Genomic DNA, 57,671 nt, shown 5'->3' on the forward strand with positions numbered 1-57,671 from the left:
TACGCCGATATCACTTAATGTAAACAGAGTCGCGGGATTACTGTAATCGTAACGTCCGGCCTGATTCATCACAGCCAGATACACGCCCGCCTGCTGAAGCGGTTTGATATCACCCAGCGGTAGCAATAATTTTTCACGGGTATTACGCGCGGGATTGAGATCAAAACGTCCGGTGTAGACTAGATCCGCCATCTGCAGCAATTTGTCAGATTGCCAGTTCGCCAGCGAATTGCGGTATTCCCATTGGCTAATGAATGCTGGCAGAGATTCGGGTTTAACACGGAAGAAGTTAACATCGACATTGTTAACGTTGAGCGCCATTACCGGCAGTCCTTCAACGACTTTTCCAGGCAGCAGCGAACCACGGCTGGCAAAACCGACGCTGGGTTGAATATCGCGGGTGGTGATCGTCTTTTCGTAATCTTTACTGAAGGTTGCGTTATTGAGCGCCTTCATTTCCTGCCCAATAGTCACGATCAAATCACGTTTAGGTTCGAGGTGGCGTAAACGCAGCTCTTTAAGATTATCTGACAGCTCCCAGGCACCATCCACTTTACCGCTCTTTTTATCGATGACATGAACAACACGCGAGAAATCCTGATCCGGGTCGAGGGGGATGGAGAAAGTCAGCACCAGCGTGGCTGCACCATCGAGTTGTACCTCAGAGAGATCAAGCAATGTCAGTATCTTACCGGCACTCTGTTGTGCCAGTTTTTGCCTCTCCGGCGCAGAGAGTTTTGCTGAACTCGCGTTTTCTGAAGATGTACCTTTAGCAGCTTCAGAAGGGGTATCTTTTTTCACCGCTGTTGGCGCGTTATCGTTGTTGTCGCACCCTGCCAGCGCCAGCATTAACATGCAGGCGGCTATGCGTAACTTTTTCATTTATCATCCCTGCCACAATGGCCCGTTAGCAACGTCGAATAATTATTATGCGTGAGAATTAGCGTTATGTAATTCAGTATCACGTCCACAGAATCTGAATTTTGGTGATAAATGTGGCTCAGGCAGCCAAATCAGCCTCTTTTGCTTGTCGCTTTTCACTAAACGTCCGACAATTTAGCCTACCCCGGCAAAAATGGAGATGCCTATGTCCACGACATGGTTTGTAGGAGCCGACTGGCTCGCCGAACATATTGATGATCCTGAAATTCAGATTATTGATGCCCGCATGGCACCGCCCGGACAGGAAGATCGTAACGTTGCCCAGGAGTATCTCAATGGGCATATCCCCGGCGCAGTATTTTTCGATATCGAAGCTCTTTCCGATCACACCTCCCCGCTTCCGCACATGCTGCCGCGCCCGGAAACGTTCGCCGTAGCGATGCGTGAACTGGGCGTTAATCAGGACAAACATCTGATTGTCTATGACGAAGGTAATCTTTTCTCAGCCCCGCGAGCATGGTGGATGCTGCGCACCTTTGGCGTGGAGAAAGTGTCGATTCTTGGCGGTGGACTGGCGGGCTGGCAGCGTGATGACCTACTGTTAGAAGAAGGCGAAGTGGAGCTGCCAGAAGGAGAGTTTAACACCGCCTTTAACCCGGAAGCCGTGGTGAAAGTCACCGATGTATTGCTGGCAAGCCATGAAAAAACGGCGCAAATTATCGATGCCCGTCCGGCTGCACGTTTTAACGCTGAAATTGATGAACCTCGCCCTGGTTTACGTCGCGGGCATATTCCCGGCGCGCTGAATGTTCCCTGGACGGAGCTGGTGCGTGAAGGTGAACTGAAAACGACTGATGAACTCGATGCGATATTTTTTAGTTACGGTATCAGCTATGACAAACCGATTATTGTCAGCTGCGGCTCTGGTGTAACGGCCGCCGTTGTGTTACTGGCACTTGCTACGCTGGATGTGCCAAACGTGAAACTGTACGACGGCGCATGGAGTGAATGGGGCGCGCGAGCAGATTTACCGGTTGAGCCAGTGAAATAAGCTTTTTACAGGCAACAAAAAACCGCCGAATTTGGCGGTTTTTTGTTGCTGGTCTGGTTCGCGGCCTTTCCAGCTGGTTGACTTGTGTTGCCGGAGCAACGCAGGCACCCCACAGTGTTGAAATACTCTCTTTTATGCCTGGCCATGTCAAGATAATAAACAGAGTAATTATTCAAACATGAGGGTATTATTCTTGACGGCCCTTTTCGCCGTCTCGCAAACGGGCGCTGGCTTTAGGAAAGGATGTTCCATGACCCTAAATGCAGGTACCCCACAGTGCTTGCTATCGCGGCAATATCGCCAGTGGTGCTGTCGTGATGCGGTCTTCGCATGGACCGCACAATGAAGATACGGTGCTTTTGTATCGTACTTATTGTTTCTGGTGCGCTGTTTTCCGAAGTAAATAATAACCGGAGTCTCTCTGGTAATAATTTACTGGTGGCTCACAACCTTCAGAACAGCAAGTAAGCCCGAATGCCGCCCTTTTGGGCGGCATATTTTAGATTATCCGATTCTGTTTAAAATCACGCAAAAAGCCACCCCAGCGACGTTCATAGAATGGCGCAATATGTTCGGTAATAAAGTGGCTAATTCCTTTTTCCCCTTTTTTCACCTGGCAAATATCAATAGGTTCATCGCCTGGTAATGTATCGGTCGCTACACTTCCCGTCGCCTGAATAATTTCTTCGATATCACCATCGGCTTCAATGCCAATAAGCAGATTAGGCTGTGCCTCTTCGTTCTCTTTAATTGAACAAATAAAAGCGCGCTTCACCGGCTTAATAGTTTTAAATAAGGTAGTGAGTGAATCAATCATTTGTGCTGGCGGCTCTGCGACTTCCGATAATATCAGCGATTCGCCGCCTTCCAGTACTTCCTGACTGCTCAGCGGATTACCCTCTTCACCGATCAGCAAACTGATTTCACGCGGCATAAATTCTTTACCGGTAGGCAGTTTGGCATTAAGGAAAAGCGTTTCGCCAAGGGTCATCTCAAACAATGTGCGAACGGGCATTACGACAAATGCCTGTTCGCCGTCAACCGCCTGTTGAAGTGCTTCTAACGAGGTGAAAAAAGGAATGACGCTGGTGCCGTCTTCTTTTTCCCAATGTTGTAAATCAAGCGCGCTATCTTCAACCACAGCCTCGCCCTGCGCCGCTGTACCTGGCACCCAGACGGTGGATTCCAGTAGAGTACGGAAAAAAGCCGGACGATGCGCCGGTTCGGTTGCTGCTTTTTCCAGCAGGTCTTCAAGTTCGTTTTTTGTTTCGGACATAAGAACCACAATTCATTCAACGTTCGGGGCGGAAGTGCCTGATGCGCTACGCTTATCAGGCCTACAAAGGAATCGCAATTTGTTGAATTTGCAATACTTTGTAGGCTGGATAAGGCGTTTATGCCGCATCCGGCATAAACGATTACGCCGTTAACAGATTAGCAATCGTGCGCACACCCAGCCCGGTCGCGCCCGCAGACCACTGTTCAACCGGCGCTTTACGGTAAGTCGCCGAACAATCTATATGCAACCAGCCTTGCTGATAGTTCTCAACAAAGTGCGACAGGAAGCCCGCCGCCGTGCTCGCGCCTGCCGGATACGCCGCGCTTCCGGTGTTGTTCAGTTCAGCAAAGTTTGACGGCAACTGGCTGCGGTGGAATTCTGCCAGCGGCAGACGCCAGAATGGTTCGTTCTCTTGCGCGGCACTCGCCAGCAAACGCCCTGCCAGCGCATCGTCAAAACTAAACAGCGCGTGATAATCATTACCCAGCGCGGTTTTCGCCGCTCCGGTCAAGGTCGCGGCATCAATAATCAGTTCTGGTTTCTGCGCACTGGCGTCAATCAGGCCATCTGCCAGCACCAGGCGCCCTTCCGCATCGGTGTTCATCACTTCGACTTTTTTACCGTTGCGATAGGTGATGATATCGCCCAGCTTGAACGCGTTGCCGCTGATCAGGTTATCCGCACAGCAGAGGAAAAGCTTCACGCGCTTGTTCAGACCGCGAGTGATGGCAAATGCCAGCGCCCCGGTAACCGTTGCCGCACCGCCCATATCGGACTTCATCGAATCCATAAACGCAGTCTGTTTGATGCTGTAGCCGCCGGAATCAAAGGTGATACCTTTACCTACCAGGCACGCGTACACCGGCGCTTCTTTATCGCCAGTTGGGTTGTAATCCAGCGACAGCAATACTGGAGAACGTTCTGAACCGCGCCCGACGGTGTGCAGCCCCATATAGCCTTGTTCGCGTAGATCTTCGCCTTTGGTGATCCGGTAAGTCACACGATCGCCCGCGACGTTGCTGATCAGATCAACAGCACGCTGTGCCAGTTGCGATGGCCCCAGTTCTTCCGCCGGTGCGTTGATGGTGTCACGCACCCAGTCGATGATCATCAGGCGGTTATCCAGCTCCTGACGTTGAACATCGTCCAGATCCGGCCACTCCACTTTACGCGTGCCTTTCGGGGCTTTGTAACCTTGCCAGAATGCCCAGCAACGATCCGCATCCCAGCCTTCACCGCTTAGCTGAACATGTTTGATGCCCAGACCGTCAATCTTGCGCGCCGCACGCTGGATCAGCCCCAGATCGTCCGCCCCGTTCAAATGCAGGGTAATGCCATCATTATTAATGCTGTAAGTCGCTTTTTCTCCCCAGCGCGCGTCGGCAGGCTGGGTCGAGAGGGTAATTTTCATCGCTTCTGTCATTTTAGTTATCCTTATTTGTTTAACAGCAAAACGGGCCACCCCCAGGCAGCCCGTTTATTCACTCAGCTTCGTCCAGCCAGACTAACAAAATCGCTTCGAGGATTTTCTCGTTAGATGCCTGCGGGTCGTCGTCGAAATCTTCCAGATCGCAAATCCACTGATGCATATCGGTGAATCGAACCGTTTTCGGGTCGAGATCGGGATACGCATCGTACAGTGCTTCGCCAATTTCGCGGCTATCGGTCCACTTAAGTCCCATACTAACCTCTGTTAATGCTCACGCGCATGGTTGATAGTGTAACGCGGAATTTCGACCACTAAATCTTCGTCAGTGACGCGCGCCTGGCAGCTTAAACGGCTTTCCGGCTCCAGCCCCCAGGCTTTGTCCAGCATGTCGTCTTCCTGCTCTGAGCTTTCCGGCAGCGAGTCAAAACCTTCACGCACGATGCAGTGGCAGGTGGTGCAGGCACATGATTTTTCACAGGCGTGTTCAATCTCGATACCGTTACGCAACGCAGCATCAAGAATGGTTTCACCGCTATTAGCTTCCAGAACAGCGCCATCAGGGCAGAGATCCTGATGAGGCAAAATAACAATCTTTGGCATATTAAACCTCGTCCACGGAATGGCCTTTCAGCGCACGACGAACCGACTGGTCCATGCGGCGAGCGGCGAAATCCTGGGTTTGTTTGTCTACGTTTTTAATCGCTTGTTCGATGGCATCAACGTCATCGCCCTGCGCCACTTCACTCAGATGAGCGGCAGCATCGTCAATGACCTGACGCTCTGCGGCGCTTAACAGCGCGGCATCAGCAGCCAGCGCACCGTGCAGACTTTCCAGTACGCGTGCCGCTTCGACTTTTTGTTCTGCCAGCATACGGGCTTTTACGTCCTGCTCGGCATAGCTCATTGAGTCTTTGATCATTGAGGCGATTTCGCTGTCAGTCAGACCATAAGACGGTTTGACCTGAATAGACGCCTCAACGCCGGTCGATTTTTCCATCGCCGTCACGCTCAAAAGACCGTCGGCATCGACCTGGAACGTTACGCGAATATGCGCGCCGCCAGCCGGTAACGCCGGGATACCACGCAGCGCAAAACGCGCCAGCGAACGGCAGTCCTGCACCAGTTCACGCTCACCCTGCATAACATGGATAGACATCGCTGTCTGGCCATCTTTGAAAGTGGTGAAATCCTGGGCACGAGCCACCGGAATCGTGGTATTACGCGGGATCACTTTCTCCACCAGGCCGCCCATGGTTTCGAGGCCCAGCGACAGCGGGATCACATCAAGCAGCAGCATTTCGCTGTCCGGCTTGTTACCCACCAGAATATCCGCCTGAATCGCCGCGCCAATGGCCACAACTTTATCTGGGTCGATGGAAGTCAGCGGTGGACGACCGAAAAACTCGCCCACTCGTTCACGCACCAGCGGCACGCGAGTAGAACCGCCAACCATCACCACTTCCAGTACTTCATCAGCCTCTACGCCCGCGTCTTTCAACGCACGACGACAGGCCAATAAGGTACGTTTTACCAGCGGTGCGATCAGTTCGTTGAATTGTTCACGGCTGATTTCGCCCTGCCAGCCCGCGACGTTAACGGTCACAGAGTCCGCATCGCTCAGCGCGATTTTGGCTGCAATGGCGGCATCCAGCAGTTCACGCTGAACACGGTTATCGCTACGGTCAGGAATGCCCGCCTGCTCGCGAATGTAATCCGCCAGCAGATGGTCAAAGTCATCGCCGCCGAGCGCGGAATCACCGCCGGTCGCCAGCACTTCAAACACGCCGCGACTTAAGCGCAGAATGGATATATCAAAAGTCCCACCGCCAAGGTCATAAACGGCGATCACACCTTCCTGACCGGAATCCAACCCGTAGGCGATAGCCGCAGCGGTCGGTTCGTTAAGCAGGCGCAGGACGTGCAGGCCAGCCAGGCGCGCGGCATCTTTGGTGCCCTGACGCTGGGCATCGTCAAAGTACGCCGGAACGGTGATAACCACACCATCCAGCTCGCCGGCCAGGGCTTCAGTTGCCCGGGCCGCCAGTGCTTTGAGGATGTCCGCAGAAACGCGCACCGGGTTCAGCAACCCCGCCGCCGTTTCAATCATTGGCAGGCCGTTTTCGCTGGCCTGAAATTGATAAGGCAGATGCGGATAGCGTTGCTGGATATCAGCCAGCGAGCGCCCCATCAGGCGTTTAACAGAACTAATGGTGTTGGCGGTATCAAGCGCAGCGTTAGTACGCGCGTCATAACCCACCGAATGCCCTTGCTGTTGATAGTGAACAACAGACGGCAGCAGGTGACGGCCTTCATGGTCGGCTAACGTTTCGGCCTGACCGCTGCGTACTGTCGCCACCAGCGAGTTGGTTGTGCCCAGGTCGATACCGGCCGCCAGACGACGCTGATGCGGCGCAGCACTCAAACCAGGTTCACTAATTTGTAATAAGGCCATGTTTAGCTTCCAGAAATTAAAAATCGAGCAGTTTTTCTTCGAGTTGTTCGGCACTGCTTCGCAGTTTATCGAGAAAACGCAGCTTACGCACGGTATCCGCCGCCGCGTCCCACGTCTCGTTGTCTAACTGTTCAACCATCAACTGGTGACGGGTATCAAACATCTTTTTAACGCGTTTGATAAAGCTTTCCAGCCGCGCTTCGTCTTTCGCCTGTTCGATCTCGTCCAGTTCTTCGCGCAGTTCCAGCTGTTCCATCAGGAACGCGGTGTCGCGCACAGTATGCTGCTCGCTGGCGAGATCAAAACCATGCAACGAAAGCAGGTATTCTGCCCGCATCAATGGATGACGCAGCGTTTGCCATGCCTGGTTAATGGTTGCGGATTGCTGTACGGCGGCGAGTTGTTCCGCCTGGCTTCCGCTGGCGAATTTATCAGGATGATACTGACGTTGTAGATCCTGAAAACGCAGGCTCAGTGCCTGGGTATCGAGTTGATAACGGGCAGGCAAGCCAAAGAGGGTGAAGTAATCCATAACATTCTCAGGGCTGCGATCCGCCGCGATGGCGGCGAATCAGGTAAAACAAACCCCACGCGCAGGCGACCACGGTGGGGTTATCGGTATGCGCATCAGACGTGGAAGCTTTCGCCGCAACCACATTCATCTTTGACGTTCGGGTTGGTGAATTTAAACCCTTCGTTCAGGCCTTCTTTTACGAAGTCCAGTTGCGTACCGTCCAGAAATTGCAGGCTTTTTCCATCGACCACGACTTTCACGCCTTTGTCTTCAAACACGATGTCTTCCGGCGTCGGTTCGTCAACAAATTCCAGTACATAAGCCATACCTGAACACCCGGAGGTTCTCACGCCCAGACGCAGGCCAAACCCTTTACCACGGTTAGCCAGAAAGGTATTTACTCGCGCTGCTGCACTGTCGCTCAGTGTAATCGACATAACCAAACCTCAACTCTTATTTTGCTTCACGTTTGCTTTTATAGTCCGCAATGGCGGCTTTGATCGCGTCTTCTGCCAGAATAGAACAGTGAATTTTCACCGGCGGCAGTTCAAGTTCTTCAGCAATATCGGTGTTTTTAATCGCCTGTGCTTCGTCCAGAGATTTCCCTTTCACCCATTCGGTCACCAGGGAGCTGGAAGCGATAGCGGAACCGCAGCCGTAAGTTTTAAAACGCGCGTCTTCAATGATACCTTCATCGTTGACTTTAATCTGCAACTTCATCACGTCGCCACAGGCCGGTGCACCCACCATGCCGCTGCCCACGTTCTCGTCGTTGTTGTCGAAGGAACCCACGTTACGCGGATTCTCGTAATGGTCGATAACTTTTTCGCTGTAAGCCATTATAAATTCTCCTGATTCCGATACCGATTAATGATGAGCCCATTCGATGCTGTTCAGATCCACGCCCTGCTTGTACATTTCCCACAGCGGAGAAAGGTCACGCAGACGACCGATGGATTTACGAACTAACTCGATGGTGTAGTCGATCTCTTCTTCAGTAGTAAAACGACCTAAAGAGAAACGGATAGAGCTATGTGCCAGCTCGTCGTTCAGCCCCAGCGCGCGCAGCACATAGGACGGTTCGAGGCTTGCCGACGTACAGGCGGAACCTGAAGAAACCGCGAGGTCTTTCAGCGCCATAATCAGCGACTCACCTTCAACGTAGTTAAAGCTGACGTTGAGAATGTTCGGCGCACCGTGTTCCAGGTCACCGTTCAGGTAAACTTCTTCGATATCTTTGATGCCGTTCCACAGACGGTTACGCAGACCGCGCAGACGTTCCATCTCGGTCGCCATCTCTTCTTTTGCGATGCGATAGGCTTCGCCCATACCGACGATCTGGTGAACAGGCAAAGTGCCGGAACGCATGCCGCGCTCGTGACCGCCGCCGTGCATTTGAGCTTCAATGCGTACGCGCGGTTTACGACGCACATACAGCGCACCGATACCTTTCGGGCCATAGATTTTGTGACCGGAGAAAGACATCAGGTCAACTTTCAACTGGCTCAGGTCGATAGGCAGTTTGCCCACGCTCTGGGTTGCATCAACGTGATAGATAATGCCGCGAGCACGGCACATTTCGCCGATAGCCGCGATATCCTGCACCACGCCGATTTCGTTATTCACGTGCATGATGGAAACGAGAATAGTGTCGTCACGCATCGCCGCTTCGAGTTCTTTCAGGTCGATAATGCCGTTACGCTGCGGTGCCAGGTAGGTGACTTCGAAACCTTCGCGCTCCAGCTGACGGCAGGTATCCAGTACCGCTTTATGTTCGGTTTTGCTGGTGATGATGTGCTTGCCTTTTTTCTGATAAAAGTTGGCTGCACCTTTGATCGCCAGGTTGTCAGATTCGGTTGCACCAGAGGTAAAGACGATTTCACGCGGGTCAGCACCGACCAGATCGGCAATCTGATTACGGGCGATATCTACGGCTTCTTCAGCCTGCCAGCCGAAACGGTGAGAACGGGAGGCCGGGTTACCAAAGGTTCCGTCCATCGTCATAAACTGCATCATTTTCTCGGCAACACGCGGGTCCACCGGCGTGGTTGCGGAGTAGTCGAGATAAATCGGTAATTTCATTGCTCTATAAACTCCGTACATCACTCAATGCAAGGAATCAGGCTACCGGCTGGATGTACGACCGTGTTTACGGAGCGCGATACGCCCCGGCCTGATTCTGAATACTTTTTATCTTTTATGCGCGCAACTTAACGTCGATCGCGTCTTGTGTGCGGCTGCGTGGCGCGTCGTGAGTATGCTGACGACCAGACACATCCAGCACTTCCTGGTTATTAACCAGTTCGCCTAAAGTAATGTTGTTGAGAAAACCGGTGAGACGGTCGCTCAAATCACGCCACAGCGCGTGGGTCAGGCATTTATCGCCGCCCTGGCAGCCGCCTTTACCCTGACAACGGGTGGCATCTACAGATTCGTCAACGGCGCTAATCACTTCGCCAACGGCGATGCTGCTGGCATCTTTGCCCAACAGATAACCACCGCCAGGTCCACGTACGCTGGAAACCAGACCATTTTTACGCAGACGGGAAAACAGTTGTTCCAGATAGGAAAGGGAAATTCCCTGACGTTCGGAAATATCAGCCAACGGTACCGGGCCTGCTTCGGAGTTGAGCGCAACGTCCAGCATTGCGGTCACGGCATAGCGCCCTTTAGATGTCAGTCTCATGTCTTACTTCACCTCAAACTCACCCCTGCCCGGGGGTTTTTATTGTAAAAGTGGGGGTATTGCATAGCAGGGTCAAGTCTGACATTCCCGAGTAATTTGGTCAACTATTTACTTGACTGATTTAGTCAGGTATTTAACCTTCAGTGCCATTTTTTATCGTGGCGTTTGTACCTATTATAGGATGCGGCGTGAACGCCTTATCCGACCTGGGGTTCTGTACACTTCCAGGCCTGATAAGACGCGATAAGTGTCGCATCCGGCGACGACTGTTATTCAGCCTTGTTACCTTTGTTTTGCTGCTCAATGGAAGCCAGAATCCCGCGCAGGATATTCAACTCCTGGCTTTCCGGGCGCGCACGGGTAAACAGACGGCGCAATTTATTCATCACCTGCCCCGGATGGTTTTCACGAATAAAGCCGGTTGCCAGCAGCGTTTGCTCCAGATGACCGTAAAAACGCTCCAGATCGTCGACCAGCGGATACGGCGTCTCTTCATGCTCGACCTGCTCGCAATTTTCCTGAGTTGCCAGCCAGGCCATGCGCACTTCATAGGCAATAACCTGAACCGCCATCGCCAGGTTCAGCGAACTGTATTCCGGGTTCGCGGCAATCGCGACATGATAATGGCATTTCTGCAACTCTTCATTGGTCAAGCCGACGCGCTCACGACCAAAAACCAGCGCCACCGGGGTATTTGCCGCTTCAGCGACGCTTTTCAGTCCGCATTCGCGCGGGTCGAGCATCGGCCACGGCAGCGTGCGGGAGCGTGCGCTGGTGCCAACCACCAGGCTACAACCGGCTAACGCTTCGTCGAGCGTATCGACGATGTGAGCATTACCAATCACATCGCTGGCTCCCGCCGCCAGCGCGATGGCCTGAGAGTCAGGTTTCACCAGTGGATTAACCAACCACAGATTGGTTAATCCCATTGTTTTCATGGCACGGGCAACAGAACCCATATTGCCGGTGTGTGACGTCTCCACCAGCACAATTCGAATATTTTGCAGCATTGTCTTTCTTCGTCTAAAGATTATTCGCGCATCTTATCATAAAACGAAGACAGATGCCGATCTCGCTGCTATACTCTGCGCCGTTTTCCCGTTCTTTAACATCCAGTGAGAGAGACCGATGCATCCGATGCTGAACATCGCCGTGCGCGCAGCGCGCAAGGCGGGTAATTTAATTGCCAAAAACTATGAAACCCCGGACGCTGTAGAAGCGAGCCAGAAAGGCAGCAACGATTTCGTGACCAACGTAGATAAAGCTGCCGAAGCGGTGATTATCGACACGATTCGTAAATCTTACCCGCAGCACACCATCATCACCGAAGAAAGCGGTGAACTTGAAGGTACTGATCAGGATGTTCAATGGGTTATCGATCCACTGGATGGCACTACCAACTTTATCAAACGTCTGCCGCACTTCGCGGTATCTATCGCTGTTCGTATCAAAGGCCGCACCGAAGTTGCTGTGGTTTACGATCCTATGCGTAACGAACTGTTCACCGCGACTCGCGGTCAGGGCGCACAGCTGAACGGCTATCGTCTGCGCGGCAGCACCGCTCGCGATCTCGACGGTACTATTCTGGCGACCGGTTTCCCTTTCAAAGCGAAACAGTACGCAACCACCTACATCAATATCGTTGGCAAACTGTTTAGCGAATGCGCTGACTTCCGTCGTACCGGTTCTGCGGCGCTGGATCTGGCTTACGTAGCCGCTGGTCGCGTTGACGGTTTCTTCGAAATTGGTCTGCGCCCGTGGGACTTCGCCGCAGGCGAACTGCTGGTTCGTGAAGCAGGCGGTATCGTCAGCGATTTCACCGGTGGTCATAACTACATGCTGACTGGTAACATCGTTGCCGGTAACCCACGCGTAGTAAAAGCCATGCTGTCAAATATGCGTGACGAGTTAAGCGACGCTCTGAAGCGTTAATGACTCTGGCGGGTGATATCACTCACCCGCCCTCGCCTTTCAGGCGCTATTCCGAAATACTTCCTCACCGCTTTACTTTCTTTCGCCGCTCTCCCACCATCTTTCCCCGATTAATGGATTATAAAGAAGTCGCAAGGAAAGGTTATGGCACTGCCAGTGAACAAACGCGTTCTCAAAATTCTGTTTATCCTCTTTGTTGTTGCCTTCTGCGTTTATTTAGTGCCGCGCGTTGCCATCAATTTCTTCTATTATCCTGACGACAAAATTTACGGTCCCGAACCCTGGTCGGCGGAATCCGTCGAATTTACGGCTAAGGACGGTACTCATCTGCAAGGCTGGTTTATCCCTTCTTCGACGGGCCCTGCTGATAACGCCATTGCTACCATTATTCATGCTCACGGCAATGCCGGAAATATGTCCGCCCACTGGCCGCTGGTCAGTTGGTTACCCGAGCGTAATTTCAACGTTTTTATGTTTGATTATCGCGGGTTTGGTAAATCAAAAGGCACGCCGTCCCAGGCTGGATTACTGGACGATACGCTAAGCGCCATCAGCGTGGTGCGCCATCGCAGTGATGTAAACCCACAACGGCTGGTGCTGTTCGGGCAGAGTATTGGAGGGGCGAATATTCTTGATGTTATTGGTCAGGGAGGTAGTGAGGGCATACGTGCGGTGATCCTCGACTCCACATTTGCCTCTTATGCGACCATCGCCAACCAGATGATCCCTGGCAGTGGCTACTTACTTGATGAGAGTTATAGCGGCGAAAATTACATCGCCAGCGTCAGCCCGATCCCGCTTTTACTGATTCACGGTAAAGCCGATCACGTTATCCCGTGGCAGCACAGTGAAAAGTTATATGCTCTGGCGAAAGAGCCAAAACGCCTGATTCTGATCCCTGACGGCGAACACATTGATGCCTTTTCCGATCGTCATGGTGATGTTTATCGTGAGCAGATGGTGGATTTTATCCTCAGTGCGTTGAATCCCGGGAATTCCCCCTAAGAATAAAACAGCAATAAATCACATTAAGACATGGTATTAAACTGGTCATATCCGTTTATATCGATAAAAATTCTGTGATGTCTGCCAGCATTTCTGATAATTAGCATTCCATTCCCCATTTCCCTAAGCAAACTTTAGCTATTCTTATCAATTATGCTTATGGGAGATCTACAGATGATGTCTACACTTGCTCCACCATCTGTCCTTTCTGCTCCCCAGCGCCGCTGCCAGATCTTGCTGACACTATTTCAGCCGGGGTTGACCGCCACCACGGCCACTCTCAGCGAGCTTAATGGTGTGGATGATAATATTGCGGTTCGCGATATCAGCGAAACAGGACGGGAAATCCTCCGCTATCACCAGCTCACGCTCACTACTGGTTATGACGGTAGCTACCGGGTTGAAGGTACAGTACTTAACCAACGTTTATGTTTATTTCACTGGCTACGACGCGGTTTTCGTTTATGTCCATCATTCATCACCAGCCGTTTCACCCCAGCCTTAAAGGAAGAACTGAAGCGCCGTGGGATTGCTCGCAACTTTTACGACGATACCAACCTGCAAGCTTTAGTTAATCTCTGTGCACGACGGTTGCAAAAATGCTTTGAAGCACGTGATGTTCATTTTCTGTGCCTGTATCTGCAATATTGCCTGCTACAACATCATGCCGGGATCTCGCCACAATTTAACCCGCTGCAACGTCGATGGGCTGAGTCCTGTCTTGAGTTTCAGGTAGCACAGGAAATTGGTCGCCACTGGCAACGGCGGGCACGCCAGCCTGTACCACCAGATGAGCCTTTGTTTATGGCGTTGCTCTTTTCCATGTTGCAAGTTCCCAATCCGCTGCAAGATGCTCATCAGCGCGATCGGCAATTACGCCAGGCCATTGTTCGTTTGGTACAACGTTTTCGTGAGCAGGGAAATGTTCGTTTCTATGATGAACAGGGGTTATGCGATCAGCTTTATACTCATCTCGCTCAGGCATTACGCCGCAGTTTGTTTACCATCGGTATTGATAACACCTTGCCAGAAGAGTTCAGCCGACTTTACCCACGCCTGGTTCGTACAACTCGCGCGGCGCTGGTCGGGTTTGAAAGTGAATACAATGTCCGTTTTTCCGATGAGGAAAGTGGCCTGGTGGCGGTGATTTTCGGCGCATGGCTGATGCAAGCAAATGAAATTAACGAAAAAAAGATTATTTTGCTGACGGGCAATGACAGTGAAAGAGAAGCGAATATTGAGCAGCAATTGCGCGAACTTACACTATTGCCACTCAATATTAAGCATATATCGGTGAAGACATTTTTACGAAATGGCGCCCCGAGAAACACGGTGCTGATTATTACACCTTATACCATCCCTTTACCGCTCTTTTCGCCGCCGCTGATTCATACGAATCAGATCCTGACCGTACACCAACAGGAGCAGATCCGTAAAATGCTGGAATAGTCAGCATGAGGGAACCACTTTCGGGCGCAAAAACATTGCCGGAAGCGCCACCAGCGCCATCACCCAAAACACGCCATGTCCGAGATATTGATACAGGAAACCGGCGAAGACGGTCATGATAGCGATACTGCCGCCCATCGCGACGGCAGAATAAACCGCCTGTAAACGGATAACCTCGCTTCCCTGACGAGCAGCAATGTAGCGCATGGCGGCCAGGTGGCACACAGTAAAGGTGCCGCAATGCAGAATTTGCACCACTATCAACCACGCTAGCTCAGTGGTTGCCCCCATAATGCCCCAACGTACTACCCCGCAAATCGCCGAGATCAACAACATATCGCGGGCGCTACAGCGACGAAAAAGTTTGTTACTCAGCGCAAAGATAATGACTTCCGCCACTACACCAAGCGACCATAAATAGCCCACCGCCGAAGCCGAGTAACCCGCCGCCTGCCAGTATATGGCGCTAAAACCGTAATATGCCGCGTGCGCCCCCTGCAATAGACAAACGCAGGCCAGAAAGCGCCAGTTCTGGCGAACCAGCGCCAGCCAGGCCGGCCACCCCGTGCTCTCTTGCTGGCGGCTCTCCCCTTGCGGTTGAATGGTCGGGCGAATCAGAAAACCAAGTAGCATGGATGCCACGCCCAACGTCAACAGCGCGAGGATCACCCGATAATCAAACACGCTGACCAGTTTGCCCGTCAGCGCCGAACCAATGACAAACGCCACTGAGCCCCAAAGTCGCACTTTGCCGTAATCAAGCGGGAACTGCTTTTGCCAGGTATTCGCCAGCGCGTCAGTTAACGGCACCAGCGGTGAGAAAAAGAGGTTAAAACCAACCATCACAAGCATCAGCCATGCCACATGCGCGCCAGCCCAGAAGGCGATGGCGAACAGCAGTGTCAACAACGCCAGTACACGAAGTGCAGAAATCAGGCGAGAAGGATCGCTGACGCGGGGCGCAATTATCAAACTGCCGAGAAAACGGGCAACCAGCCCTGCCCCCAACAACAGGCCGATAGTTTCTGGCGTTAAGCCAATCCCCTTAAGCCAGACGCTCCAGAAAGGTAGAAAAATACCGTAGCTAAAAAAGTATGTGAAATAACCGAGCGCCAGCCAGCGCGTGGATTGCAAAACCATGAGTCCCTCCCGTCAGGAGGAGTTAGTCTGAAGTTAATCGAATGTTGTTGCAAGTTGAAAAATAAGAAAATCAGGGCCACTTCCAGTACACCATTCTGGAAAAAATTATCGTTAATACCACTAACAAAATATCACCTACAGAAAATGTGCTGGATGTTGACCTGGATAATTACCAAATTTCTCATCTGCTGGGGCGTGGCGAGGTACCAGAGTGTGTATTACGTTTAAATCACATTACCTTGCAAAGGGATTAGTTATGAACACACTACGTTATTTTGATTTTGGAGCGGCCCGCCCCGTTTTGTTATTAATTGCTCGTATTGCCGTCATCTTAATTTTCATTATTTTTGGTTTTCCCAAAATGATGGGCTTTGACGGTACGGTACAATATATGGCTTCGCTGGGTGCGCCGATGCCGATGCTGGCAGCCATTATTGCGGTAGTTATGGAAGTCCCCGCTGCGATATTAATCGTGCTTGGCTTTTTCACCCGTCCGCTGGCGGTGCTGTTTATTTTCTACACTCTGGGTACTGCGGTGATTGGTCACCATTACTGGGATATGTCCGGGGATGCAGTCGGGCCAAATATGATTAATTTCTGGAAGAATGTCAGTATTGCTGGCGCATTCCTGCTGCTGGCAATTACCGGGCCGGGGGCAATTTCTCTCGATCGACGTTAGGAAAGATGCCGGATGCGGCGAATACAAGGCCTGATAAGACGCGATAAGCGTCGCATCAGGCATGGTGCACCGATTGCTACAAAATTGAAATTACCCGCATCCGGCATTCTATAAATTACAGCAACTCAACCCGCAACGACATCTCTGAGGTTGTTGACTCCCCCGGCGCAAGTGCAACGAGGTCACCACCTTCCAGGCGATGATGGTCATCCGGCGCATGGCTCATCGGTTCCAGACAGAAGAAATCAAACGCATATCCTTTATCAAATGCGGGGTCGGAGACAAAGATGAAATAGCATGGCGCAGGCGGCATCGTTTCCATAGTGATGGCATAACCCTCCTGCGGCTGCTCAATGCGTGCCTGACCATTCCAGCCGGCAAAACCATTATTCACCCACTGGCGCGGCAACGGCGCGAGCTGGTTAAAATCCAGTTCCTGCGGTAGCTGCTCGCAAAACTCACCCGCCAGCCACTGCTCCCGTTCCAGCCAATAACCGCTCGCCTGTGCCTGAATCCGCGTTTGCGGCGACAACGGAAAATAAGGATGCCAGCCGGTACCAAATGGCAGCATCTCTGCCCCTTGATTGGTGACAGAGAGCGTGACCGTCAGCGTATCCGCCGTCAAATGAAACGCCTGACTTGCCCGATAGTGATAAACACCACTGCGATGTTCATACACCAGGCACAAGCTATCATCACTGCGCGTTACACATTGCCACTCGCCCAGCCAGCCATCGCCGTGCAGATAATGCGCATCCCACTCAACATTCGGTTGCAGTTGATACTCTCGCTCCTGCCAGACAAAACGGTTACCGCTCACCCGGTTTGCAAACGGCACCAGCGGAAAACAGGAGGCATCGGTTGCCACACCGCTTTTTTTACCAGGACGTAAGAGCGGCGTCGTATCACGCCAGAAACCTTCTATGACACCGCCCTGGTCAGAAACGTCCAGCTTTAGCGCCCCGTGAGATAAGGTATAGATGGTCATTCGCTAACTCCTTAATCCGGGAAGTTAATCACGACTTTGCCGCATTTGCCGCTTGCCATCAGCGCATAAGCATCACCGGCCTGTTCCAGTGAGAAGCGGTGGGTAATGGCGTTACGCGGCCACAGTTTCCAGTCGGTCAAATCGTGGGCGCATTTTTCCATATGGAATAAACTGGTCACCCAGGAGCCAATAATCCGCCGTTGATGATGCATAAGATCGGCGCTGACCTCGAACTCCACTTTTCCGGTTTCTCCGATGTAAACCACCCGTCCCCAGTCAGCAGCGGATTGCAACGCCAGTAAGCGACCTGCGGCATTACCGGAACAATCGAGCGCAACATCCGCGCCACCGTGGGTAAGTTCGGCGATAATCTGCGGCAGACCTTCGGTCGTCGCTAAATAGCCGTGATCCATCACCCCTAACTGTTTTGCCATCGCCAGACGTTCCGGCAGCATATCAACGCCGATGATCCGTTTTGCACCGCGACCTTTCGCCAGCATCATCGCCATCATGCCGACTGGCCCCAGACCGACCACCAGCACGTTATCGCTGCCTGAGACTTCGCCGCGCAAAATCCCTTCATACGCCGTGCCAACGCCGCAACTGATAAACGCACCATCTTCGTAGCTCAGCGCATCCGGCAGGAGAATCAGGTCTTTTTCTTCCGCCACCAGATATTCGGCATGACCACCGTCGCGTTGCCAGCCGTAAGCGGCTTTTCCTTCGCCAGTACAAGAGATAGGAAAACCGCGACGGCAGTTCGGGCAAAAACCACAGCCAGAAATGTGATACACCAGCACGCGGTCGCCCTCTTTAAAATGGCGGCAATCCTGCCCCATCGCCACAATCTGCCCGCACGGTTCATGACCGTTGATAAATCCCTGGTATAACGGTTTATCGGGCGCCGCCGCCGTGGCGCGGTGTTGATGATAGATATAGTGGACATCGCTTCCGCAAATCCCGGAGGATTTCATTTTGATCAATACCTGGTTAATCCCCGGCGTCGGCATCGCAACTTCCCGCAGATCAACGGTCGAATTTCCTGGTAAATAAGCTGCCAGCATCGTTTTCATAAGTCCCTCATTAACAATACGATTAATTTTCATCCCTGCCGCACCCGCGCCAGGGGCGTTAAGGTTTAGCGTTTCGCTTTAGTGCTTCGCTGGGTCAGCAAGATATTCGCCAGCACCGCCACCACGATGATGACGCCGCGTACCACCTGCTGGAAAAAGGAGTTAATCCCGAGCAACACCAGACCGTTACCGATTAGCGTAATCACCAGTACGCCAAGCAACGTACCGAACAGCGAGCCACGACCGCCGGAAAGCGCCGTACCGCCGACCACGACCGCAGCAATGACATCAAACTCCAGACCGTTTGCGGCACCTGCGTTACCGGAACCGAGGCGAGCCGCCAACAAAATGCCGGTCACCGCTGCTAATAATCCCGAAAGGGTAAAAATAAGAATGCGTACCCGACGAACGTTAATACCGCACAACTGCGCCGCCGTGGCATTACCGCCAACAGCAAAAACCGAGCGCCCGAAGGCGGTTTTGCGGCTAATGAACACAAACAGCGCAAATAACACCATCATGATCAGCGCGGATACCGGCACACCGAGAAATTGTCCCCCCAGCCAGTCCAGCACCTCGTTTTCGTCAATGGGCACTGGCAAGGCGTTCGTCATAAACAGCCCCATTCCGCGCAGGGCGCTCCATAAACCCAGCGTGGCAACAAAACTTGGCACGTTAAACACGCCGCGCAGCACCCCGGCGAGCGTTCCCATCAGCGCGCCTAACAGCAACACCAGCAGACAAGCAATCGCCAGCGGAACTTCAAATTGCAGCAAAAATGCCAGGCACACCGAGACAAAAGCCACCATCGGTCCAACGCTGACATCAATTTCACCGGAGATAATAATCAGCGTCATCGCCCAGGCGGCGATCCCGATGGTGGCGGCATCGCGCAGCACGTTCATCTGGTTATTCAATGAGATAAAGCCAGGCGCGTTCAGAGAGAAGACCAGATAAAGAATGGCGATCACCACCAGCAAACCGATCTCATTAATATGGCGACTGACAAATTGTTTGAGCGAGACGCTCTTGCCCTGCGGCAATGGTAATGACGAAGCAGACATCTTCAGGTTCCTCGGTAAAATTCATCAGTGCACAGACAGAATGGCGGACATCAGCTCATCCACATTGACCGGCGAGTGAAACTCCTGCGAGAACGTACCGTGCTGTAATAACAGGATGCGGTCACACACCAGCGGCAACTCCTCCACTTCACTGGAGATAAACACCACGCTTTTTCCTTCGGCAGCCAGCTCGCGGACAATACGGTAAATCTGCTGTTTGGCTTCGATATCGACGCCACGCGTTGGCTCGTCAAGCAACAAAATCTGGCTGGCGGCATAGACCCAACGACCGATCACTACTTTTTGCTGATTACCGCCAGAAAGCGTGCCGATGGGCGTTTCGCTACTGGCGGCCTTGACCGTCATCCGCTGCATCACCTCTTCGGTCAGGCGGCGGATGGTGGACCATTGCAGCACACCGTTGGCGCTGATTTTTTGCCGATTGGTCAGCACTGTATTTTCGTCAACACCCAGCCAGGGAATGATCCCCGCTTCTTTGCGATTTTCTGGGGTATAGCCAATGCCGCGTTTCAGCATGTCGCCGTAATCGGGGCGGGCGATTTTCTCGCCGTTGATAACAATCTCACCCTGCTCATACGCTTCCAGCCCAACAATCGCTTTCAGCAATTCACTACGCCCTGCACCCAGCAGGCCAGCAATGCCAAGCACTTCGCCACGACGCAGGGAAAAACTGATCTCCGTAAGTTTGGGTCTGTGGCGTAACGCGCGGACTTCCAGCACGGCCTGCTCTGCAATGTCCTGAGCGACAACCGGCGCAATATCAACGTGATCGCGCCCGAGCATCAGCGACACAATATGACGCGTGGAGGTATTTTCGAGCATCACATCACCCGCCACCTGACCATCGCGCATGACGGTGGCGCAGGAAGCGATACGGCGGATTTCTTCCATCCGGTGGCTGACATAAATCACCGCTACGCCAAGTGCCGACATCTTTTTCACTGCGCTTATCACCAGTTCAACTTCCGCACTGGCAAGCGAACTGGTGGGTTCATCAAGAATGACCACGCGCGGCTCGCCCTTCATCACCCGCGCAATTTCCACCAGTTGCTTTTGCGCCGGACTTAGCGTTGAAACAAGTTGTTCAGGGCTAACATCAACACCCAGCGCCTGTAAGCAACGTTGGGCATCCTGCGCCATTTGCAGGTAATCAATCATGCCGTTGCGGCGGGGCCACTGACCGAGGCAGAGGTTTTCCGCCACCGTCAGCCCTTCCACCAGACTTAATTCCTGATAAACCGCACGAACCCCCAGTTCAGCGGCACGGCGAGTCAGCGTAGCTTCGTCACCTTCCAGTCGCGTCTCGCCAATCCAGATATCACCGCTGTCCGGACGTTCGCTGCCGGTAAGCATTCGAATGAGGGTCGATTTGCCCGCGCCGTTTTTGCCTAACAGCGCGCGAACTTCGCCTTTATTGAGCGTGAAGTTAACGTTATCCAACGCAACGACGCCGGGGTAACGCTTATTTCCTGCCACCACTTTTGCTACCGGGACTGCCTCTGTTGCCGTGAACATAGGAACCTCTGCGAATCAGCTATTAGGGCAGACCATCAACGTGCGTTGCCAGCCACTGTTTACCGTCTTCCGTTTTGGTATAGAGATCGATAGGCACCTGAATCACTTTGTCACCGTCGGCTTGTTTATTGATAACCTTCAATGTTTGCGCAAAAACAGCATTGCCCATTTTCTTACCGGAAATATCCACCACCGCTTTCAGCACCTGGTTGTTTTCCAGTTCCTGAGCAATTTCAGTCGTCATATCCGAACCGAAAACAGCAATTTTTCCGGCCTGATTTTGATTGCGTACCGCTTTTACCGCGCCGAGTGTCGCACCGCCAGATTCCCCCATAATGGCGTTGAGATCCGGCGTGGAGATAATCAGTTTTTCACCAACGGAAATCGCTTTATCTAAAACAGTCCCTTCCTGATTAGCGACAATTTGCGCACCGGGAACGCGAGCTTTTAATATTTCTTCAAATCCTTTTCGACGCTGCACACAAACTTCAAAGGCTTCGCAATTGATAACGGCAATTTTCGGTTGAGCAATTTTGTTGGCAATAAAATAATCGGCAGCAGCGTTACCCAGCTTTTTACCAAATTCTAGCGGATCGCCGACCAGATACGCCGAGACATATTTATCGACGCCCTTCTGATTAATACAGGTGTTGTAGCAAATCACCGGAATACCCGCTTCACTGGCGCGACGAACGGTGCGGCTGCTGCCATTTTCAGAAACAGCAGATAAAATAATGGCATCGACATTACGCGCCACGAGCGTATCAACAAAAGTACTTTCTTTCGAAATATCGCCCTGCGCGTTAGTTTCTATTAACTGAACCTGTACTGAGGAATCTTTTGCCGCATCCTGAACACCCTGACGCACACCGGCATAATATCCCTGAGTATCAAGATATATTGCGCCAATGGTCATTTCTTTTTCCGCAGCCCTGGCAAATAGTGCGCTACCTAATAGCGTAGCCATTAATAATAGATTACGGGTTATTCTGCTTTTTTTAGGCATAGTGCCTCCTGTAGGGTTTTTATTAACAACGGCTTATTCTAATTATTTAGTGATGAGCGGCAGTGCGTGCCGCTCAAAGATTACAGTTAATAGGGTTTAGTGAACGTAGTTAAAAATAAAAGGCATCACGGTGGTGAATAATGCTGCTTTCGGCCAGGCCGGATTAATCGCCGTCAATTCAGCGCGAGCAGATTCATATTGCGCAATCTCCCCTAATCCCGCTGCCGCCAGCATCGCCACCATCAGGCATTTTTCTTTATGCTGCTGTTGTAAATCGCCATACAGCGACAACAAGTCGGGTTGCGAGACGGCAAAGAAATCCGCTTCGATACTGGTTTTCGCCATCTCTTGTGCCCACTGTTTCATTTCAGTGAACAGTTGTTGTGCGGTTTGTTGTTCGCCCAGCAATCGCAGCGCCATCCCTTGCCAGAAGAGATAATCAACTGGCTGATCGTTGTAATAACTGTGGATGTTGATGGTGCGATCGCCGGTCGCCGCCAGGCGTAAACAACGCGTCGCCTCAGCTTCATCACCCTGCGCTTTGGCGCATACTGCCTGCCAGAACCAGATGTCATTATCAGTCTGCCCCGGTAAACGGCCTTCGCTCAAATTCTCCGGGTAATGCAGCGCGGCATGAAGCAGTTCGCTGGCCTGCTGCGGCTGTCTGGCATCAAGATGGTGCCAGGCACGTAACAACTGATTGAGGATAAACTGGCTGGTGACCTTCCCTTCTCCGCCTTCCCACGGGTGGAATTTGCGCGTGGCGAGAATATCTGCCGCTTTGTTTGCCTGACCGGTGAGATGCCACAAATTGAGCAGTTCTGCGGTCATGTCGTCGCGTTTCAGGGCAATTGCCAGATTATTTTCCAGACGCGCCAGTCGTTTCTCCGGTGCAGCCCCGGTTAACTTATCCAGCAAATCCCGTTCGAAAAGCAGACGAGCATCCTGCGGCGCAAGTTGATAAGCATTATCAAGATAACGGGCAGCCAGTTCATAATCATGCTGTTTATTCCACGCATGGATCGCCAACCCGCGCCAGCCATCGGCAAACTCCGGCGTCATCTCTACGCAACGTTGCCATAACGCTATCGCTTTGCCATAACTGCGCTTGTTGTAGTGGAAACAGGCCAGTAAATGACGGGCGAACCAGCACTCTTCAATACTCTCCAGTGCCGCGACTTCTTCCAGCGTATTCGGGAAACGAACAAACTGCGGGAACACGTCAATGGCTTTCGCAATCAATTCGCCGCGCTCAGCTTTCGGCAACAAACTGGCTTGCAGATAAAGCGGCAGCGTTCGCTGGCAGTCCAGTGCGTTCAGCATCTCTGCCGCCAGGGCGGGCATTCCCCAGTTAATCAGTTGCCCGGCGGTCATCAGGGCGTTAACGTCACGCCCCTGACACAGACCACGCCACTGCGTGAGGGCTGACTCGGTACGACCATCGAACCAGTTCAGCCACCACAGGGTGGCGTTCAGCGGATAATCGCGCAGCAGTTTCTCGCGCTGCAAACGCGCGTTGTCCTGACGACCGCTTAACACCAGCAGCAGATTATGCAGGCACAGCACTTGCTGATTGGTTGGGCAGGCGCGCAGACTTTGTTGGCAAAAATCCAGACCAGCGTCGAAGTTACCATTACGCGCCGCCAGCCGTGCCAGACCATAATAGCCGCCTGCTTTACTGTTACCGCTCCAGACCGAACGCCAGAAATCTTCTTCAGCTTGTTGATATTGCCCCTGACGCTCATACGCACTGGCGCGAATCAAACTTGCCTGTCCGCACTGCGGGTTTTTGTTCAGCGCATGTGCGCGTTTCAGCGCCTGACTGGCATACGCCACCGCTTGCGGGAAATCGGCACGGTTATATTCCAGCATCGCCAGCGCCAGGTTACAGCGATAATCCAGCGGATCCAACGCCACGCCGCGCAGGTAGTAATCGAACGGTGAACGGCTGGCATGATGGTATTGCTCCAGATGCTGACCGATAAACCAGGCTTCATCTGTACTGGTAATGTCTTGCGCTGCCAGTGGCGCTTTGGCGACGTCCGGCAGCGGCAACTCTTGCGGCTGATGTTCCTGATAACTCAGAACAATATTGCCGTCAGCATCGGAAAGTTCGATGGTCAATCTGTCCGGCTCAATACCGTGCAACACGCCCTGGATGGCGGTCGCTGGCGTCAGGGCCACGGTATCGTTAAGTAACGCTTCGCGCTTGCCGATTTCGCGGATCGCCAGACGGTATCCGTTCAACGGGGAGATGGCATACAGCCCCCACTCAATCCCCCGCTCGCTACGCTGTAATTTAATCACCGCATCGCGGGAGGCGTTTTGCACCATGCCCAGAGAATGGTAAGGCAGGAAATACTGCTCGAAACGCTTCTCTTCGTAAGCATCAAGCCAGGTAAAATCGGGTTGGTTATCAGCAAAAATGCCGGTCATCAGCTCGATATACGGACCGTTATTGTCGGTCAGGCTCTTATCCCACGCCTGGCCAAATTCACTGTGTCCCCAGCTCCACTGTTTTTTACCCGGCGCAATGTGGTGGTTGGCAACGTGTAATAAACCGCCATCTTCATCGTGACACCACGCGCCGACAAAATCGTACTGTGATTTTTCAGCCATATATGAGGTTGGAACGGGCACGTTTTTATAACGCGAAATGTCCACGCCGGCGGAGTAGTCCACTTTGTAATAGGTGCCGGTGGCGATGGGGAAAGCGGAGACGGCCCGTTTGCCGTGATCAAATACCGCCGTTACATCCGGCGGGAAGACGCTCTGATGCCCTTCCCCCCCTTTCACTGCCGGGTTGGCCCACCACAAGAAATGACGCGGTGTGGCGTTGCCGTTATAGACGCGGCTGGCAATCTCCAGTGCGGCACGGTCAGGGCGCAGCGTGAAGCCTGTCATCACCTGTAGACCGTGCATCGGCTCCGTCTCACCAACCCACACGGTCTGTGCACCGTCTTCATGGGATTCAATGGTGAAATCAACGGGCATAAAGGTGGTCGGGCGATGGTGTTGCGGCCAGTTAAACTCAATCCCGCCGGAGATCCACGGCCCCAGCAGCCCGACCAGCGCCGGTTTAATGACTTCATTGTGATAGACAAAATCTCGCTGTTTCACTTTATCCCACGCGCGATGCACCCGACCGCCCAGCTCCGGCAGGATCATCACTTTGATGTAGTCGTTTTCCAGCCACACCGCCTGCCAGGATTTCAGGATTCTCTGCTCGCTCAGCGTATCCGTCACGCCGTAGGGATAAACTGCGCCGGACGATCCCTGATAAACGCGATTTTCCAGGAACATGGGATGTATATCCTGCGGTCCGGTTTCATAGGTCGGGATCTCAACGCGCTCTTGCCACACTTTTACTGGAGTCATGGTGCCCTCAATATTAACAAGACATACTGAATTAAAAGATTTGTGGCAGTGTATTGAACAATCTGGCAATGTTTTCGCGGAATAATCACGCAATTAACTAAACAAGGTTTAGTGAAGATGAGAGCCTGCATAAACAATCAACAGATCCGCCACCATAACAAATGCGTGATTCTGGAACTGCTGTACCGGCAAAAACGTGCCAATAAATCGACGCTCGCCCGGCTGGCACAAATTTCGATTCCGGCGGTTAGTAACATTTTGCAGGAGCTGGAAAACGAAAAGCGGGTGGTGAATATCGACGATGAAAGCCAGACGCGCGGGCATAGTAGCGGCACATGGCTGATTGCGCCGGAAGGTGACTGGACGCTGTGTCTGAACGTGACGCCCACCAGTATTGAGTGTCAGGTTGCTAATGCCTGTCTAAGTCCGAAAGGCGAATTTGAGTATTTTCAGATTGAAGCACCGACACCGCAGGCGCTGCTGTCCGAAATCGAAAAATGCTGGCATCGCCACCGTAAATTGTGGCCGAACCGTACCATCAACCTGGCGCTGGCAATCCACGGTCAGGTTGATCCGGTGACCGGCGTGTCGCAAACCATGCCGCAAGCGCCGTGGACAACGCCAGTTGAGGTGAAGTATCTGCTGGAAGAGAAGCTGGGCATTCGGGTGATGGTCGATAATGACTGCGTAATGCTGGCACTGGCGGAGAAATGGCAAAATAATTCACAGGGACGGGATTTCTGCGTGATCAACGTTGATTACGGCATTGGCTCGTCGTTCGTGATTAACGAGCAAATTTATCGCGGCAGTTTGTATGGTAGCGGACAGATTGGTCACACCATCGTTAACCCGGATGGCGTCGCCTGCGACTGCGGGCGTTACGGCTGTCTGGAAACCGTCGCCTCGTTAAGCGCATTTAAAAAGCAGGCGCGGGTATGGCTAAAATCACAACCGGTTAATACTCAGCTTGATCCCGAAAAACTGACTACCGCGCAATTAATCGCTGCCTGGCAGAGTGGAGAACCGTGGATCACCAGTTGGGTTGACCGCAGTGCCAACGCCATTGGTTTGAGTCTGTATAACTTCCTCAACATCCTTAATATTAATCAGATTTGGTTGTATGGTCGCAGTTGCGCCTTTGGCGAGAACTGGCTTAATACCATAATTCGCCAGACGGGATTTAACCCGTTCGACCGCGACGAAGGACCGAGCGTAAAAGCGACGCAAATTGGCTTTGGGCAATTAAGCCGCTCACAACAGGTGCTGGGGATAGGCTATTTGTATGTTGAAGCACAGTTACGCCAGATTTGATGGCGCGATAACGTAGAAAGGCTTCCCGGAGGAAGCCTTTTTTCAACAGATTAACCGTTTCGCTTATGCGTAAACCGGGTAACGTGCGCAGATGTCGAGAACTTTACCTTTGATGCGCTCGATAACCGCTTCATCATTGATGCTGTCCAGCACGTCACACATCCAGCCAGCCAGTTCTTTCGCTTCAGCTTCTTTGAAGCCGCGACGCGTAATCGCCGGAGTACCCACGCGAATACCGGAAGTCACAAACGGGCTCTTCGGATCGTTCGGTACGCTGTTTTTGTTCACAGTGATATTGGCACGACCCAGAGCGGCGTCAGCTTCTTTACCGGTCAGGTTTTTATCAACCAGATCAACCAGGAACAGGTGGTTATCAGTACCGCCGGAAACCACTTTGTAACCACGCTCCAGGAACACTTCTACCATCGCTTTGGCGTTTTTCGCGACCTGCTGCTGGTAAATTTTAAACTCTGGCTCCATCGCTTCTTTCAGCGCAACCGCTTTACCAGCGATTACGTGCATCAACGGACCGCCCTGACCACCAGGGAAAACGGCAGAGTTCAGTTTTTTGTACAGTTCTTCGCTACCGCCTTTCGCCAGGATCAGGCCGCCGCGCGGACCCGCCAGGGTTTTGTGAGTGGTGGTAGTGACAACGTGAGCATGAGGAACCGGGTTCGGGTAGACGCCAGCGGCAACCAGACCCGCAACGTGCGCCATATCAACGAACAGGTAAGCACCGATGCTGTCAGCGATTTCACGCATTTTCGCCCAGTAAACCACACCGGAATAAGCAGAGAAGCCACCGATAATCATTTTCGGCTTGTGTTCTTTGGCTTGTTTTTCCAGATCTGCGTAGTCGATATGACCGGTAGCATCAATACCGTAAGGAACGATGTTGTACAGTTTACCGGAGAAGTTAACCGGAGAACCGTGAGTCAGGTGACCGCCATGCGCCAGGTTCATCCCCAGAACGGTGTCGCCTGGTTCCAGCAGCGCGGTGTAGACCGCAAAGTTAGCCTGGGAGCCGGAGTGCGGTTGAACGTTAGCGTAGTCAGCGCCGAACAGTTCTTTCGCGCGATCGATCGCCAGTTGTTCGACGATATCAACATACTCGCAACCGCCGTAGTAGCGTTTGCCCGGATAACCTTCAGCATATTTATTGGTCAGCTGAGACCCCTGCGCCTGCATTACGCGCGGGCTGGTGTAGTTTTCGGAGGCGATCAGTTCGATGTGCTCTTCCTGACGTACTTTTTCCTGCTCCATAGCCTGCCACAGTTCGGCATCATAATCGGCAATGTTCATTTCACGCTTTAACATCCGCATCTCCTGACTCAGCTAACAATAAAATTTTTGGCCTTTATAGGCGGTCCTGATGGACAACGGCGAACAGTATAACCGAATCATTCTGCGATAACAGGTCTTGACAAAGGAATTTACGCAAACGATTACCTTCAGGCTGTGCAAGGCTTTGGAGAATAAAGAGCTTGCAACCGGAAACGGATTTCTTTTCAGGTTTGTGATGCAAATTTTTCACTTCATCACATTCTTGATGAAAAACACCAAAGAACCATTTACATTGCAGGGCTATTTTTTATAAGATGCATTTGAGATACATCAATTAAGATGCAAAAAAAGGAAGACCATATGCTTGACGCTCAAACCATCGCTACAGTAAAAGCCACCATCCCTTTACTGGTGGAAACGGGGCCAAAGTTAACCGCCCATTTCTACGATCGTATGTTTACTCATAACCCAGAACTCAAAGAAATTTTTAACATGAGTAACCAGCGTAATGGCGATCAACGTGAAGCCCTGTTTAACGCTATTGCCGCCTACGCCAGTAATATTGAAAACCTGCCTGCGCTGCTGCCAGCGGTAGAAAAAATCGCGCAGAAACACACCAGCTTCCAGATCAAACCGGAGCAGTACAACATCGTTGGCGAACACCTGTTGGCGACGCTGGACGAAATGTTCAGCCCGGGTCAGGAAGTGCTGGACGCGTGGGGGAAAGCCTATGGCGTGCTGGCAAATGTATTTATCAATCGCGAGGCAGAAATCTATAACGAAAACGCCAGCAAAGCCGGTGGCTGGGAAGGTACTCGCGATTTCCGCATTGTGGCTAAAACACCGCGCAGTGCGCTTATCACCAGCTTCGAACTGGAACCAGTCGACGGTGGCGCAGTGGCAGAATACCGTCCGGGGCAATATCTCGGTGTCTGGCTGAAACCGGAAGGTTTCCCGCATCAGGAAATTCGTCAGTACTCTTTGACCCGTAAACCTGATGGCAAAGGCTATCGTATTGCGGTGAAACGCGAAGACGGCGGACAGGTTTCTAACTGGCTGCACAATCACGCCAATGTTGGCGATGTCGTGAAGCTGGTGGCTCCGGCGGGTGATTTCTTTATGGATGTGACAAATGACACACCGGTAACCTTAATCTCTGCCGGTGTCGGTCAGACGCCAATGCTGGCTATGCTCGATACGCTGGCAAAAGCAGGCCATAGCGCACAGGTGAACTGGTTCCATGCGGCAGAAAATGGCGATGTTCACGCCTTTGCTGATGAAGTTAAGGAACTGGGGCAAGCACTGCCGCGCTTTACCGCGCATACCTGGTATCGTCAGCCGAGCGAGACCGATCGCGCGAAAGGTCAGTTTGATAGTGAAGGTCTAATGGATTTGAGCAAACTGGAAGGTGCGTTCAGCGATCCGGCCATGCAGTTCTATCTCTGCGGTCCGGTGGGCTTCATGCAGTTTGCCGCGAAACAGTTAGTGGATCTGGGCGTGAAGCAGGAAAACATTCATTACGAATGCTTTGGCCCGCATAAGGTGCTGTGATTTGATATTGCCGGATGGAAACATCCGGCAACTCTGACGCGGTTTAAATCGCCGCGTCGTCCTCTTCACCGGTACGGATACGAATAACCCGTGCCACGTCAAAGACGAAGATTTTACCGTCACCGATCTTGCCGGTTTGCGCCGTGCGAATAATGGTATCTACACAGGTATCGACAATGTCGTCTGGTACGACAATCTCAATTTTCACCTTCGGCAGAAAATCCACCATATACTCCGCGCCACGATACAGCTCGGTATGGCCTTTCTGGCGGCCAAAACCTTTCACCTCGGTGACTGTCATGCCGGTAATGCCGACTTCAGCCAGTGCTTCGCGGACATCGTCCAGCTTGAAGGGTTTAATAATCGCATCAATCTTTTTCATGCTATTCCTTGAAAAGGTCGCCTGTCTTCTGATCTGCTAAACGTAACACATTACGCCAATTCATTCCTTGAAATCGTTTGCATCCAGCTCGTGTCGGGAAAGCAGTTTATAAAATTCTGTCCGGTTGCGCCCCGCCATTCTCGCCGCATGGGTGACGTTACCTTTAGTGATTTGCAGAAGCTTGCGCAAGTAATTGAGTTCAAACTGATTACGCGCCTCAACAAAGGTTGGCAACGCGGTGTTTTCGCCCTCCAGCGCCTGCTCCACCAGCGCATCACTAATTACCGGGGATGAGGTCAGCGCCACGCACTGTTCAATCACGTTGACCAACTGGCGAACATTACCTGGCCAGGTGGCGGTCATCAGGCGTTTCATTGCATCGGTGGAGAACGCGCGAACAAAGGGTTTATGTCGCTCTGCTGCCTGGCGCAACAAGTGATTTGCCAGCAGTGGAATATCTTCCGTGCGCTCCGCCAGTGCCGGAATTTTCAGGCTGACAACGTTGAGGCGGTAATAAAGATCTTCGCGAAACTCCCCGCGCGCCATCGCTTTTGGCAGGTCGCGGTGAGTGGCAGAGATAATCCGCACGTCGATATCAATATCGCGGTTGCTGCCCAGCGGGCGCACTTTACGCTCCTGCAACACGCGCAGCAGTTTGACCTGCAACGGTGCGGGCATATCGCCAATCTCATCGAGAAATAGCGTACCGCCTTCCGCCGCCTGGAATAAACCTTCGCGATTGCTGACAGCGCCAGTAAACGCACCTCGCGCATGACCAAACAGTTCTGACTCTAGCAACTGCTCGGGCAATGCGCCACAGTTAATAGCAATAAATGGTTTGCTGTTGCGCGGGCTTGCGTTGTGGATAGCCTGGGCGAAAATCTCTTTCCCGGTGCCGCTCTGGCCGTTAATCAGCACGCTAACATCTGATTGCGCCACCAGTCGCGCCTGTTCCAGCAAACGCAACATCAGTGGACTGCGGGTAACAATCGCCTCACTCCAGCGTTCGTCTGTGGCTGGCGCGGATTGCTCCAGCGCATCGTCAATTGCCTGGTACAACGCGTCTTTATCAACAGGTTTGGTGAGGAAACTGAACACGCCCTGCTGTGTCGCGGCAACGGCATCAGGAATGGAACCATGCGCGGTAAGAATGATTACTGGCATACCCGGCTGCACTTTCTGGATTTCAGCAAACAGCTGCATACCGTCCATTTCATCCATCCGCAGGTCGCTGATGACTAAATCTACTTTTTCGCGATTCAGTACCCGTAATCCTTCTGCACCACTTTCTGCCGTGACCACGCTGTAGCCTTCGCTGGTCAGACGCAGGCCAAGTAGTTTCAGCAATCCGGGATCATCATCTACCAATAATAAATGCGCAGGTTTATGGCTCATCAGGGGTGACCTCACTGGTAGATGGTGCGGGCGTTTCGCTCTCGTGCGGCGTGTCCGGCGCGAAATTTCCGGCCGGTTTGCGGGTCGATAGCTGACGTTCAATATCGGTCAGATTTTCCAGCTTGCGGGTGGTGAGTTCCAGTTGCTGCTGTAGAACGTGATGCTGCTGGCGCAAGGTATCCAGTTCGCTGTCGCTGGACTGCTGGAGTTTACTGTAGCGTTGGCGCTCTTGTGCCAGTTGCAATTGTAACGCCTGATCGTCGCGCCAGAGTTGATACAGCGGTCGAACCTGCGCCGGGATCTCAGTACTTAACGCGTCTATGCGCGCGACCATCTGGCGACGCTCATACGGCGTAATTTTAGCGTCGGCGAGCAAAATCCCCTGTTTAAAGGTATTTTGCCAGCTGCCGTCGCCATACTTACGGGCTTGCTGGCGCGACTGCGCTGGCATTAAACGGTTGGCACAATCCATCGCCCGTAGCCAGTAAAGCGGATTAGTTTCGGTTGATTTACCTTGCAGCGCCCAGATGTCGCTACATTCGGTAGAAAGATAGTCAGCCAGTTGATAAACCGGAATTTTTTCTTGTGCAGACGTATCTATGGCAGGCTTATCGTGACTCTGCACACAACCCAGCAACGCCAGACAAGGCAACCCTGCCAGCCACAGCCGTCGGGGCAATAATCGTTGAAAAATGTGTCGCATATTCACCAGACTTAGAGCCTATCCCAGTGGGCGTAATTGTTGCAGGCAGTTTGGACACGGACAACGCGGAGAAACCGGAGCGTACACGTAGTACGTGATGATTTCGAGCACTGCCCGGAGCCAAACTGGCAAATAAAATAGCCTGATGGGATAGGCTCTTAACATTATTTCGTGTTTTTCGACGACGGTAATTCAATGCGGAAACAAACGTCTTGCCCGCTTTCGTCGACCAGATACAGTTCCCCCTGCATACGGCGAATACAATCCCTGGCAATGCTTAATCCCAGACCACTGCCCTTCACCGCCCCTTTTCGCTGGTGGCTTCCCTGAAAAAAGGGTTCGAAGATCATGGCGCGTTCTTCTTGCGGAATGGGCGTGCCTGTATTGATGACATCAATATAAACCCGCGCACCATGTAAACTGCTGCGAAGGCAAATGTTACCGGATTCAGCCCCGTAGTGCACCGCATTGGAGTAAAGATTATCCAGCACGCTCATCAGCAGCATTGGCTCCGCCAGGCAAGCTGTTGCTTTGAGATCGACGTCGGTATGCATCATTTTAGCCCGTGCTGGCAAGCTATGAGCGGAAACCACCATCTCCACCAACGGTGCCAGCTCTACGTTCTCCAGTTCCACCGCGCCGTCCGCCTGTTTACGGTTGTAATCAAGCAGTTGTTCGATCAGTTTTTGCAAATTGCGGCTACTGCTATCAAGAATGCTCACCACCTCTTTTTGCTCTGGCGTAAGCGGCCCGACAACCTGGTCAGCCAGTAATTCCGTGCCTTCGCGCATACTCGCCAGCGGCGTTTTTAATTCATGAGATAAATGACGTAAGAACTGGTGCCGCTGGGATTCCAGCCATGACAGGCGCTCGCTTAACCAAAGAATACGCTGCCCAACCGAACGTAACTCACTCGGGCCACTGAACGAAACGCTATTGCCCAGAGAACGCCCTTCCCCCAGACGGTTGATCATCCGTTCAATATTTTTCACCGGACCGATAATCATCCGCGTGAAAAGCAGCACCATCACCAGGCTCACCAGAAATAGCACCAGCGACTGCCAGCCAAAATATTGCCCACGTTCGGCGATTTCGCGTTGTAACTGCTGCCCGCGAGAGAACACCACAGTGCGAGTGGCTTGAACCATTTCGGTATTGGCATTGGCGAAGGCTTCCAGACGTGCGGCGGCAGCGGTATCGGGACCGCTGTTGTTACACTGAAGTTGAGCCAGATTGTTCAAATCCTGACGCAATGCCTGATAGAGTTTATCGTCCGGCAACACGCCTGCGTGGGCATCAAGCATTTCACTGTAACGCTTGCGCTGGCTTTGATACACCTTCGCCAAAGTGGGATCATCCAGCACACAATACTGACGGTAGCTACGCTCCATCTCCAGCGCCGCGTTGGTCATCGCTTCACTGCGCCGGGCATCGATAAGCGTCGTGCGATTGACCAGCGCCGCCTGATCGCTAAGTGCATTCAGGCTTTGCCAGGCTTGCCATGCCAGCACCAGCAAAGGGAGCAAAATAAGCAAGAATGCCAGCATTACCAGCTGTCGTAATGAGCGGGGAAAAACGGGCCAGCGTTTCAAGGTGTTACTCTCGTCAGACGCGAATAGACTGATGCTAACCGAGGGGACGTTCAGATACAACAAAGCCGGGAATTACCCGGCTTTGTTGTGGAATAAGGCGGTGCCTAACTCGACGTTTCGCCCGATGGTTGATATAGCTAAGCTGATATCAGAAGTTGGACGGCAGGCACCTTGTTGTGCGTCATTCTAATTTTATGTAGCACGTCCCGAAGGGGCTGACATAAGTCGGTGAATGAGCCACTGCTTACTATTATGCAGTAACTGTGCCAATAAATAAAATAGTTTGATAACGTACTGATAAATGTAGCTTTGATGGATTAATGGCTACTCCACTGTTTGGCTATAAATCAGCCACTGTGTCGTTTAAAAGAGACATCCAAAGATGAAATTGTTTGTTTTAAATTAAATCAACAAGTTAAGTGTCACCTATAAGCGACACGGTAAATCACACATTGTCGTGATTTACAGACACAAAAAAGCTCCCGGTGTTGGGAGCTTATAATTGTTGGCTAAGTGGTTGTGTGTAACGCCACATCCGGCCTACAAAATATTGCAAATTCAATACATTGCAGGAAACATCCGAGCCAACCAGACAAGCATAGCGCATCAGGTGATGCGCATATTGCCCGATATCTTAACCCAGCTGCTTACGCGCATTGCGGAAAATACGCATCCATGGCCCATCCTCGCCCCAGTTTTCCGGATGCCATGAATTGCTGACAGTACGGAAAACACGCTCCGGGTGCGGCATCATAATGGTGACACGACCGCTTTCAGTCGTGACCGCCGTAATACCGTTCGGGGAACCGTTCGGGTTAGCCGGGTAAGTTTCGGTGACTTTGCCGAAGTTATCGACATAGCGCAGCGCCACCAGCCCTTTGCTTTCCAGTGCTGCCAGATGAGCCGCATCGCGCACTTCCACACGCCCTTCACCGTGAGAAACGGCAATCGGCATCTGTGAACCCACCATTCCCTGCAACAGCAGCGACGGGCTTTGGGTCACTTCAACCAGGCTGAAACGCGCTTCAAAGCGATCCGAGGTATTACGCACAAAACGTGGCCACAACTCGCTACCCGGGATCAGTTCACGCAGATTAGACATCATTTGGCAACCGTTACATACCCCCAGCGCCAGCGTTTGCGGACGGTGGAAGAAGGTTGCAAACTCATCGCGTACACGATTATTGAACAGGATTGATTTCGCCCAGCCTTCACCTGCGCCCAATACGTCGCCGTAGGAGAAACCACCGCACGCTACCAGGGCGTGGAAATCCTCCAGGCCCGTGCGTCCAGCCAGCAGGTCGCTCATATGTACGTCGATTGCATCGAAGCCTGCACGGTGAAAAGCTGCCGCCATTTCCACATGCGAGTTCACGCCCTGCTCACGCAGCACGGCAACTTTCGGGCGCGCGCCAGTGGCAATAAATGGTGCCGCCACATCTTCGTTGATATCGAACGACAATTTCACATTCAGACCCGGATCGGCATCGTTAGATTTCGCCTGGTGTTCCTGGTCGGCACATTCCGGGTTGTCACGCAGGCGCTGCATCTGCCAGGTAGTTTCTGCCCACCAGACACGCAACGTGGTGCGGCTTTCGCTGAATACCGCCTGTCCGTTGGCAGTAATCACAAAACGGTCACCGGAAACCGCCTGACCGACATAATGGATGCAATCAGCAAGGCCGTGCTGTGCCAGTAGGGTTTCTACTGCTTCACGTTCTGCTGCGCGTACCTGAATCACCGCACCCAGCTCTTCGTTAAACAACGCAGCCAGGCGATCCTCTCCGAGAGAGGCGATATCCGCTTCAATGCCGCAATGACCGGCAAACGCCATTTCCGCCAGCGTTACCAGCAGGCCGCCATCAGAGCGGTCGTGGTACGCGAGCAGCTTACGCTGTGCTACCAGCGCCTGAATCGCGTCATAGAAGCCTTTCAGTTGCGCGACGTCACGTACATCTGCCGGTTTGTCGCCAAGCTGACGATAAACCTGCGCCAGCGCCGTTGCGCCCAGCGCGTTATTGCCTTTGCCCAAATCAATCAGCAGCAGTGCGTTATCTTCGGTAGAAAGCTGCGGCGTGATGGTGTGACGTACATCTTCCACGCGGGCAAATGCAGAAATGACCAGCGACAGCGGCGACGTCATTTCGCGTTCTTCGTTACCTTCCTGCCAGCGGGTTTTCATCGACATGGAGTCTTTACCCACCGGGATCGTCAGGCCCAGCGCCGGGCAAAGCTCTTCGCCCACAGCTTTAACAGCTTCATACAGACCCGCATCTTCACCAGGATGACCTGCTGCCGCCATCCAGTTGGCGGAAAGTTTAATGCGTTTGATATCGCCAATCTGTGTTGCGGCGATGTTAGTTAACGCTTCACCGACCGCCAGACGGGCAGAGGCGGCGAAATCCAGCAGCGCAACCGGCGCACGTTCGCCAATCGCCATCGCTTCACCGTAGTAGCTGTCGAGGCTGGCGGTAGTGACCGCACAGTTAGCGACCGGCACCTGCCACGGACCAACCATTTGATCGCGCGCCACCATGCCGGTTACGCTGCGGTCGCCAATGGTCACAAGGAAGGTTTTCTCTGCCACAGTTGGCAGATGCAGCACGCGTTTCACCGCGTCAGCAATGGTGATCCCTTCACGAGCCAGCGCATCGCCCTTCGCTTTCAGTGTTTGTACATCGCGGGTCATCTTCGGCGTTTTACCAAGCAGCACGTCCAGCGGCAGATCGATTGGCTGATTATCAAAATGACGATCGTGCAGAGAAAGATGCAGTTCTTCGGTCGCTTCACCAATCACCGCGTATGGCGCACGTTCACGCTTACACAATTCGTCAAACAGCGGTAACTGATCGGCAGCAACCGCCAGCACGTAGCGTTCCTGGGATTCGTTACACCAGATTTCCAGCGGGCTCATGCCCGGTTCGTCGCTCAGAATGTCGCGCAGTTCGAATTTACCGCCGCGCCCGCCGTCGCTCACCAGTTCCGGCATCGCGTTAGAAAGACCGCCTGCGCCAACGTCGTGGATAAACAGAATTGGGTTAGCATCACCAAGCTGCCAGCAACGGTCGATCACTTCCTGGCAGCGACGCTCCATCTCCGGGTTGTCGCGCTGTACGGAAGCAAAGTCGAGGTCAGCATCAGACTGACCAGACGCCATAGAAGACGCCGCGCCGCCGCCAAGACCGATATTCATTGCCGGGCCGCCGAGAACGACCAGCTTCGCACCAACGTTGATCTCGCCTTTTTGTACGTGATCGGCGCGAATGTTGCCGATCCCGCCCGCCAGCATGATCGGTTTGTGATAACCGCGCAGCTCTTCGCCGTTGTGGCTGTTCACTTTTTCTTCATAAGTACGGAAGTAGCCGTTCAGTGCCGGACGACCAAATTCGTTGTTAAACGCCGCGCCGCCCAGCGGGCCTTCGGTCATGATGTCCAGCGCGGCGACAATGCGCTCAGGCTTACCGAAATCTTCTTCCCACGGCTGTTCGAAGCCAGGAATTCGCAGGTTGGAAACGGAGAAACCAACCAGACCGGCTTTCGGCTTCGCGCCGCGCCCGGTGGCACCTTCATCGCGGATTTCACCGCCGGAACCGGTCGCCGCGCCCGGCCACGGAGAAATCGCCGTCGGGTGGTTGTGAGTTTCGACTTTCATCAGAATATGCGCCGGTTCCTGATGGAAATCGTAGCGGCCCGTTTCGTGGTCAGCAAAGTAGCGGCCCACTTCAGAACCTTCCATTACGGCGGCGTTATCTTTATAAGCAGAGAGAACATGATCCGGCGTGGTTTCGAAGGTGTTTTTGATCATCTTAAACAGCGATTTCGGCTGCTGTTCACCGTCGATAATCCAGTCGGCATTAAAAATTTTGTGGCGGCAGTGCTCAGAGTTCGCCTGAGCGAACATATACAGCTCGATGTCGTTCGGGTTACGACCAAGCTTTGTGAAAGCATCCTGCAGATAGTCAATTTCATCTTCCGCCAGAGCCAGGCCAAGACGCAGGTTAGCGTCGATCAGCGCCTGACGGCCCTGCCCCAGCAAATCAACGCTGGTGACCGGAGTCGGTTGATGGTGGGCAAACAACTGCTCTGCATCATCTAAAGCAAAAAAGACCGTTTCCATCATGCGGTCGTGCAGTTCAGCGGTAACCTGCTGCCATTGTTCATTGGTCAGCGTACCGGCTTCTACATAGTAAGCAACGCCGCGCTCAAGGCGGTTTACCTGTTGCAGCCCGCAGTTATGGGCGATATCGGTCGCTTTTGAAGACCAGGGAGAGATGGTGCCTGGACGCGGGGTCACCAGCAGGAGTTTGCCTTGCGGGGCGTGGCTGGGGAGTGCCGGGCCATATTTCAGCAGGCGTTCAAGTTGTGCGTGCTCATCATCGTTTAACGGCGCATTGAGGTCAGCAAAATGGACATACTCGGCGTAAATAGTGTGAACCGGGAGCCTGGCAGCCTGAAAACGTGCCAGCAGTTTGTTGATTCGGAATGCCGACAGTGCAGGCGAACCACGCAGAATTTCCATCATAAGTCTCTCGTCTTCTAAGCTTTCGGTGTACCCAAGGGGGGGAAACGGGCGTCATTATAAAGAATCTGATGCGCTGACGAAACCGTTTGCGTGGAAATAAAATCACCAGCGTGAATTAGCAACGCGTGCCGCCAATGGCTGTAATAAGTTGCCAACTGGCGCAGGTTTACGCAAAATGCCGCTCATTTATGAGTAAACCTTTCACTATTATTACGTTTTTTCAAGCTGGGACGCGCACGACACAGAGAATTAACTAATTGAAAAAATTAAAGATTAATTATCTGTTCATCGGCATTCTGGCACTGCTTCTCGCGGTCGCTCTTTGGCCATCCATTCCCTGGTTTGGTAAAGCCGACAATCGTATCGCCGCCATACAAGCGCGGGGAGAGTTGCGTGTGAGCACTATTCATACTCCCCTGACATATAACGAAATCAACGGTAAACCTTTTGGCCTGGATTACGAACTGGCAAAACAGTTTGCCGATTACCTCGGCGTAAAACTGAAAGTCACCGTACGGCAGAACATCAGCCAGTTGTTTGACGATCTCGATAACGGAGATGCCGATCTGCTGGCAGCGGGACTGGTCTATAACAGCGAAAGGGTTAAAAATTATCAGCCTGGCCCAACCTATTATTCCGTTTCACAACAACTGGTCTATAAAGTGGGTCAGTATCGACCACGGACGCTGGGCAATCTGACGGCAGAACAGTTGTCCGTCGCTCCAGGGCATGTTGTCATTAACGATCTGCAAAAACTGAAAGAGACTAAGTTCCCGGAATTAAGCTGGAAAGTGGACGACAGAAAAGGATCTGTGGAGTTAATGGAAGATGTTATCGAAGGTAAGCTCGATTACACCATTGCCGATTCTGTCGCTATCAGCCTGTTTCAGCGCGTTCACCCGGAACTTGCTGTGGCACTGGATATCACCGATGAACAACCGGTGACCTGGTTTAGTCAATTAGATAACGATAATACGCTTTCTGCGGCTCTGCTCGATTTCTTCAATGAAATGAATGAAGACGGCACACTGGCGCGTATTGAAGAGAAATATCTCGGACATGGCGATGATTTTGATTACGTTGATACACGCACATTTTTACGCGCCGTTGATGCGGTACTGCCGCAGTTAAAGCCTCTGTTTGAGAAATACGCCGAAGAAATTGACTGGCGTTTGCTGGCCGCTATTGCTTATCAGGAATCGCACTGGGATGCGCAGGCCACTTCGCCGACCGGTGTACGCGGCATGATGATGTTAACCAAAAATACCGCGCAAAGCCTGGGCATTACCGACCGCACTGATGCCGAACAAAGCATCAGCGGTGGCGCGCGTTACTTGCAGAATATGATGAGTAAAGTGCCAGAGAGCGTGCCAGAAAATGAGCGGATCTGGTTTGCGCTCGCCGCCTATAATATGGGCTATGCACATATGCTGGACGCCCGCGCCCTGACAGCAAAAACCAAAGGCAATCCTGACAGTTGGGCCGATGTCAAACAGCGTCTGCCTTTACTTAGCCAGAAACCCTATTACAGCAAGCTGACTTACGGCTATGCGCGTGGGCATGAAGCCTATGCTTATGTCGAAAATATTCGTAAGTATCAGATTAGCCTGGTGGGTTATCTGCAAGAGAAAGAGAAGCAGGCTACAGAAGCGGCGATGCAGCTGGCGCAGGATTATCCGGCGGTATCACCCGCTGAATTGGGTAAGGGAAAATTTCCCTTTCTCTCGTTTCTTTCGCAGTCGTCATCTAATTATCTGACGCACTCCCCTTCTCTACTGTTTTCCAGGAAAGGGAGTGAAGAGAAGCAAAATTAATCTGTAGATTGCGGACAAAGTGCGCTTTGTTCATGCCGGATGCAGCGTGAATGCCTTATCTGGTCTACAAAAACACTTAAATTCAATATATTACACAGCCCTGATAAGCATAGTGCATAAGGCAATTTTGCATTTGTCATCAGCCTCAACCCGTCAAGGGTTGCGCTTTTTTCTGCGCTTTGATTTCCTGGCGGCGCATTCGGAAAAAATCGCTGAGTAGCGCCGCGCACTCATCCGCCAGTATTCCTTCCGTAATTTCCACTCGATGATTCATACCAGGATGGTGCAATACATCCATTAATGATCCGGCAGCGCCAGTTTTCGCATCACGCGCGCCAAAGACTACGCGACCAATACGGCTGTGGATCATCGCTCCGGCACACATCACGCATGGCTCCAGCGTGACATACAACGTGGCGTCGATCAGGCGATAATTCTGCATCACCAGCCCTCCTTGCCGCAGCGCCATGATTTCTGCATGTGCAGTAGGATCATGACGTCCTATCGGACGATTCCATCCTTCGCCGATTACGCGATTGTTATGCACTAATACCGCGCCGACCGGCACTTCTCGCTCGTCCCAGGCACGTTTCGCCAGCGTCAGCGCATGACGCATCCAGTATTCGTGGCTAAATTCGACTTCAGACAAAAAGAAAACTCCGGTTATAAAAGCGCGGCGCATTATACACGGACGCTATGCTTTACTCTATTCCAGTTGCTGGAGTTCACCGCGAGGCGTTACCCGCCAGCGATGCTGACAAAAATAGAGTAGCGGATTGTCCTGATTACTGTCGCTATAGCCACTGTACAGCCGCAGCGGTGTGCCGATTTTGCGTTCCAGTTGCGCGACCTTTTCATGGCCAAGACAGCGCATAGTCAGCACCCAGCCGCCATAGCCGCGCTGGATCTGACTGGCGATAAGATTAACGCGTGGCAGCCACGGCGTATCGAAATAAACCGCTTCGACCAAAGCCTGAGGGGAACCGGTAATCAACCAAATGTCAGCATCGGAGCTTAGCAAATAGCTGGTCAGACGTTCCTGCACTAGCGGGAACGCCGTAACATTGTCGCGAAACCAATGCACGAAATCGGCTTGTAACGCCTGTAAACGTGCTTCGCTATGACCAAAGGTACAGCCCCACAGCAGCAGACTCATCGGCCAACGTGCCGCTCGCCCCTTGATTAATAATGCAATGACAATGACCGGCAACAGCGGCAGAACAAGTAACGCATTCAGCGGCTGTCGGCGCAGTAAGTAGCGCAGAAAACTGCCGAACATATCCTGTTGATGCAATGTTCCATCTAAGTCAAAAAACACCACACGACGCTCGTGAGTTGCCAAACTATACCCCTCTGGACTAATACATCCTGATTAATTTTCACTACCAGATAGCCTAACAGATAGATCATCACTTTTCCGGCAACAATCTATCGCATAATGGTTGACTGGAATTTTTAATTCATGGCAATTAACTTTGATGGAATATAATATTCTCTCGCTTGTGTCTCATATTGCCTGTTGTCGCCATTAATTCATCGCGAGGAAAGATATGAACGGCTTACTTCGTATCCGTCAGCGTTACCAGGGGCTTGCCCAGAGTGATAAAAAGCTGGCGGACTATCTCCTGCTACAACCGGACACTGCCCGCCACCTTAGTTCCCAACAACTGGCCAACGAAGCCGGAGTCAGTCAGTCCAGCGTAGTGAAGTTCGCGCAAAAACTTGGCTATAAAGGTTTTCCGGCACTTAAATTGGCGTTAAGCGAAGCTCTGGCAAGCCAACCGGAATCGCCCTCCGTACCCATTCATAACCAAATTCGCGGTGATGATCCGTTACGGCTGGTTGGCGAAAAGCTGATTAAAGAAAATACGGCTGCCATGTACGCAACACTGAACGTCAATAGTGAGGAGAAGCTACATGAATGCGTGTCGATGCTTCGTTCTGCGCGACGGGTTATTCTGACTGGTATTGGCGCTTCCGGTCTGGTGGCGCAGAATTTTGCCTGGAAGCTGATGAAGATTGGTTTTAATGCTGCCGCTGAGCGTGATATGCACGCGTTGCTTGCAACAGTGCAAGCTTCGTCACCGGACGATTTGTTATTAGCCATCTCATACACAGGTGTACGGCGCGAGTTAAACCTGGCAGCAGATGAAATGCTGCGAGTGGGTGGAAAAGTGCTGGCAATCACCGGTTTCACCCCCAATGCCCTGCAACAGCGCGCTTCTCATTGCCTGTATACCATTGCCGAAGAACAAGCGACAAACAGTGCTTCGATCTCCGCATGTCATGCTCAGGGAATGTTAACGGATTTGCTGTTCATTGCGCTGATCCAGCAGGATCTGGAACTGGCACCAGAACGTATTCGTCATAGTGAGGCGCTGGTGAAAAAACTGGTTTGAGTAAAGAATGCGCGTATAATGCCCGCCCGGTTTGTGTTGTTTTGAGAGTTTCCTTATGGCGCTGTTAATCACTAAAAAATGCATCAATTGTGATATGTGTGAACCCGAATGCCCGAATGAGGCGATTTCGATGGGTGAACATATCTACGAGATTAACAGCGACAAGTGTACCGAATGCGTAGGTCATTACGAGACGCCAACCTGCCAGAAAGTGTGCCCGATCCCCAATACTATTGTGAAAGATCCGGCGCATGTTGAAACAGAAGAACAGTTGTGGGACAAGTTTGTGCTGATGCATCATGCGGATAAGATTTAGTATTTTTCCTCTGGAGCAGGATATTGCTTATTCACTCGTGTAAAAACGAAATTATTATATTTATTTTTATGATGTCATTAATAAAAACATTCATTAAATGAATTTCGATAATATCTGCGCAGACACTTAATTATTATTAAAGGCGCGTCTGGCTGGTTAAGCCGACGCGCCTTAAGTACGTTTCCTGATGTTACAAGAACAGAAGGATCAGCTGTAAAACAGCAATGACGACTTTAATAACCCGTTTAATAAGGTATCGACAATCAGTCATTCGTTTTTCCTTAAACAAGGAATGCAGCCGTTCAGATTAGCCCTTACATCTCCCCAAAACTGAACGTGCGAGTTATTGAGGGTACATGCTGCACTCCGCACCAGAGCTTTGACGACACCACTCGTTTCAATGGGGGAATTCAGTGATATGGTGTAAAGCACAGCAAAATCTCCAATAACGAAGCCAATTTTAAAGTGCTTATGAATTGGCAGTCACGTTAATCTTTCCATCGATATCGAATTCTTCGTCAAGGCTCGAGTTTTTATGCTAAAGATTGCAAGTTGCTTGTAAAAGATAACCCCCCTGATCCATAATCACTCCCGTTGAGGGTGCGTGCTGCACAATATTATTTAAGTTATAAAGTAAAACCCCCGTTCCTTACCAGTTCGGGGGTTTTACTTTTTAAAAGAACGGTATTATTTAGGTGTTCGAGAAAGAGTTTTAACTTTCAATTATTACCGTGGCGCAAGCATAGTGGCGTTCATCTGCCAGCGTCACATGCATATGTGCGACACCCAGCTTTTCTGCCAATTTTAACGCCTCGCCCCACAACCGCAGCCGTGGCTTGCCGAGTTCATCGTTGAACACTTCAAACTGATTAAATGCCAGGCCATTGCGGATCCCAGTACCAAACGCTTTTGCCGCCGCTTCTTTCACGGCAAAACGCTTCGCCAGAAAACGCACCGGCTGATGGTGCGTTTTCCAGATCTCCCATTCATGATCGCTTAATACGCGTCGTGCCAGGCGATCACCGGATCGAGCGATCACCGCTTCAATGCGAGCGATCTCTACGATATCCGTGCCTAAACCTAATATTGCCATTAGCCACGCGCTTCCAGCATCAGACGCTTCATTTCTGCCACGGCATCTTTCAGTCCGGTCATTACCGCACGACCAATAATGGCATGTCCGATATTCAGTTCGTGCATCTCAGGGATGGCGGCGATGGCTTTCACATTGTGATAGGTCAGACCGTGACCGGCATTAACTTTCAGACCGAGGCTTGCGGCAAAGGTCGCAGCTTTAGTAATACGCGCCAGCTCTTGCGCCTGTTCAGCATCAGTTTTGGCATCGGCGTAACAACCGGTGTGGATCTCGATAAACGGTGCGCCAACCTCAGCGGCAGCTTTAATTTGTTCTTCATCGGCGTCGATAAACAGAGAAACCTGGATCCCGGCATCTGCCAGACGTTTGCAAGCATCGCGCATTTTGTCACGCTGACCCGCAACGTCCAGGCCGCCTTCGGTTGTCACTTCCTGACGCTTTTCCGGCACCAGGCAGCAAAAATGCGGCTTCGTCTCAACGGCAATCGCCAACATCTCTTCAGTCACCGCCATTTCCAGATTCATGCGGGTATCCAGCGTCTGACGCAGGATTCGCACATCGCGGTCGGTAATGTGGCGACGATCTTCGCGCAAATGCACGGTAATGCCATCAGCACCCGCCTGCTCGGCAATAAACGCCGCCTGTACCGGGTCTGGATAAGCAGTACCACGCGCATTACGCAGCGTTGCGATATGGTCAATGTTGACGCCTAACAGTAATTCAGCCATGACAATCCTCATCAGTCATTATGTGTTTTCACCGTTCGCTTAGGCATAAACTGCCGGAACAGTTCCCTGCTTTTTAAAGGTTTACCGCCAAGATAAGGCTTAAGCGCCATGCGGGTAAAGCGTTTCGCTGCTCGCAATGTGTCGGCGTCAGGAAATTCCCGCGCATGTAACGCTTTCAACTGCCTCCCGGTGAACGTTTTATTATCGATAACCACACTGGCAATAAAACCTTTCTCTTCGCGATAACGATACGTCATGGTGTCATCTACCGGCTCACCGCTACCTGCGCAATGGGTAAAGTTGACCCCATAACCCAAATGCCCGAGCAACGCCAGCTCAAAGCGACGCAACGCCGGTTCTGGCGTACCAGTGGCACCTGCCAGAGACTGAATGCAGTGCAAGTAATCGAAAAAGAGTTCCGAGAAGCGCGTTTCGTATTCCAGGACGCGGGAGAGAAGTTCGTTGATGTACAGACCGCTGTAAAGCGTAACACCACTTAATGGCAGCGCCAGCGAGACAGCTTCGGCACTGCGCAGCGTTTTGACTTCACCGCGCCCGCCGAAGCGTAGCAAGAGAGGTGTGAAAGGCTGCAATGCGCCTTTCACGGTAGAACGTTTTGAACGTGCACCTTTAGCAACCAGACGCACGCGTCCCGATTCCTCCGTGAAGACGTCCAGCATCAGGCTGGTTTCGCTCCACGGGCGACTATGCAGGACAAATGCGCGCTGCCAGCCTTCCATCATACTCGTCGCCTTTCAAGTTGCAGGTGCCCTGGCTGCAACTGTTCCCCCTGGTCACTTACTTTAGTAAGTGACCAGGGATTCACGGTCTTGCCGCCTTCCTGCACCTCGAAAGTCATAGAGTGTGCTAATTAGAGATCGTCAACGTAACCGAGACTACGCAGCGCACGTTCGTCGTCGGCCCAGCCGGATTTCACTTTCACCCACAGCTCAAGGTGGACAGGCGCTTCGAACATTTCCTGCATGTCTTTACGCGCTTCAATCCCGATGGTTTTGATCTTGGCCCCTTTGTTGCCAATCACCATCTTCTTCTGCCCTTCGCGCTCAACGAGAATCAAACCGTTGATGTCATAGCCGCCGCGCTCATTGGTGACAAAACGTTCGATTTCCACGGTCACGGAGTACGGCAGTTCTGCACCGAGGAAACGCATCAGTTTTTCGCGGATGATTTCAGACGCCATAAAACGCTGTGAGCGATCGGTGATGTAATCTTCCGGGAAGTGATGGGTCGCTTCCGGCAGATGTTTACGCACGATTGCCGCAATAGTGTCCACATTCAGCCCGGTTTCGGCAGAAATCGGCACAATATCGAGGAAATTCATCTGGCTTGCCAGGAACTGCAGATGCGGCAGAAGATCGGCTTTTTCCTGCACGTTGTCCACTTTGTTCACCGCGAGGATCACCGGCGCTTTGCCATCACGCAGCTTGTTGAGCACCATTTCATCGTCCGGCGTCCAACGGGTGCCTTCAACGACAAAAATCACCAGCTCAACGTCGCCAATGGAGCTGCTCGCCGCTTTGTTCATCAGGCGGTTAATGGCGCGTTTTTCTTCCATATGCAGACCTGGGGTATCGACGTAGATCGCCTGATACGCGCCTTCAGTATGGATACCCACAATGCGGTGACGGGTTGTCTGCGCTTTGCGGGAAGTGATGGAGATTTTCTGCCCCAACAGTTTGTTCAGCAGTGTGGATTTGCCAACGTTCGGGCGTCCGACGATGGCAATAAATCCGCAGTAACTTTTATCGATGCTCATTCCAGCTCCAGTTTTTTCAACGCCTGTTCGGCGGCAGCCTGTTCAGCCTTACGGCGGCTTGAACCTGTGCCAACCACCGGTTCGCTCAGGCCGCTAACCTGGCAGTGGATAGTAAATTCCTGATCGTGCGCTTCGCCACGTACCTGAACTACCAGATAAGTTGGCAGAGGCAGATGGCGCCCCTGCAAATATTCTTGCAAGCGCGTTTTCGGATCTTTTTGTTTATCGCCTGGGCTAATTTCGTCCAGACGGGTTTGATACCAGTTAAGGATTAATTTCTCGACGGTCTGAATATCGCTGTCGAGGAATACGCCGCCAATTAATGCTTCGACGGTGTCAGCAAGAATCGACTCGCGACGAAATCCACCGCTTTTAAGTTCACCCGGCCCTAAACGTAAGCACTCACCTAACTCAAATTCACGCGCCAGTTCTGCCAGCGTATTGCCACGGACCAGCGTGGCGCGCATCCGGCTCATATCCCCTTCATCCACACGAGGGAAACGGTGATACAGCGCATTGGCGATAACGTAGCTCAAAATAGAGTCGCCTAAAAATTCTAAACGCTCGTTATGTTTGCTGCTGGCACTACGATGGGTTAATGCCTGCTGCAACAGCTCCTGATGATTAAAAGTGTAGCCCAGCTTCCGTTGAAGCCGATTAATTACGATGGGGTTCATGCGATACCAATAAATAAATGCGTCAACAATTCAGCACACGAAACAGACCTGATATGCAGGGTTCTGCTAACAGCTTTGCAGCAGTTTCAGTTGACCTGTATATGGGGACCAACGCTGTTTCGTGTGCCGTGGCGACCTGGAGGTGCCAACCTTAAACTTCGGGGGAATATTCTATACACAACGACGGGGGATGTCGTTAGCCACGGGAGATTTATCTCATAAATAATTCACGTTGTCGCCATAACGGCGACAACGTGAACGGATAACAGCAATTAGTGAATGCCACCAATGCGACTTAAGCGCACGCCTGTCGGCCATTCACCTTCTTGCTTATCGAAACTCATCCAGATAGCCGTTGCCCGACCGACCAGATTCGCTTCCGGCACAAAGCCCCAGTAACGGCTGTCCGCGCTGTTATCGCGATTATCACCCATCATGAAGTATTGCCCTGGCGGAACAATCCAGGTTGCCAGTTGTTGTCCTGGTTGCTGGTAATACATCCCCACCTGATCCTGCGCAATCGGCACGGTCAGGATACGATGCGTTACATCGCCCAGTGTCTCTTTACGTTCAGAAAGACGAATACCGTTTTCTTTAGTTTCGTTTTTCGGCACCTCAAAGAATCCGCTGGTTGCTTCCCCGCCGTTACGACGTGAGAAGGTCTGTACGAAATCGCTCGGCTCCACGTTGGAATAGGTGACCGGCAACGCGTTTTCGCACGCCTGACCGGAACTGCATCCCGGTTGAATAGTCACCTCTTTCGCTACCGGATCGTAAGTGACTTTATCGCCCGGTAATCCCACCGCACGCTTGATGTAATCAAGCTTTGGATCTTCCGGGTATTTAAAGACCACAATATCGCCACGTTTCGGATGACCGGTTTCGATCAGCGTTTTCTGGTAGATAGGGTCTTTAATGCCGTAAGCAAACTTCTCTACCAGAATAAAGTCACCGATTAACAGAGTCGGCATCATCGAACCTGACGGGATCTGGAACGGTTCATAAATAAACGAACGCACAATCAATACGATAGCCAGCACCGGAAATACAGAAGCGCCGGTTTCCAGCCAACCAGGCTTCGGCGCAACTTTTTTCAGCGTTGCTTTATCCAGTGAGTCCCCGGCAGCCGCTTGCGCCGCTGCCTGACGTTCCCGCCGTTTAGGTGCGAAAAAGAATTTATCCACGCACCACAAAATGCCCGTCACCAGTGTGGCAATCACCAGAATCAGGGCAAACATATTCGCCATGCCAACTCCTAATGGTTATTTGTTGTCTTTGCCGACGTGCAGAATGGCGAGGAACGCTTCCTGCGGCAGTTCGACGTTACCGATCTGCTTCATGCGTTTCTTACCTTCTTTCTGCTTCTGCAGCAGCTTTTTCTTACGGCTGATATCGCCGCCATAACATTTAGCCAGTACGTTTTTACGCAGCTGTTTCACGGTGGAACGCGCAATGATGTGCGTTCCAATCGCAGCCTGAATGGCGATATCAAACTGCTGGCGGGGGATCAGATCTTTCATCTTCTCCACCAGCTCGCGACCACGGTTTTGCGAATTATCACGGTGGGTGATCAACGCCAGCGCATCAACACGTTCACCGTTGATTAAAACGTCAACACGCACCATGTCGGACGCCTGGAAGCGTTTGAAGTTGTAATCCAAAGACGCATAACCACGCGAGGTAGATTTCAGGCGATCGAAGAAGTCGAGTACCACTTCCGCCATCGGGATCTCATACGTCAGTGCCACCTGGTTCCCGTGATAAACCATGTTGGTCTGTACGCCGCGTTTTTCTACGCACAACGTAATGACGTTACCAAGATACGCCTGCGGCAGCAGCATGTGACACTCTGCTATCGGCTCGCGCAGTTCATAGATGTTATTCACCGCTGGCAGCTTAGACGGGCTGTCGACGTAGATAACTTCTTTCCCCGTAGTTTCTACTTCATACACTACTGTCGGAGCGGTAGTAATCAGGTCAAGATCGTACTCGCGTTCCAGACGTTCCTGAATAATCTCCATGTGCAGCAGGCCGAGGAAGCCACAGCGGAAACCAAAGCCCAGTGCTGTAGAACTTTCCGGCTCGTAGAACAAAGAGGCATCGTTGAGACTCAATTTACCCAGCGCATCGCGGAAGGCTTCATAGTCGTCGGAACTTACCGGGAACAGACCGGCGTAAACCTGCGGTTTAACTTTCTTAAATCCTGGCAGCGCCTTTTCTGCCGGATTACGCGCCAGCGTTAAGGTGTCACCGACTGGTGCGCCGTGAATATCTTTAATCGCACATACCAACCAGCCTACTTCGCCACATTTCAGCTCTGTACGGTCAACTTGCTTCGGCGTGAAAATACCCAGACGATCGGCGTTATAAGTCTGCCCGGTACTCATGACTTTCACTTTGTCGCCCTTACGCAGGGTGCCGTTTTTAATACGGATAAGTGAAACAACGCCCAGGTAGTTGTCGAACCAGGAGTCGATAATCAGAGCCTGCAACGGGCCTTCCGGATCGCCTTCCGGCGGTGGGATGTCGCGCACCAGACGTTCGAGAACGTCCTGCACACCAACGCCGGTTTTCGCCGAGCAACGCACTGCGTCGGTGGCGTCGATTCCAACGATATCTTCAATTTCTTCCGCAACTCGTTCAGGATCGGCTGCCGGCAGGTCAATCTTGTTCAGTACCGGCACTACCTCGAGATCCATTTCCATTGCGGTGTAGCAGTTTGCCAGGGTTTGCGCTTCTACGCCCTGCCCGGCGTCAACCACCAGCAATGCGCCTTCACAAGCGGCCAGCGAACGCGATACTTCATAAGAGAAGTCCACATGACCTGGGGTGTCGATAAAGTTAAGTTGATAGGTTTCGCCATCGGACGCTTTATAGTCCAGCGTCACGCTCTGCGCTTTGATAGTTATGCCACGCTCACGCTCAAGATCCATGGAATCGAGAACCTGTGCCTCCATTTCACGGTCAGACAGGCCACCGCAGATCTGGATAATACGGTCAGACAGCGTCGATTTACCGTGGTCAATGTGAGCTATGATCGAAAAGTTACGTATATTCTTCATAAAGTATGATTATTGTGCCTTAATGCCCGGTTAACCAGGCTTTTAGAAGTCGCTGTTCTGAGCTTAACGTCTGTATTAATAGAAACGCCGCATTCTACACTACAACATTGAGGCGAGGAAATGTTCATACCGTATGGATTGTGGTATCTGGAAACGTCCTCGCATTTGTTATGCAAAATACAACAAAGCCAGTGAAATCACTGGCTCGCGTCTTCCGAAGATGTTTCAAATCGCACAAGGCCAGGCGGCAATGCCACGCTTAAGATGACAGGTTGCCATTCTGCCCGGGCAGCAAACTTACGTGAGTATCCACGCGCAATGAGGAATCCGCCAACGCCGCCGAGAATCGCACCGCATAATGCTGCAATATCTGAAGCAAAGAGTAGCTGAAATAACGAAGCGATGAGGAATAATCCCACTAGCGGCGACATATAAACCAGTAATGCGGAGCTGAGCAGGCTGCCTTCGGCGATTCCTAATTCCACTTTTTGCCCCGGCACTAACGGCTCATCACAGGGTACGACGATGGTATGTGTGGTTTGCGGGCCAAGTTTATTCAACACGCGGCTACCGCAACCAGCACGGGAAGCGCAGCTGCTGCATGAGGCTTTGACATCACAACTGACCAGCGCCTGCCCGTTTTTCCAGGAGACGACAGTGGCCCACTCTTTAATCATTGCCCTGCCCCAAACTTAATATTCTCGGCAATGCGCTTCGCCGTTTGCGGTGGCAGTTCACCAACAATGGTGATTTCGGCGTTATCACGTACGCTGGTACTAACGGTTCTGCGTCCGGTGCGCAACATCTGGTCGGTGCTCGATGGCGTAGCACGGTTAACGTTTACCGAAAAGCTGAATAATCCGTCGGAATAGAGACGTGATTCGATAGGCATGTTGTCCATCGTCGGTAGCGGACGCCGACTGCTGGAAACTTCGCTAAACCCCTGTGGCAACCAGGTTGGAGCCCAGTTAAATTTGGCTTTTTCCCCCACTGGTACAGAAAGCAGCGGTGGCAAGTTCGCCTTCGCCAGCGTCTGCATACTGCTGCTGATATCCTGATTGACGTTGAAAGCAATCACACGGAATTGTTCCAGCGTTTCACCATCGCGATCAAGGAGATCTACCCGCATCGGTAATTTCGATTCGGTATCCATCCATACGATGTAGCTGTAGCGTGTGCCATCACGGGCGACTACGCGGATTACCTCACATAAGCGGTCGGCAATACGCGTGCGCCCCACGGAGATAAAGTCGTAGTAAGGAGAAAGGCGTTTGAAATCGGTATAGATGAGCGATGGCAGAGAATCAACAATGTAATCGCCATTAAGTGTGAACGGTTCAAGGCCCGGTTCAAAATAGCTGATTTCATTGCCGCGCTGTACCACTTCCCGACGCGGCCCATCCATTTGCAACAACTGTGCAAGAGGACGGTTATCGAGGCGTGCATGTCGATAACGCAGGGACTCAACACCTTGTTTATTGATGCTGATGAATGACAGCTCGTAATTCAGTGACTGACTAGCCAGGTTCATCTGCTGTAATAACGCCCCGGACGCAGGGGTGGCCGAGGCGTTAGCAGAGAATAACAGGCTACCTGTCACTAATGACATGGCAAACCAAAGTTGCTTCATTACTGCGATTGCGTTCCTAAAGTTTGAATTCCTGGCACCTGTACAGCGGCTTGCTGTGTTTGTGCCTGCTCAAACTGAAGCTGTTCGGAGTGAAGTCGACGTTGCAGTTCGTAATCCTGTAACATGGCATTAATGCGACGACGCTGCTCCTGTACCTGCTGCTGTTGACCATTATTCGCGGTCGCTTCAGAAGGCACTCCCAGACTTACCGGACTGGCTTTACCCATCATCGGCAGAGTATTAAATACCGGAGTTTCGGGCTGCTGGGACGTTTCAGATTGTCCATTATAGTGCTGGACGCCAACGATAACTGCAAGCGATACACACGCCGCTACGCCCATTTGGGTAAGCTGTGCCGCCCATGGACGTACTTTCTGCCAAAATGGCATTTTCTGCCATTGATGCGGTGCAGGCTGAGCCTCTGGGATCAATGTCGTCGGTTGACGTACTGGCTCTTCTTCAATGGCAGCCATCACGCGGGAAGAGATATCGAAATGAAGCACCTCGGGAGTATCACCCCGCATAGAGTCACGGATTAAGTGATAGTTTTCCCAGGTTTTCTGCATTTCCGGGTTGTGAGCCAGTTCGTTAAGCAGCTCACTATCCAGCGTTTCGCCATCCATTAAAGCGGAAAGTTGTTCTTTCTGCATGCCTAATACCCTTATCCAGTATCCCGCTATCGTCAACGCCTGATAAGCGGTTGAACTTTATTATCAATAGCTTCCCTCGCTCGGAAGATACGTGAACGCACCGTACCTACCGGACAATCCATGATAGCGGCTATCTCTTCATAGCTCAGGCCATCCAGCTCCCGCAAGGTTATTGCCATGCGTAAATCTTCCGGGAGGGACTCAATAGTTCGGAAAACTATCTGTCTCAGTTCTTCTGACAACATTAAGTTCTCAGGGTTCGAAATTTCTTTTAGCGCGCCGCCACTTTCGAAGTTTTCAGCTTCAATGGCATCCACATCACTGGAAGGTGGACGACGCCCCTGAGCAACCAGGTAATTTTTTGCCGTATTAACAGCAATCCGATACAGCCATGTATAAAAAGCACTATCTCCCCGGAACGAATCCAGCGCACGATAGGCTTTAATAAAAGCTTCTTGTACCACATCGGGAACATCACCCGACGGCACATAGCGGGAAACCAGACTCGCCACCTTATGCTGATAGCGCACTACCAGTAAGTTAAAGGCTTTCTGATCTCCCTTCTGGACCCGCTCAACCAGAACCTGGTCCGTTAACTGCTCGCTCATCCGAGGTAAAATCTCCCCAAACCAAATTTCCACGCGCTATCGAAACGCCACTCCATTAGCTGCAATTTGAGCAAGCAAAGGGTTAGAGTGTCTCGTTTTTGTAAAGTTCCGTAACGCATCTGTTTTTGTTTGTCATGCTGTAGACGGATCATTATCTATCATTATAAGTCTACAGAATCTGAATAACGCATTATCTGTGTAGAAATGCCCATTTAACTGCCTGAAGAGTAACCCAACGGCCTTTTTATTTCACCACCTAATCCTCCGCCGACGATCAACTTCTCTTTTTCCCGCCTCCCTGAATCAACATGTTTAGCCCATGCAACAAACATCAAAATAACAGGTGTTTAATTATACAACATGATGCTATGCTGGCCGAACGGTGTTTAGTAAATTAAACAATCAAAATGAATATTTTCCCTGAACATTCTTGTGATGTGTTGATTATTGGTAGCGGTGCCGCCGGGCTTTCACTGGCGCTACGTCTGGCGGATAAGCATCAAGTCATCGTTCTAAGTAAAGGTCCAGTTACAGAAGGCTCGACGTTTTACGCCCAGGGCGGAATTGCCGCCGTGTTTGATGAAACTGACAGCATCGATTCACATGTGGAAGATACCTTAATTGCTGGTGCCGGAATTTGCGATCGCCATGCTGTTGAATTTGTTGCCAGCAATGCGCGTTCCTGCGTGCAATGGTTGATCGACCAGGGGGTGTTGTTTGATACCCACGTTCAGCCAAATGGCGAAGAGAGCTACCATCTGACCCGTGAAGGTGGACATAGTCACCGTCGTATTCTTCATGCCGCCGACGCTACTGGTAAAGAAGTAGAAACCACACTAGTGAGCAAGGCGCAGAACCATCCGAATATTCGCGTGCTGGAACGCAGCAACGCCGTCGATCTGATTATTTCTGACAAAATTGGTCTGCCGGGTACGCGACGGGTTGTTGGCGCATGGGTGTGGAATCGCAATAAAGAAGCGGTAGAAACCTGCCACGCAAAAGCGGTAGTGCTGGCAACCGGAGGCGCATCGAAAGTTTATCAGTATACCACTAATCCTGATATATCCTCCGGCGATGGTATTGCCATGGCCTGGCGCGCGGGTTGCCGGGTTGCTAATCTAGAATTTAATCAGTTCCACCCTACCGCACTGTATCATCCACAGGCTCGAAATTTCCTGTTAACGGAAGCCTTACGTGGCGAAGGCGCTTATTTGAAACGCCCGGACGGTACACGATTTATGCCCGAGTTTGATGAGCGCGGCGAACTGGCCCCGCGCGATATTGTCGCCCGCGCCATTGACCATGAAATGAAACGCCTCGGCGCGGATTGTATGTTCCTCGACATCAGCCATAAGCCCGCCGATTTTATTCGTCAGCATTTCCCAATGATTTATGAAAAGTTATTGGGGCTGGGCATTGATCTCACGAAAGAGCCTGTGCCAATAGTGCCCGCTGCGCACTACACCTGCGGTGGCGTGATGGTAGATGATTATGGGCGTACCGACGTTGATGGCCTGTATGCCATTGGTGAAGTCAGCTATACAGGATTACATGGCGCTAACCGAATGGCCTCTAACTCATTGCTGGAGTGTCTGGTCTACGGCTGGTCGGCAGCGGAAGATATTGCAAAGCGTATGCCTTATGTGCGCGGCGTCAGTACGTTACCGCCGTGGGATGAAAGCCGCGTTGAGAATCCTGATGAACTGGTGGTGATTCAACATAACTGGCATGAGTTACGCCTGTTTATGTGGGATTACGTGGGCATTGTACGCACAACAAAGCGCCTGGAGCGCGCCCTGCGGCGGATCAATATACTGCAGCAGGAGATAGATGAATATTATGCTCACTTCCGTGTGTCGAATAATTTGCTGGAGCTGCGTAATCTGGTGCAGGTTGCCGAGTTGATTGTTCGCTGCGCGATAATGCGCAAAGAGAGTCGGGGCTTGCATTACACGCTGGATTACCCGGAGCTACTCACGCATTCCGGTCCATCGATTCTCACCCCCGGCAATTATTACATAAACAGATAAAAAGCCTGGGTCAGCGCCGTATACGCTTCGGAATAGTTCTGGTCTGGCCCACGAATCACTAAGCGATCGCTAAAACACTCCCCCGCCTGTGGGGAGAATGCCAGCAGCACCCGATGCGGCAGTCGCGCTTCGTTTTCCGCCACATCCGTCCGTAAACGTAAATGCCAGCCCATATTTAACGCCAGTTCAGTAAAACCATTACCGATCTGTTCTGGCAGCACCACGCAGAAAAATCCCTCTTCGGTAATGCATTCTGCCGCGCAAGTGAGCAACGTCTGGTGATCAAGCGTAGTGGTATAGCGCGCCTGCTCCCGCTGTGGTGTTGCGCACTCTACTCCCTGCTGATAATACGGCGGGTTACTGATGATTAAATCAAAGCGCGTTGTCTGCTGGGTAAGCCACTGCTGAATATCCCCCGTATGGACGTTAATCCGCTCTGCCCACGGGGACTGCGCGATATTTTTCTGCGCCTGGGCAGCCGCTTCGTTTTCAATTTCAACCGCATCGATTATCACGCCATCATCGGTGCGCTGCGCCAGCATCAAAGCCAATAACCCGCTACCGCTGCCGATATCAAGGCAGCGTTTTACCCCAGCCACAGGAGCCCATGCGCCCAGCAAAATTCCATCCGTTCCCACTTTCATTGCACAGCGATCGTGTGCGACAAAAAACTGTTTAAAAGTAAATCCATTACGACGAAGCACGGATGTAGACTGTGACATGAAAATAAAACCTTGCTGGAAAAACGGCGATAGCACCGGGTAAGAACAATACCTGAGAAGCGATATCCATACAAACAGATGAAGATTGCAGCCGTAACGTCTATAATCAGCGCCCCACACAGAGGTAGAACATGACTGTAACGACTTTTTCCGAACTTGAACTCGACGAAAGCCTGCTGGAAGCACTCCAGGATAAAGGTTTCACTCGCCCGACCGCCATTCAGGCTGCCGCCATTCCGCCTGCGCTCGATGGCCGTGATGTACTCGGTTCTGCGCCGACAGGCACCGGTAAAACGGCGGCGTATCTGCTGCCAGCGTTGCAGCACCTGCTCGATTTCCCGCGTAAGAAATCCGGTCCGCCGCGTATTTTGATCCTCACCCCAACTCGCGAACTGGCGATGCAGGTGGCCGATCATGCCCGCGAACTGGCGAAACATACGCATCTGGATATCGCCACCATCACTGGTGGCGTGGCTTATATGAACCACGCAGAAGTGTTCAGCGAAAACCAGGACATCGTGGTCGCCACAACCGGTCGTCTGCTGCAGTATATAAAAGAAGAGAACTTTGATTGCCGCGCGGTTGAAACACTGATCCTCGACGAAGCAGACCGTATGCTGGATATGGGCTTCGCCCAGGATATCGAACATATTGCTGGCGAAACTCGCTGGCGTAAACAAACCCTGCTCTTCTCAGCAACGCTGGAAGGCGATGCCATTCAGGATTTTGCTGAGCGTCTACTGGAAGATCCAGTGGAGGTTTCTGCGAATCCGTCCACTCGTGAGCGCAAAAAAATTCATCAGTGGTATTACCGTGCCGATGACCTTGAGCATAAAACCGCGTTGCTGGTGCATCTGTTAAAACAACCAGAAGCGACCCGCTCAATTGTGTTTGTGCGTAAGCGTGAGCGTGTGCATGAGCTGGCAAACTGGCTGCGCGAAGCGGGCATCAACAACTGCTATCTCGAAGGTGAGATGGTACAAGGCAAGCGTAACGAAGCGATCAAACGCCTGACCGAAGGTCGTGTTAACGTGCTGGTTGCAACCGATGTTGCCGCACGCGGTATCGACATTCCGGATGTCAGCCACGTCTTTAACTTCGATATGCCGCGCAGTGGCGATACTTATTTGCACCGTATCGGGCGTACCGCTCGCGCTGGTCGTAAAGGTATCGCTATCTCGCTGGTTGAAGCTCATGACCATCTGCTGCTGGGTAAAGTTGGCCGTTATATTGAAGAGCCAATTAAAGCTCGCGTAATTGATGAGTTACGCCCGAAAACGCGTGCGCCAAGCGAGAAACAGACCGGCAAGCCATCGAAAAAAGTGTTGGCAAAACGCGCCGAGAAGAAAAAGGCTAAAGAGAAAGAGAAGCCACGGGTGAAAAAACGCCATCGCGATACCAAAAATATTGGTAAGCGCCGCAAACCAAGCGGAACGGGCGTGCCGCCGCAAACGACAGAAGAGTAATCATAATGCCGGGTTTAAGCCCGGTATTTTTTTATCCCGGCAAAAAACACTCTTCAACACACTGAATAAAAATGTGCATCGCCGGGCTAACCGCTTTTCCGGCATGGTGAGCGCACATTGCCGTAATGGTCTGCGACGGTTCGCCGAAGGGTAATTCAATTAATTCTCCGCACTCCAGCTCTTTTGCTACCGCAAATCGCGGTAAGTAGCTGACTCCGATGTTTGCCGCGACACATCGCTTGATACTTTCAATGCTTATAAGCTCAATGGTGTGTTCCACCGTAATCCGCCGCTGACGCAGCGTGCTTTCAAATATCTGGCGGAAGACGCATTGCGGTTCGTTAATAATAAAGCTACAGGCGTTATGTCTTCCCGGCTCAGTAAAATCGACATCTGCAATTTGCGGTGAAGCC

Annotated in this window: 55 protein-coding genes (2 of these 55 running past the window's edge); 13 read left to right on the forward strand and 42 right to left on the reverse strand. The window is 51.9% G+C overall.

The window, feature by feature from the left end:
- Positions 1–882: the 5' portion of an alpha2-macroglobulin gene (gene yfhM / locus HEN21_RS07270; protein WP_176251780.1), read on the reverse strand. It extends 4,080 nt beyond the left edge of the window; 882 of the gene's 4,962 nt are visible here — the first part of the coding sequence; its start codon is at positions 880–882; the stop codon falls past the left edge of the window.
- 205 nt (positions 883–1,087) lie between these two features.
- Here yfhM and sseA point away from each other — a divergent pair, with 205 nt between their 5' ends.
- A complete protein-coding gene (gene sseA, locus HEN21_RS07275) occupies positions 1,088–1,933 on the forward strand; it encodes a 3-mercaptopyruvate sulfurtransferase (protein ID WP_176251781.1) in 846 nt (281 codons plus the stop codon).
- A 342-nt stretch (positions 1,934–2,275) separates the two neighbouring features.
- On the forward strand, positions 2,276–2,401 hold the full coding sequence (gene timP / locus HEN21_RS22990; protein ID WP_286192448.1) for a small toxic inner membrane protein TimP: 126 nt from the start codon (positions 2,276–2,278) through the stop codon (positions 2,399–2,401).
- A gap of 31 nt (positions 2,402–2,432) precedes the next feature.
- Here the strand turns inward: timP and sseB are convergent, their stop codons facing one another.
- From sseB to trmJ, 11 genes are all read right to left on the reverse strand, one after another.
- Positions 2,433–3,209: an enhanced serine sensitivity protein SseB gene (gene sseB / locus HEN21_RS07280; protein WP_105286668.1), complete on the reverse strand. Its 777-nt coding sequence runs from the start codon at positions 3,207–3,209 to the stop codon at positions 2,433–2,435.
- Between the two features lie 142 nt (positions 3,210–3,351).
- Entirely contained in the window at positions 3,352–4,635 is a 1,284-nt protein-coding gene (pepB, locus tag HEN21_RS07285) for an aminopeptidase PepB (RefSeq protein WP_105286667.1), read from the reverse strand.
- Between the two features lie 58 nt (positions 4,636–4,693).
- Complete coding sequence (gene iscX / locus HEN21_RS07290) at positions 4,694–4,894, reverse strand: Fe-S cluster assembly protein IscX (protein WP_000523616.1); 201 nt, start codon at positions 4,892–4,894, stop codon at positions 4,694–4,696.
- An 11-nt stretch (positions 4,895–4,905) separates the two neighbouring features.
- A complete protein-coding gene (gene fdx / locus HEN21_RS07295; RefSeq protein WP_001124469.1) occupies positions 4,906–5,241 on the reverse strand; it encodes an ISC system 2Fe-2S type ferredoxin in 336 nt (111 codons plus the stop codon).
- A gap of 1 nt (position 5,242) precedes the next feature.
- Positions 5,243–7,093, reverse strand: a complete 1,851-nt coding sequence (gene hscA / locus HEN21_RS07300) for a Fe-S protein assembly chaperone HscA (protein ID WP_001196613.1) — start codon at positions 7,091–7,093, stop codon at positions 5,243–5,245.
- Between the two features lie 16 nt (positions 7,094–7,109).
- Complete coding sequence (gene hscB, locus HEN21_RS07305) at positions 7,110–7,625, reverse strand: co-chaperone HscB (protein WP_000384413.1); 516 nt, start codon at positions 7,623–7,625, stop codon at positions 7,110–7,112.
- Positions 7,626–7,720: 95 nt separating this feature from the next.
- Positions 7,721–8,044 (reverse strand): iron-sulfur cluster assembly protein IscA, encoded by a 324-nt coding sequence (gene iscA, locus HEN21_RS07310; protein WP_000028953.1) that lies wholly within the window; start codon positions 8,042–8,044, stop codon positions 7,721–7,723.
- 16 nt (positions 8,045–8,060) lie between these two features.
- Positions 8,061–8,447 carry a Fe-S cluster assembly scaffold IscU gene (gene iscU / locus HEN21_RS07315; protein WP_000331707.1) on the reverse strand — a complete coding sequence of 129 codons (387 nt, stop codon included), beginning with the start codon at positions 8,445–8,447 and terminating at the stop codon, positions 8,061–8,063.
- Between the two features lie 27 nt (positions 8,448–8,474).
- Complete coding sequence (iscS, locus tag HEN21_RS07320) at positions 8,475–9,689, reverse strand: cysteine desulfurase (protein ID WP_001295373.1); 1,215 nt, start codon at positions 9,687–9,689, stop codon at positions 8,475–8,477.
- 115 nt (positions 9,690–9,804) lie between these two features.
- Complete coding sequence (iscR, locus tag HEN21_RS07325) at positions 9,805–10,293, reverse strand: Fe-S cluster assembly transcriptional regulator IscR (protein WP_001241355.1); 489 nt, start codon at positions 10,291–10,293, stop codon at positions 9,805–9,807.
- Positions 10,294–10,562: 269 nt separating this feature from the next.
- Positions 10,563–11,303: a tRNA (cytosine(32)/uridine(32)-2'-O)-methyltransferase TrmJ gene (gene trmJ / locus HEN21_RS07330; RefSeq protein WP_176251782.1), complete on the reverse strand. Its 741-nt coding sequence runs from the start codon at positions 11,301–11,303 to the stop codon at positions 10,563–10,565.
- A gap of 118 nt (positions 11,304–11,421) precedes the next feature.
- Here trmJ and suhB point away from each other — a divergent pair, with 118 nt between their 5' ends.
- From suhB to csiE, 3 genes are all read left to right on the forward strand, one after another.
- Complete coding sequence (suhB, locus tag HEN21_RS07335; RefSeq protein ID WP_000553455.1) at positions 11,422–12,225, forward strand: inositol-1-monophosphatase; 804 nt, start codon at positions 11,422–11,424, stop codon at positions 12,223–12,225.
- A 144-nt stretch (positions 12,226–12,369) separates the two neighbouring features.
- Positions 12,370–13,230, forward strand: coding sequence for an alpha/beta hydrolase (locus tag HEN21_RS07340; RefSeq protein ID WP_176251783.1), 861 nt, complete (start codon positions 12,370–12,372; stop codon positions 13,228–13,230).
- Positions 13,231–13,404: 174 nt separating this feature from the next.
- Positions 13,405–14,679 (forward strand): stationary phase inducible protein CsiE, encoded by a 1,275-nt coding sequence (gene csiE / locus HEN21_RS07345; RefSeq protein WP_176251784.1) that lies wholly within the window; start codon positions 13,405–13,407, stop codon positions 14,677–14,679.
- On the opposite strand, the gene HEN21_RS07350 is transcribed toward csiE, so the two are convergent.
- Positions 14,680–15,819, reverse strand: a complete 1,140-nt coding sequence (locus HEN21_RS07350) for a 3-phenylpropionate MFS transporter (RefSeq protein WP_000244170.1) — start codon at positions 15,817–15,819, stop codon at positions 14,680–14,682. It abuts the gene before it with no gap.
- A gap of 256 nt (positions 15,820–16,075) precedes the next feature.
- On the opposite strand from HEN21_RS07350, the gene HEN21_RS07355 reads away from it, so the two are divergent.
- Positions 16,076–16,498, forward strand: coding sequence for a DoxX family protein (locus tag HEN21_RS07355; protein ID WP_001094719.1), 423 nt, complete (start codon positions 16,076–16,078; stop codon positions 16,496–16,498).
- A 115-nt stretch (positions 16,499–16,613) separates the two neighbouring features.
- Here HEN21_RS07355 and HEN21_RS07360 read toward each other — a convergent pair whose 3' ends face one another.
- From HEN21_RS07360 to HEN21_RS07385, 6 genes are all read right to left on the reverse strand, one after another.
- Positions 16,614–17,486, reverse strand: coding sequence for an aldose 1-epimerase (locus tag HEN21_RS07360; RefSeq protein ID WP_176251785.1), 873 nt, complete (start codon positions 17,484–17,486; stop codon positions 16,614–16,616).
- Positions 17,487–17,497: 11 nt separating this feature from the next.
- Positions 17,498–18,592, reverse strand: coding sequence for a zinc-dependent alcohol dehydrogenase family protein (locus HEN21_RS07365; protein ID WP_176251786.1), 1,095 nt, complete (start codon positions 18,590–18,592; stop codon positions 17,498–17,500).
- Between the two features lie 32 nt (positions 18,593–18,624).
- On the reverse strand, positions 18,625–19,623 hold the full coding sequence (locus HEN21_RS07370) for an ABC transporter permease (protein ID WP_176251787.1): 999 nt from the start codon (positions 19,621–19,623) through the stop codon (positions 18,625–18,627).
- A 24-nt stretch (positions 19,624–19,647) separates the two neighbouring features.
- Entirely contained in the window at positions 19,648–21,159 is a 1,512-nt protein-coding gene (locus HEN21_RS07375) for a sugar ABC transporter ATP-binding protein (protein ID WP_105286663.1), read from the reverse strand.
- A 22-nt stretch (positions 21,160–21,181) separates the two neighbouring features.
- Positions 21,182–22,165, reverse strand: a complete 984-nt coding sequence (locus HEN21_RS07380) for a substrate-binding domain-containing protein (RefSeq protein WP_001124983.1) — start codon at positions 22,163–22,165, stop codon at positions 21,182–21,184.
- 96 nt (positions 22,166–22,261) lie between these two features.
- Positions 22,262–25,543, reverse strand: a complete 3,282-nt coding sequence (locus HEN21_RS07385) for a DUF5107 domain-containing protein (RefSeq protein ID WP_105286662.1) — start codon at positions 25,541–25,543, stop codon at positions 22,262–22,264.
- Between the two features lie 117 nt (positions 25,544–25,660).
- Between HEN21_RS07385 and HEN21_RS07390 the strand changes: the two genes are divergently transcribed.
- Positions 25,661–26,854, forward strand: coding sequence for an ROK family protein (locus HEN21_RS07390; RefSeq protein WP_176251788.1), 1,194 nt, complete (start codon positions 25,661–25,663; stop codon positions 26,852–26,854).
- A gap of 63 nt (positions 26,855–26,917) precedes the next feature.
- Here HEN21_RS07390 and glyA read toward each other — a convergent pair whose 3' ends face one another.
- Positions 26,918–28,171 carry a serine hydroxymethyltransferase gene (glyA, locus tag HEN21_RS07395; RefSeq protein ID WP_176251789.1) on the reverse strand — a complete coding sequence of 418 codons (1,254 nt, stop codon included), beginning with the start codon at positions 28,169–28,171 and terminating at the stop codon, positions 26,918–26,920.
- Between the two features lie 327 nt (positions 28,172–28,498).
- Here glyA and hmpA point away from each other — a divergent pair, with 327 nt between their 5' ends.
- Entirely contained in the window at positions 28,499–29,689 is a 1,191-nt protein-coding gene (hmpA, locus tag HEN21_RS07400) for an NO-inducible flavohemoprotein (RefSeq protein ID WP_176251790.1), read from the forward strand.
- Positions 29,690–29,732: 43 nt separating this feature from the next.
- Here hmpA and glnB read toward each other — a convergent pair whose 3' ends face one another.
- The 5 genes from glnB to purL form a co-directional block, all read right to left on the reverse strand.
- Complete coding sequence (glnB, locus tag HEN21_RS07405) at positions 29,733–30,071, reverse strand: nitrogen regulatory protein P-II (RefSeq protein ID WP_000717694.1); 339 nt, start codon at positions 30,069–30,071, stop codon at positions 29,733–29,735.
- A 60-nt stretch (positions 30,072–30,131) separates the two neighbouring features.
- On the reverse strand, positions 30,132–31,466 hold the full coding sequence (gene glrR, locus HEN21_RS07410; RefSeq protein ID WP_000018523.1) for a two-component system response regulator GlrR: 1,335 nt from the start codon (positions 31,464–31,466) through the stop codon (positions 30,132–30,134).
- Positions 31,456–32,169 (reverse strand): two-component system QseEF-associated lipoprotein QseG, encoded by a 714-nt coding sequence (qseG, locus tag HEN21_RS07415; protein ID WP_176241433.1) that lies wholly within the window; start codon positions 32,167–32,169, stop codon positions 31,456–31,458. The genes glrR and qseG overlap by 11 nt, the downstream gene beginning before the upstream one ends.
- A 164-nt stretch (positions 32,170–32,333) precedes the next feature.
- Positions 32,334–33,761 carry a two component system sensor histidine kinase QseE/GlrK gene (gene qseE / locus HEN21_RS07420; protein ID WP_024192254.1) on the reverse strand — a complete coding sequence of 476 codons (1,428 nt, stop codon included), beginning with the start codon at positions 33,759–33,761 and terminating at the stop codon, positions 32,334–32,336.
- A gap of 634 nt (positions 33,762–34,395) precedes the next feature.
- A complete protein-coding gene (purL, locus tag HEN21_RS07425) occupies positions 34,396–38,283 on the reverse strand; it encodes a phosphoribosylformylglycinamidine synthase (protein WP_176251791.1) in 3,888 nt (1,295 codons plus the stop codon).
- Positions 38,284–38,540: 257 nt separating this feature from the next.
- Between purL and mltF the strand changes: the two genes are divergently transcribed.
- Entirely contained in the window at positions 38,541–40,097 is a 1,557-nt protein-coding gene (gene mltF, locus HEN21_RS07430) for a membrane-bound lytic murein transglycosylase MltF (RefSeq protein ID WP_000734182.1), read from the forward strand.
- Positions 40,098–40,242: 145 nt separating this feature from the next.
- On the opposite strand, the gene tadA is transcribed toward mltF, so the two are convergent.
- Both tadA and yfhb read right to left on the reverse strand, forming a co-directional pair.
- Positions 40,243–40,746, reverse strand: a complete 504-nt coding sequence (gene tadA / locus HEN21_RS07435; RefSeq protein ID WP_016231845.1) for a tRNA adenosine(34) deaminase TadA — start codon at positions 40,744–40,746, stop codon at positions 40,243–40,245.
- 57 nt (positions 40,747–40,803) lie between these two features.
- On the reverse strand, positions 40,804–41,439 hold the full coding sequence (gene yfhb, locus HEN21_RS07440) for a phosphatidylglycerophosphatase C (protein ID WP_000190662.1): 636 nt from the start codon (positions 41,437–41,439) through the stop codon (positions 40,804–40,806).
- A gap of 208 nt (positions 41,440–41,647) precedes the next feature.
- On the opposite strand from yfhb, the gene HEN21_RS07445 reads away from it, so the two are divergent.
- Together HEN21_RS07445 and yfhL are read left to right on the forward strand one after the other, a co-directional pair.
- Entirely contained in the window at positions 41,648–42,496 is an 849-nt protein-coding gene (locus HEN21_RS07445) for a MurR/RpiR family transcriptional regulator (protein WP_001013777.1), read from the forward strand.
- 55 nt (positions 42,497–42,551) lie between these two features.
- Entirely contained in the window at positions 42,552–42,812 is a 261-nt protein-coding gene (gene yfhL, locus HEN21_RS07450) for a 4Fe-4S dicluster ferredoxin YfhL (RefSeq protein WP_001196294.1), read from the forward strand.
- 190 nt (positions 42,813–43,002) lie between these two features.
- On the opposite strand, the gene shoB is transcribed toward yfhL, so the two are convergent.
- From shoB to rseD, 13 genes are all read right to left on the reverse strand, one after another.
- A complete protein-coding gene (gene shoB / locus HEN21_RS07455; protein ID WP_000128779.1) occupies positions 43,003–43,083 on the reverse strand; it encodes a type I toxin-antitoxin system toxin ShoB in 81 nt (26 codons plus the stop codon).
- Between the two features lie 441 nt (positions 43,084–43,524).
- Positions 43,525–43,905 carry a holo-ACP synthase gene (gene acpS / locus HEN21_RS07460; protein WP_000986022.1) on the reverse strand — a complete coding sequence of 127 codons (381 nt, stop codon included), beginning with the start codon at positions 43,903–43,905 and terminating at the stop codon, positions 43,525–43,527.
- Entirely contained in the window at positions 43,905–44,636 is a 732-nt protein-coding gene (gene pdxJ / locus HEN21_RS07465) for a pyridoxine 5'-phosphate synthase (protein WP_010349139.1), read from the reverse strand. Before pdxJ ends, acpS begins: the two co-directional genes overlap by 1 nt.
- Positions 44,637–44,647: 11 nt before the next feature.
- The gene (recO, locus tag HEN21_RS07470) at positions 44,648–45,376 is read right to left on the reverse strand and encodes a DNA repair protein RecO (RefSeq protein ID WP_024257370.1); all 729 of its coding nucleotides are present in this window, start codon (positions 45,374–45,376) and stop codon (positions 44,648–44,650) included.
- A gap of 131 nt (positions 45,377–45,507) precedes the next feature.
- Positions 45,508–46,413: a GTPase Era gene (gene era / locus HEN21_RS07475; RefSeq protein ID WP_000020738.1), complete on the reverse strand. Its 906-nt coding sequence runs from the start codon at positions 46,411–46,413 to the stop codon at positions 45,508–45,510.
- Positions 46,410–47,090 carry a ribonuclease III gene (rnc, locus tag HEN21_RS07480; RefSeq protein ID WP_001068343.1) on the reverse strand — a complete coding sequence of 227 codons (681 nt, stop codon included), beginning with the start codon at positions 47,088–47,090 and terminating at the stop codon, positions 46,410–46,412. The genes era and rnc overlap by 4 nt, the downstream gene beginning before the upstream one ends.
- Before the next feature lie 272 nt (positions 47,091–47,362).
- Positions 47,363–48,337, reverse strand: a complete 975-nt coding sequence (gene lepB / locus HEN21_RS07485; RefSeq protein WP_000002532.1) for a signal peptidase I — start codon at positions 48,335–48,337, stop codon at positions 47,363–47,365.
- Positions 48,338–48,352: 15 nt separating this feature from the next.
- Entirely contained in the window at positions 48,353–50,152 is a 1,800-nt protein-coding gene (gene lepA, locus HEN21_RS07490) for a translation elongation factor 4 (protein WP_000790174.1), read from the reverse strand.
- A 197-nt stretch (positions 50,153–50,349) separates the two neighbouring features.
- Complete coding sequence (gene rseC / locus HEN21_RS07495) at positions 50,350–50,829, reverse strand: SoxR-reducing system protein RseC (protein WP_000589062.1); 480 nt, start codon at positions 50,827–50,829, stop codon at positions 50,350–50,352.
- Positions 50,826–51,782, reverse strand: a complete 957-nt coding sequence (gene rseB, locus HEN21_RS07500) for a sigma-E factor regulatory protein RseB (protein ID WP_000812043.1) — start codon at positions 51,780–51,782, stop codon at positions 50,826–50,828. The genes rseC and rseB overlap by 4 nt, the downstream gene beginning before the upstream one ends.
- Positions 51,782–52,432 carry an anti-sigma-E factor RseA gene (gene rseA, locus HEN21_RS07505; protein WP_001168448.1) on the reverse strand — a complete coding sequence of 217 codons (651 nt, stop codon included), beginning with the start codon at positions 52,430–52,432 and terminating at the stop codon, positions 51,782–51,784. The genes rseB and rseA overlap by 1 nt, the downstream gene beginning before the upstream one ends.
- Before the next feature lie 32 nt (positions 52,433–52,464).
- Positions 52,465–53,040, reverse strand: a complete 576-nt coding sequence (gene rpoE, locus HEN21_RS07510; RefSeq protein ID WP_001295364.1) for an RNA polymerase sigma factor RpoE — start codon at positions 53,038–53,040, stop codon at positions 52,465–52,467.
- Positions 53,037–53,192 (reverse strand): rpoE leader peptide RseD, encoded by a 156-nt coding sequence (gene rseD / locus HEN21_RS07515; protein ID WP_032147913.1) that lies wholly within the window; start codon positions 53,190–53,192, stop codon positions 53,037–53,039. The genes rpoE and rseD overlap by 4 nt, the downstream gene beginning before the upstream one ends.
- A 255-nt stretch (positions 53,193–53,447) precedes the next feature.
- On the opposite strand from rseD, the gene nadB reads away from it, so the two are divergent.
- Positions 53,448–55,070, forward strand: coding sequence for an L-aspartate oxidase (gene nadB, locus HEN21_RS07520; protein ID WP_176252255.1), 1,623 nt, complete (start codon positions 53,448–53,450; stop codon positions 55,068–55,070).
- Here nadB and trmN read toward each other — a convergent pair.
- Entirely contained in the window at positions 55,055–55,792 is a 738-nt protein-coding gene (gene trmN, locus HEN21_RS07525; RefSeq protein WP_010349146.1) for a tRNA(1)(Val) (adenine(37)-N(6))-methyltransferase TrmN, read from the reverse strand. The genes nadB and trmN overlap by 16 nt on opposite strands.
- A gap of 131 nt (positions 55,793–55,923) precedes the next feature.
- On the opposite strand from trmN, the gene srmB reads away from it, so the two are divergent.
- Positions 55,924–57,258 (forward strand): ATP-dependent RNA helicase SrmB, encoded by a 1,335-nt coding sequence (gene srmB, locus HEN21_RS07530; RefSeq protein ID WP_000219187.1) that lies wholly within the window; start codon positions 55,924–55,926, stop codon positions 57,256–57,258.
- A 31-nt stretch (positions 57,259–57,289) separates the two neighbouring features.
- Here srmB and HEN21_RS07535 read toward each other — a convergent pair whose 3' ends face one another.
- On the reverse strand, positions 57,290–57,671 hold the end of the coding sequence (locus HEN21_RS07535) for a LysR family transcriptional regulator (protein ID WP_176252254.1). Its footprint extends 500 nt past the window's final position; the window shows 382 of its 882 coding nt (coding positions 501–882); the start codon falls outside the window, past its right edge — the gene reads right to left on this strand; the stop codon is at positions 57,290–57,292.

The sequence above is a fragment of the Escherichia sp. 93.1518 genome, from assembly GCF_013368915.2.
GTDB lineage: Bacteria > Pseudomonadota > Gammaproteobacteria > Enterobacterales > Enterobacteriaceae > Escherichia > Escherichia ruysiae.

Bases quoted from the DNA above. Each gene is read 5' to 3' on its own strand.
- acpS (WP_000986022.1), bottom strand. From the start codon at position 43,905: ATGGCAATATTAGGTTTAGGCACGGATATCGTAGAGATCGCTCGCATT.
- HEN21_RS07445 (WP_001013777.1), top strand. From the start codon at position 41,648: ATGAACGGCTTACTTCGTATCCGTCAGCGTTACCAGGGGCTTGCCCAG.
- csiE (WP_176251784.1), top strand. From the start codon at position 13,405: ATGATGTCTACACTTGCTCCACCATCTGTCCTTTCTGCTCCCCAGCGC.
- HEN21_RS07355 (WP_001094719.1), top strand. From the start codon at position 16,076: ATGAACACACTACGTTATTTTGATTTTGGAGCGGCCCGCCCCGTTTTG.
- HEN21_RS07370 (WP_176251787.1), bottom strand. From the start codon at position 19,623: ATGTCTGCTTCGTCATTACCATTGCCGCAGGGCAAGAGCGTCTCGCTC.
- rnc (WP_001068343.1), bottom strand. From the start codon at position 47,090: ATGAACCCCATCGTAATTAATCGGCTTCAACGGAAGCTGGGCTACACT.
- fdx (WP_001124469.1), bottom strand. From the start codon at position 5,241: ATGCCAAAGATTGTTATTTTGCCTCATCAGGATCTCTGCCCTGATGGC.
- era (WP_000020738.1), bottom strand. From the start codon at position 46,413: ATGAGCATCGATAAAAGTTACTGCGGATTTATTGCCATCGTCGGACGC.
- rpoE (WP_001295364.1), bottom strand. From the start codon at position 53,040: ATGAGCGAGCAGTTAACGGACCAGGTTCTGGTTGAGCGGGTCCAGAAG.
- hmpA (WP_176251790.1), top strand. From the start codon at position 28,499: ATGCTTGACGCTCAAACCATCGCTACAGTAAAAGCCACCATCCCTTTA.
- trmN (WP_010349146.1), bottom strand. From the start codon at position 55,792: ATGTCACAGTCTACATCCGTGCTTCGTCGTAATGGATTTACTTTTAAA.
- lepA (WP_000790174.1), bottom strand. From the start codon at position 50,152: ATGAAGAATATACGTAACTTTTCGATCATAGCTCACATTGACCACGGT.
- glnB (WP_000717694.1), bottom strand. From the start codon at position 30,071: ATGAAAAAGATTGATGCGATTATTAAACCCTTCAAGCTGGACGATGTC.
- rseD (WP_032147913.1), bottom strand. From the start codon at position 53,192: ATGATCCGTCTACAGCATGACAAACAAAAACAGATGCGTTACGGAACT.
- trmJ (WP_176251782.1), bottom strand. From the start codon at position 11,303: ATGCTGCAAAATATTCGAATTGTGCTGGTGGAGACGTCACACACCGGC.
- nadB (WP_176252255.1), top strand. From the start codon at position 53,448: ATGAATATTTTCCCTGAACATTCTTGTGATGTGTTGATTATTGGTAGC.
- recO (WP_024257370.1), bottom strand. From the start codon at position 45,376: ATGGAAGGCTGGCAGCGCGCATTTGTCCTGCATAGTCGCCCGTGGAGC.
- srmB (WP_000219187.1), top strand. From the start codon at position 55,924: ATGACTGTAACGACTTTTTCCGAACTTGAACTCGACGAAAGCCTGCTG.
- sseA (WP_176251781.1), top strand. From the start codon at position 1,088: ATGTCCACGACATGGTTTGTAGGAGCCGACTGGCTCGCCGAACATATT.
- HEN21_RS07340 (WP_176251783.1), top strand. From the start codon at position 12,370: ATGGCACTGCCAGTGAACAAACGCGTTCTCAAAATTCTGTTTATCCTC.
- hscB (WP_000384413.1), bottom strand. From the start codon at position 7,625: ATGGATTACTTCACCCTCTTTGGCTTGCCTGCCCGTTATCAACTCGAT.
- HEN21_RS07385 (WP_105286662.1), bottom strand. From the start codon at position 25,543: ATGACTCCAGTAAAAGTGTGGCAAGAGCGCGTTGAGATCCCGACCTAT.
- HEN21_RS07390 (WP_176251788.1), top strand. From the start codon at position 25,661: ATGAGAGCCTGCATAAACAATCAACAGATCCGCCACCATAACAAATGC.
- glrR (WP_000018523.1), bottom strand. From the start codon at position 31,466: ATGAGCCATAAACCTGCGCATTTATTATTGGTAGATGATGATCCCGGA.
- HEN21_RS07350 (WP_000244170.1), bottom strand. From the start codon at position 15,819: ATGGTTTTGCAATCCACGCGCTGGCTGGCGCTCGGTTATTTCACATAC.
- iscR (WP_001241355.1), bottom strand. From the start codon at position 10,293: ATGAGACTGACATCTAAAGGGCGCTATGCCGTGACCGCAATGCTGGAC.
- HEN21_RS07380 (WP_001124983.1), bottom strand. From the start codon at position 22,165: ATGCCTAAAAAAAGCAGAATAACCCGTAATCTATTATTAATGGCTACG.
- sseB (WP_105286668.1), bottom strand. From the start codon at position 3,209: ATGTCCGAAACAAAAAACGAACTTGAAGACCTGCTGGAAAAAGCAGCA.
- timP (WP_286192448.1), top strand. From the start codon at position 2,276: ATGAAGATACGGTGCTTTTGTATCGTACTTATTGTTTCTGGTGCGCTG.
- shoB (WP_000128779.1), bottom strand. From the start codon at position 43,083: ATGACTGATTGTCGATACCTTATTAAACGGGTTATTAAAGTCGTCATT.
- hscA (WP_001196613.1), bottom strand. From the start codon at position 7,093: ATGGCCTTATTACAAATTAGTGAACCTGGTTTGAGTGCTGCGCCGCAT.
- HEN21_RS07360 (WP_176251785.1), bottom strand. From the start codon at position 17,486: ATGACCATCTATACCTTATCTCACGGGGCGCTAAAGCTGGACGTTTCT.
- iscS (WP_001295373.1), bottom strand. From the start codon at position 9,689: ATGAAATTACCGATTTATCTCGACTACTCCGCAACCACGCCGGTGGAC.
- iscX (WP_000523616.1), bottom strand. From the start codon at position 4,894: ATGGGACTTAAGTGGACCGATAGCCGCGAAATTGGCGAAGCACTGTAC.
- HEN21_RS07365 (WP_176251786.1), bottom strand. From the start codon at position 18,592: ATGAAAATTAATCGTATTGTTAATGAGGGACTTATGAAAACGATGCTG.
- pdxJ (WP_010349139.1), bottom strand. From the start codon at position 44,636: ATGGCTGAATTACTGTTAGGCGTCAACATTGACCATATCGCAACGCTG.
- qseG (WP_176241433.1), bottom strand. From the start codon at position 32,169: ATGCGACACATTTTTCAACGATTATTGCCCCGACGGCTGTGGCTGGCA.
- lepB (WP_000002532.1), bottom strand. From the start codon at position 48,337: ATGGCGAATATGTTTGCCCTGATTCTGGTGATTGCCACACTGGTGACG.
- rseA (WP_001168448.1), bottom strand. From the start codon at position 52,432: ATGCAGAAAGAACAACTTTCCGCTTTAATGGATGGCGAAACGCTGGAT.
- HEN21_RS07375 (WP_105286663.1), bottom strand. From the start codon at position 21,159: ATGTTCACGGCAACAGAGGCAGTCCCGGTAGCAAAAGTGGTGGCAGGA.
- rseB (WP_000812043.1), bottom strand. From the start codon at position 51,782: ATGAAGCAACTTTGGTTTGCCATGTCATTAGTGACAGGTAGCCTGTTA.
- iscU (WP_000331707.1), bottom strand. From the start codon at position 8,447: ATGGCTTACAGCGAAAAAGTTATCGACCATTACGAGAATCCGCGTAAC.
- iscA (WP_000028953.1), bottom strand. From the start codon at position 8,044: ATGTCGATTACACTGAGCGACAGTGCAGCAGCGCGAGTAAATACCTTT.
- purL (WP_176251791.1), bottom strand. From the start codon at position 38,283: ATGATGGAAATTCTGCGTGGTTCGCCTGCACTGTCGGCATTCCGAATC.
- pepB (WP_105286667.1), bottom strand. From the start codon at position 4,635: ATGACAGAAGCGATGAAAATTACCCTCTCGACCCAGCCTGCCGACGCG.
- glyA (WP_176251789.1), bottom strand. From the start codon at position 28,171: ATGTTAAAGCGTGAAATGAACATTGCCGATTATGATGCCGAACTGTGG.
- rseC (WP_000589062.1), bottom strand. From the start codon at position 50,829: ATGATTAAAGAGTGGGCCACTGTCGTCTCCTGGAAAAACGGGCAGGCG.
- suhB (WP_000553455.1), top strand. From the start codon at position 11,422: ATGCATCCGATGCTGAACATCGCCGTGCGCGCAGCGCGCAAGGCGGGT.
- yfhL (WP_001196294.1), top strand. From the start codon at position 42,552: ATGGCGCTGTTAATCACTAAAAAATGCATCAATTGTGATATGTGTGAA.